57 protein-coding genes (2 of these 57 cut by a window edge) are annotated in these 54,538 nt (G+C 70.1%); 33 read left to right on the forward strand and 24 right to left on the reverse strand.

The window, feature by feature from the left end; translation table 11 throughout:
• Positions 1-647, forward strand: the final stretch of a protein-coding gene (locus tag Q1A98_RS11715) for a glycosyltransferase family 39 protein (protein WP_299573839.1). Its footprint begins 1,411 nt before the window's first position; only the last 647 of its 2,058 coding nucleotides appear in the window; its start codon lies beyond the left edge, outside the window; the stop codon is at positions 645-647.
• On the opposite strand, the gene Q1A98_RS11720 is transcribed toward Q1A98_RS11715, so the two are convergent.
• Genes Q1A98_RS11720 through Q1A98_RS11730 form a run of 3 tightly spaced genes read right to left on the reverse strand, consistent with a single transcriptional unit; the run spans position 631 to position 4,038 of the window.
• Positions 631-1,443, reverse strand: a complete 813-nt coding sequence (locus Q1A98_RS11720) for an alpha/beta hydrolase (RefSeq protein WP_299573466.1) — start codon at positions 1,441-1,443, stop codon at positions 631-633. The two genes, Q1A98_RS11715 and Q1A98_RS11720, sit on opposite strands and share 17 nt — an antisense overlap.
• Before the next feature lie 28 nt (positions 1,444-1,471).
• A complete protein-coding gene (locus Q1A98_RS11725; RefSeq protein ID WP_299573468.1) occupies positions 1,472-2,818 on the reverse strand; it encodes an NtaA/DmoA family FMN-dependent monooxygenase in 1,347 nt (448 codons plus the stop codon).
• Positions 2,815-4,038 carry an LLM class flavin-dependent oxidoreductase gene (locus tag Q1A98_RS11730; protein ID WP_299573471.1) on the reverse strand — a complete coding sequence of 408 codons (1,224 nt, stop codon included), beginning with the start codon at positions 4,036-4,038 and terminating at the stop codon, positions 2,815-2,817. Before Q1A98_RS11730 ends, Q1A98_RS11725 begins: the two co-directional genes overlap by 4 nt.
• Positions 4,039-4,168: 130 nt before the next feature.
• Here Q1A98_RS11730 and Q1A98_RS11735 point away from each other — a divergent pair, with 130 nt between their 5' ends.
• Positions 4,169-5,314 (forward strand): LLM class flavin-dependent oxidoreductase, encoded by a 1,146-nt coding sequence (locus tag Q1A98_RS11735; protein ID WP_299573474.1) that lies wholly within the window; start codon positions 4,169-4,171, stop codon positions 5,312-5,314.
• Between the two features lie 100 nt (positions 5,315-5,414).
• Here Q1A98_RS11735 and Q1A98_RS11740 read toward each other — a convergent pair whose 3' ends face one another.
• Positions 5,415-6,770, reverse strand: coding sequence for a styrene monooxygenase/indole monooxygenase family protein (locus tag Q1A98_RS11740; protein WP_299573476.1), 1,356 nt, complete (start codon positions 6,768-6,770; stop codon positions 5,415-5,417).
• Between the two features lie 196 nt (positions 6,771-6,966).
• Between Q1A98_RS11740 and Q1A98_RS11745 the strand changes: the two genes are divergently transcribed.
• The 3 genes from Q1A98_RS11745 to purD all read left to right on the forward strand — a co-directional run bounded on the left by Q1A98_RS11745 (position 6,967) and on the right by purD (position 10,258).
• A complete protein-coding gene (locus Q1A98_RS11745) occupies positions 6,967-7,455 on the forward strand; it encodes an FBP domain-containing protein (protein ID WP_299573479.1) in 489 nt (162 codons plus the stop codon).
• Between the two features lie 267 nt (positions 7,456-7,722).
• Complete coding sequence (locus Q1A98_RS11750; RefSeq protein ID WP_299573482.1) at positions 7,723-8,970, forward strand: low temperature requirement protein A; 1,248 nt, start codon at positions 7,723-7,725, stop codon at positions 8,968-8,970.
• A 31-nt stretch (positions 8,971-9,001) separates the two neighbouring features.
• A complete protein-coding gene (purD, locus tag Q1A98_RS11755) occupies positions 9,002-10,258 on the forward strand; it encodes a phosphoribosylamine--glycine ligase (RefSeq protein WP_299573485.1) in 1,257 nt (418 codons plus the stop codon).
• Between the two features lie 6 nt (positions 10,259-10,264).
• Here purD and Q1A98_RS11760 read toward each other — a convergent pair whose 3' ends face one another.
• On the reverse strand, positions 10,265-11,167 hold the full coding sequence (locus Q1A98_RS11760) for an alpha/beta hydrolase-fold protein (protein WP_299573488.1): 903 nt from the start codon (positions 11,165-11,167) through the stop codon (positions 10,265-10,267).
• A gap of 97 nt (positions 11,168-11,264) precedes the next feature.
• Here Q1A98_RS11760 and Q1A98_RS11765 point away from each other — a divergent pair, with 97 nt between their 5' ends.
• The 3 genes from Q1A98_RS11765 to purB all read left to right on the forward strand — a co-directional run bounded on the left by Q1A98_RS11765 (position 11,265) and on the right by purB (position 14,618).
• The gene (locus Q1A98_RS11765; protein WP_299573489.1) at positions 11,265-12,455 is read left to right on the forward strand and encodes an aminotransferase class I/II-fold pyridoxal phosphate-dependent enzyme; all 1,191 of its coding nucleotides are present in this window, start codon (positions 11,265-11,267) and stop codon (positions 12,453-12,455) included.
• A 96-nt stretch (positions 12,456-12,551) separates the two neighbouring features.
• Complete coding sequence (locus Q1A98_RS11770) at positions 12,552-13,142, forward strand: TetR family transcriptional regulator (protein ID WP_299573492.1); 591 nt, start codon at positions 12,552-12,554, stop codon at positions 13,140-13,142.
• Between the two features lie 36 nt (positions 13,143-13,178).
• On the forward strand, positions 13,179-14,618 hold the full coding sequence (purB, locus tag Q1A98_RS11775; RefSeq protein ID WP_299573494.1) for an adenylosuccinate lyase: 1,440 nt from the start codon (positions 13,179-13,181) through the stop codon (positions 14,616-14,618).
• Positions 14,619-14,924: 306 nt separating this feature from the next.
• On the opposite strand, the gene Q1A98_RS11780 is transcribed toward purB, so the two are convergent.
• Both Q1A98_RS11780 and Q1A98_RS11785 read right to left on the reverse strand, forming a co-directional pair.
• Positions 14,925-15,440 (reverse strand): DinB family protein, encoded by a 516-nt coding sequence (locus Q1A98_RS11780; protein ID WP_299573497.1) that lies wholly within the window; start codon positions 15,438-15,440, stop codon positions 14,925-14,927.
• A 72-nt stretch (positions 15,441-15,512) separates the two neighbouring features.
• Positions 15,513-15,812, reverse strand: a complete 300-nt coding sequence (locus Q1A98_RS11785) for a SelT/SelW/SelH family protein (RefSeq protein WP_299573500.1) — start codon at positions 15,810-15,812, stop codon at positions 15,513-15,515.
• Positions 15,813-15,869: 57 nt separating this feature from the next.
• Here Q1A98_RS11785 and Q1A98_RS11790 point away from each other — a divergent pair, with 57 nt between their 5' ends.
• Together Q1A98_RS11790 and Q1A98_RS11795 are read left to right on the forward strand one after the other, a co-directional pair.
• Positions 15,870-16,763 (forward strand): phosphoribosylaminoimidazolesuccinocarboxamide synthase, encoded by an 894-nt coding sequence (locus tag Q1A98_RS11790; RefSeq protein WP_299573502.1) that lies wholly within the window; start codon positions 15,870-15,872, stop codon positions 16,761-16,763.
• Entirely contained in the window at positions 16,760-18,856 is a 2,097-nt protein-coding gene (locus tag Q1A98_RS11795) for a S9 family peptidase (RefSeq protein WP_299573505.1), read from the forward strand. Before Q1A98_RS11790 ends, Q1A98_RS11795 begins: the two co-directional genes overlap by 4 nt.
• A gap of 137 nt (positions 18,857-18,993) precedes the next feature.
• Here Q1A98_RS11795 and Q1A98_RS11800 read toward each other — a convergent pair whose 3' ends face one another.
• The 3 genes from Q1A98_RS11800 to Q1A98_RS11810 form a co-directional block, all read right to left on the reverse strand.
• The gene (locus Q1A98_RS11800; protein WP_299573508.1) at positions 18,994-19,869 is read right to left on the reverse strand and encodes a hypothetical protein; all 876 of its coding nucleotides are present in this window, start codon (positions 19,867-19,869) and stop codon (positions 18,994-18,996) included.
• Between the two features lie 240 nt (positions 19,870-20,109).
• Positions 20,110-21,582, reverse strand: coding sequence for a DHA2 family efflux MFS transporter permease subunit (locus Q1A98_RS11805; RefSeq protein WP_299573510.1), 1,473 nt, complete (start codon positions 21,580-21,582; stop codon positions 20,110-20,112).
• A complete protein-coding gene (locus Q1A98_RS11810) occupies positions 21,579-22,085 on the reverse strand; it encodes a MarR family transcriptional regulator (RefSeq protein WP_299573512.1) in 507 nt (168 codons plus the stop codon). Before Q1A98_RS11810 ends, Q1A98_RS11805 begins: the two co-directional genes overlap by 4 nt.
• 137 nt (positions 22,086-22,222) lie before the next feature.
• Here Q1A98_RS11810 and Q1A98_RS11815 point away from each other — a divergent pair, with 137 nt between their 5' ends.
• The 5 genes from Q1A98_RS11815 to Q1A98_RS11835 all read left to right on the forward strand — a co-directional run bounded on the left by Q1A98_RS11815 (position 22,223) and on the right by Q1A98_RS11835 (position 25,827).
• Positions 22,223-22,711 (forward strand): glutathione peroxidase, encoded by a 489-nt coding sequence (locus tag Q1A98_RS11815; protein ID WP_299573515.1) that lies wholly within the window; start codon positions 22,223-22,225, stop codon positions 22,709-22,711.
• 70 nt (positions 22,712-22,781) lie between these two features.
• The gene (locus Q1A98_RS11820) at positions 22,782-23,489 is read left to right on the forward strand and encodes a DUF2334 domain-containing protein (protein ID WP_299573517.1); all 708 of its coding nucleotides are present in this window, start codon (positions 22,782-22,784) and stop codon (positions 23,487-23,489) included.
• A 135-nt stretch (positions 23,490-23,624) separates the two neighbouring features.
• Positions 23,625-23,864, forward strand: a complete 240-nt coding sequence (purS, locus tag Q1A98_RS11825) for a phosphoribosylformylglycinamidine synthase subunit PurS (RefSeq protein WP_299573519.1) — start codon at positions 23,625-23,627, stop codon at positions 23,862-23,864.
• A complete protein-coding gene (gene purQ, locus Q1A98_RS11830) occupies positions 23,861-24,541 on the forward strand; it encodes a phosphoribosylformylglycinamidine synthase subunit PurQ (protein WP_299573522.1) in 681 nt (226 codons plus the stop codon). The genes purS and purQ overlap by 4 nt, the downstream gene beginning before the upstream one ends.
• A 2-nt stretch (positions 24,542-24,543) precedes the next feature.
• On the forward strand, positions 24,544-25,827 hold the full coding sequence (locus Q1A98_RS11835; protein ID WP_299573525.1) for a M18 family aminopeptidase: 1,284 nt from the start codon (positions 24,544-24,546) through the stop codon (positions 25,825-25,827).
• A gap of 9 nt (positions 25,828-25,836) precedes the next feature.
• Here Q1A98_RS11835 and Q1A98_RS11840 read toward each other — a convergent pair whose 3' ends face one another.
• Positions 25,837-26,391, reverse strand: a complete 555-nt coding sequence (locus tag Q1A98_RS11840; RefSeq protein ID WP_299573527.1) for a TetR/AcrR family transcriptional regulator — start codon at positions 26,389-26,391, stop codon at positions 25,837-25,839.
• Positions 26,392-26,496: 105 nt separating this feature from the next.
• Here Q1A98_RS11840 and Q1A98_RS11845 point away from each other — a divergent pair, with 105 nt between their 5' ends.
• The 5 genes from Q1A98_RS11845 to Q1A98_RS11865 all read left to right on the forward strand — a co-directional run bounded on the left by Q1A98_RS11845 (position 26,497) and on the right by Q1A98_RS11865 (position 30,915).
• Entirely contained in the window at positions 26,497-26,958 is a 462-nt protein-coding gene (locus Q1A98_RS11845; RefSeq protein WP_299573530.1) for an SCP2 sterol-binding domain-containing protein, read from the forward strand.
• A 10-nt stretch (positions 26,959-26,968) separates the two neighbouring features.
• Positions 26,969-28,222: a cytochrome P450 gene (locus Q1A98_RS11850; protein ID WP_299573533.1), complete on the forward strand. Its 1,254-nt coding sequence runs from the start codon at positions 26,969-26,971 to the stop codon at positions 28,220-28,222.
• Positions 28,223-28,400: 178 nt separating this feature from the next.
• The gene (locus Q1A98_RS11855; RefSeq protein ID WP_299573841.1) at positions 28,401-29,807 is read left to right on the forward strand and encodes an aldehyde dehydrogenase family protein; all 1,407 of its coding nucleotides are present in this window, start codon (positions 28,401-28,403) and stop codon (positions 29,805-29,807) included.
• A 10-nt stretch (positions 29,808-29,817) separates the two neighbouring features.
• On the forward strand, positions 29,818-30,006 hold the full coding sequence (locus tag Q1A98_RS11860; RefSeq protein WP_299573536.1) for a ferredoxin: 189 nt from the start codon (positions 29,818-29,820) through the stop codon (positions 30,004-30,006).
• A 21-nt stretch (positions 30,007-30,027) separates the two neighbouring features.
• The gene (locus tag Q1A98_RS11865; RefSeq protein ID WP_299573539.1) at positions 30,028-30,915 is read left to right on the forward strand and encodes an alpha/beta hydrolase; all 888 of its coding nucleotides are present in this window, start codon (positions 30,028-30,030) and stop codon (positions 30,913-30,915) included.
• A 173-nt stretch (positions 30,916-31,088) separates the two neighbouring features.
• Here the strand turns inward: Q1A98_RS11865 and Q1A98_RS11870 are convergent, their stop codons facing one another.
• The 3 genes from Q1A98_RS11870 to Q1A98_RS11880 form a co-directional block, all read right to left on the reverse strand.
• On the reverse strand, positions 31,089-32,342 hold the full coding sequence (locus Q1A98_RS11870) for a VOC family protein (protein ID WP_299573541.1): 1,254 nt from the start codon (positions 32,340-32,342) through the stop codon (positions 31,089-31,091).
• The gene (locus Q1A98_RS11875) at positions 32,339-32,833 is read right to left on the reverse strand and encodes a sigma-70 family RNA polymerase sigma factor (protein WP_299573844.1); all 495 of its coding nucleotides are present in this window, start codon (positions 32,831-32,833) and stop codon (positions 32,339-32,341) included. The genes Q1A98_RS11870 and Q1A98_RS11875 overlap by 4 nt, the downstream gene beginning before the upstream one ends.
• A gap of 98 nt (positions 32,834-32,931) precedes the next feature.
• A complete protein-coding gene (locus Q1A98_RS11880) occupies positions 32,932-33,342 on the reverse strand; it encodes a Rid family hydrolase (RefSeq protein ID WP_299573543.1) in 411 nt (136 codons plus the stop codon).
• 79 nt (positions 33,343-33,421) lie between these two features.
• Between Q1A98_RS11880 and Q1A98_RS11885 the strand changes: the two genes are divergently transcribed.
• From Q1A98_RS11885 to Q1A98_RS11895, 3 genes are all read left to right on the forward strand, one after another.
• Positions 33,422-33,790, forward strand: a complete 369-nt coding sequence (locus Q1A98_RS11885; protein ID WP_299573546.1) for a helix-turn-helix domain-containing protein — start codon at positions 33,422-33,424, stop codon at positions 33,788-33,790.
• Between the two features lie 82 nt (positions 33,791-33,872).
• Positions 33,873-34,814: an alpha/beta fold hydrolase gene (locus Q1A98_RS11890; RefSeq protein WP_299573549.1), complete on the forward strand. Its 942-nt coding sequence runs from the start codon at positions 33,873-33,875 to the stop codon at positions 34,812-34,814.
• 44 nt (positions 34,815-34,858) lie between these two features.
• On the forward strand, positions 34,859-35,620 hold the full coding sequence (locus Q1A98_RS11895) for a VOC family protein (RefSeq protein WP_299573553.1): 762 nt from the start codon (positions 34,859-34,861) through the stop codon (positions 35,618-35,620).
• Between the two features lie 6 nt (positions 35,621-35,626).
• Here the strand turns inward: Q1A98_RS11895 and Q1A98_RS11900 are convergent, their stop codons facing one another.
• The gene (locus Q1A98_RS11900) at positions 35,627-36,577 is read right to left on the reverse strand and encodes an AraC family transcriptional regulator (protein WP_366943439.1); all 951 of its coding nucleotides are present in this window, start codon (positions 36,575-36,577) and stop codon (positions 35,627-35,629) included.
• Between the two features lie 55 nt (positions 36,578-36,632).
• Here Q1A98_RS11900 and Q1A98_RS11905 point away from each other — a divergent pair, with 55 nt between their 5' ends.
• The gene (locus tag Q1A98_RS11905) at positions 36,633-37,106 is read left to right on the forward strand and encodes an anthrone oxygenase family protein (RefSeq protein ID WP_299573556.1); all 474 of its coding nucleotides are present in this window, start codon (positions 36,633-36,635) and stop codon (positions 37,104-37,106) included.
• A gap of 21 nt (positions 37,107-37,127) precedes the next feature.
• Here the strand turns inward: Q1A98_RS11905 and Q1A98_RS11910 are convergent, their stop codons facing one another.
• A complete protein-coding gene (locus tag Q1A98_RS11910; RefSeq protein ID WP_299573559.1) occupies positions 37,128-38,000 on the reverse strand; it encodes an alpha/beta hydrolase in 873 nt (290 codons plus the stop codon).
• A 67-nt stretch (positions 38,001-38,067) separates the two neighbouring features.
• Between Q1A98_RS11910 and Q1A98_RS11915 the strand changes: the two genes are divergently transcribed.
• Entirely contained in the window at positions 38,068-38,685 is a 618-nt protein-coding gene (locus Q1A98_RS11915; RefSeq protein WP_299573562.1) for a TetR/AcrR family transcriptional regulator, read from the forward strand.
• A gap of 6 nt (positions 38,686-38,691) precedes the next feature.
• Here Q1A98_RS11915 and Q1A98_RS11920 read toward each other — a convergent pair whose 3' ends face one another.
• A complete protein-coding gene (locus tag Q1A98_RS11920; RefSeq protein ID WP_299573565.1) occupies positions 38,692-39,540 on the reverse strand; it encodes an SDR family oxidoreductase in 849 nt (282 codons plus the stop codon).
• An 85-nt stretch (positions 39,541-39,625) separates the two neighbouring features.
• On the opposite strand from Q1A98_RS11920, the gene Q1A98_RS11925 reads away from it, so the two are divergent.
• Positions 39,626-40,078, forward strand: coding sequence for a helix-turn-helix domain-containing protein (locus tag Q1A98_RS11925; RefSeq protein WP_299573568.1), 453 nt, complete (start codon positions 39,626-39,628; stop codon positions 40,076-40,078).
• A complete protein-coding gene (locus Q1A98_RS11930) occupies positions 40,075-41,016 on the forward strand; it encodes an SGNH/GDSL hydrolase family protein (RefSeq protein ID WP_299573570.1) in 942 nt (313 codons plus the stop codon). The genes Q1A98_RS11925 and Q1A98_RS11930 overlap by 4 nt, the downstream gene beginning before the upstream one ends.
• 10 nt (positions 41,017-41,026) lie before the next feature.
• Here the strand turns inward: Q1A98_RS11930 and Q1A98_RS11935 are convergent, their stop codons facing one another.
• Positions 41,027-42,460: an acyltransferase gene (locus Q1A98_RS11935; protein ID WP_299573573.1), complete on the reverse strand. Its 1,434-nt coding sequence runs from the start codon at positions 42,458-42,460 to the stop codon at positions 41,027-41,029.
• A 311-nt stretch (positions 42,461-42,771) separates the two neighbouring features.
• Between Q1A98_RS11935 and Q1A98_RS11940 the strand changes: the two genes are divergently transcribed.
• On the forward strand, positions 42,772-45,300 hold the full coding sequence (locus tag Q1A98_RS11940) for an ATP-dependent Clp protease ATP-binding subunit (RefSeq protein WP_299573576.1): 2,529 nt from the start codon (positions 42,772-42,774) through the stop codon (positions 45,298-45,300).
• Between the two features lie 81 nt (positions 45,301-45,381).
• Here Q1A98_RS11940 and Q1A98_RS11945 read toward each other — a convergent pair whose 3' ends face one another.
• Positions 45,382-45,846 (reverse strand): MarR family transcriptional regulator, encoded by a 465-nt coding sequence (locus Q1A98_RS11945; protein WP_299573578.1) that lies wholly within the window; start codon positions 45,844-45,846, stop codon positions 45,382-45,384.
• A gap of 67 nt (positions 45,847-45,913) precedes the next feature.
• Between Q1A98_RS11945 and Q1A98_RS11950 the strand changes: the two genes are divergently transcribed.
• The 3 genes from Q1A98_RS11950 to Q1A98_RS11960 all read left to right on the forward strand — a co-directional run bounded on the left by Q1A98_RS11950 (position 45,914) and on the right by Q1A98_RS11960 (position 48,678).
• Positions 45,914-47,110, forward strand: coding sequence for an NAD(P)/FAD-dependent oxidoreductase (locus Q1A98_RS11950; protein ID WP_299573581.1), 1,197 nt, complete (start codon positions 45,914-45,916; stop codon positions 47,108-47,110).
• Positions 47,111-47,284: 174 nt separating this feature from the next.
• Positions 47,285-48,244, forward strand: coding sequence for a ferritin-like domain-containing protein (locus Q1A98_RS11955; protein WP_299573584.1), 960 nt, complete (start codon positions 47,285-47,287; stop codon positions 48,242-48,244).
• A gap of 104 nt (positions 48,245-48,348) precedes the next feature.
• The gene (locus tag Q1A98_RS11960; RefSeq protein WP_299573587.1) at positions 48,349-48,678 is read left to right on the forward strand and encodes a DUF3140 domain-containing protein; all 330 of its coding nucleotides are present in this window, start codon (positions 48,349-48,351) and stop codon (positions 48,676-48,678) included.
• On the opposite strand, the gene Q1A98_RS11965 is transcribed toward Q1A98_RS11960, so the two are convergent.
• Complete coding sequence (locus Q1A98_RS11965; protein ID WP_299573589.1) at positions 48,671-49,576, reverse strand: LysR family transcriptional regulator; 906 nt, start codon at positions 49,574-49,576, stop codon at positions 48,671-48,673. The genes Q1A98_RS11960 and Q1A98_RS11965 overlap by 8 nt on opposite strands.
• Before the next feature lie 110 nt (positions 49,577-49,686).
• On the opposite strand from Q1A98_RS11965, the gene Q1A98_RS11970 reads away from it, so the two are divergent.
• Complete coding sequence (locus Q1A98_RS11970) at positions 49,687-50,631, forward strand: SDR family NAD(P)-dependent oxidoreductase (protein WP_366943441.1); 945 nt, start codon at positions 49,687-49,689, stop codon at positions 50,629-50,631.
• On the opposite strand, the gene Q1A98_RS11975 is transcribed toward Q1A98_RS11970, so the two are convergent.
• From Q1A98_RS11975 to Q1A98_RS11985, 3 genes are all read right to left on the reverse strand, one after another.
• Positions 50,544-52,322, reverse strand: a complete 1,779-nt coding sequence (locus Q1A98_RS11975) for an acyl-CoA dehydrogenase (RefSeq protein ID WP_299573592.1) — start codon at positions 52,320-52,322, stop codon at positions 50,544-50,546. The two genes, Q1A98_RS11970 and Q1A98_RS11975, sit on opposite strands and share 88 nt — an antisense overlap.
• 75 nt (positions 52,323-52,397) lie before the next feature.
• A complete protein-coding gene (locus Q1A98_RS11980; protein WP_299573595.1) occupies positions 52,398-52,775 on the reverse strand; it encodes a DUF6264 family protein in 378 nt (125 codons plus the stop codon).
• Between the two features lie 81 nt (positions 52,776-52,856).
• A complete protein-coding gene (locus Q1A98_RS11985; protein WP_299573597.1) occupies positions 52,857-53,453 on the reverse strand; it encodes a TIGR03086 family metal-binding protein in 597 nt (198 codons plus the stop codon).
• 92 nt (positions 53,454-53,545) lie between these two features.
• Between Q1A98_RS11985 and Q1A98_RS11990 the strand changes: the two genes are divergently transcribed.
• Positions 53,546-54,490: a WYL domain-containing protein gene (locus Q1A98_RS11990; protein WP_299573599.1), complete on the forward strand. Its 945-nt coding sequence runs from the start codon at positions 53,546-53,548 to the stop codon at positions 54,488-54,490.
• On the opposite strand, the gene Q1A98_RS11995 is transcribed toward Q1A98_RS11990, so the two are convergent.
• A protein-coding gene (locus Q1A98_RS11995; RefSeq protein ID WP_299573601.1) for an iron-containing alcohol dehydrogenase crosses the window boundary here: on the reverse strand, positions 54,481-54,538 show its end. It continues 1,118 nt past the right edge of the window; the window shows 58 of its 1,176 coding nt (coding positions 1,119-1,176); the start codon falls outside the window, past its right edge — the gene reads right to left on this strand; it ends in the stop codon at positions 54,481-54,483. The genes Q1A98_RS11990 and Q1A98_RS11995 overlap by 10 nt on opposite strands.

Raw genomic sequence — 54,538 nt, forward strand, 5'->3', positions numbered from 1 at the left:
CACTCGACACGGTCTCGACGTCGGTGAGCGGCTCCATCATCAGCGCAGGCCCCCGAGTGGCCGGTGGGTTCGGCCCCGGTGGACACGGCGGGTTCCCGCGCTTTCGCCAGGGTGGTCAGCCGGGTGCGTTCGGCGGTCAGCCCGGGCAGCCCGGGCAGCAGGGTCAGTTCGGCGGCGGGCCGGGGCAGTTCGGTCCCGGTGGCACGCAGCAGCAACCCGGCCGGGCCGGAGGGAACGGCTCACGCGCCGGCGGGTTCGGCGGCATGGGCGGACCCGGTGGCGGCCTGCTCGAGGGCTCACGACCGTCGTCCGAACTGACCGCGCTGCTCGAACGCGACGCCGACCGCTACACCTGGGTGGCGGCAACAGTCGGCTCGAACTCGGCGGCGGGCTATCAGCTGGCCACGCAGGACCCGGTCATGCCGATCGGTGGGTTCAACGGCAGCGATCCGTCACCGACCCTCGCGCAGTTCCAGCAATACGTCCGCGAGGGGAAGATCCACTGGTTCATCGGCGCGAGTAGCGGTTTCGGTCCCGGCATGAACGCCCGCGGCACCGCGTCGGAGATCCGCTCGTGGGTCGAGGCGAACTACACGCCGCGGACCGTCGGGTCGGTGACGCTGTACGACCTCACCGATCCGAAGTAGGTCCCGTCGTCGGGGCCGTGCTGCCCGCCACCAGGATCGAGGCGATCAGTTCCGGGTTGTCGGTCATGGGGACATGACCGACGCCCGGGACCGAGATGATCCGTGCCTGCGGGAAGTGCTCGCGGACCCGGTGTCGCTGCCGGTTCGGGAGGATCAGATCTCGCGTACCCCACGCGACGGTGACGGGGATCGACGGGTCGGTCGCCTGTGGGAACGCGAACTCCGCCTCGATGCCGTCGTCGAGAGCGGTGTTGGTGCGCAACGAGTTCACGTCGACGACAGCGTTCTCGTACGACACCCGGCTCGGGTGGGCGAAGAACGGTGCGAGCGACGGATATCGGACCGCCCTGCTCCGGAACAGTGTCGGCGCCCGGTCACCCATCACCGACGCTGCCGCGCGGAGCGCCCGGAATCGCGCGATGGCACGCGACTGCTCGGCGGGGGTGTTCCAGAAACCGGCCGGCGACACCGCCGTCGCGGTGGCGACCTCGCCCCGCGCGGCGAGACACAGCGCGAGGTAGCCGCCCAGCGAGTTGCCCGCGACATGCGCCGGACCGCTGCCGTCGCCGACCTCGCGGACGAACGCAGCGAGCTCGTCGAGCATCATCGCGATGCGCTGCGCGCCGGGCTGGTCGAAATCGTCGGACTCGCCGTGACCGGGGAGGTCGACGACGACCACGCGCCGGTAGGGGGCGAGGAGCTCCGCCACCGGCGCCCAGGCCTGTCGGCGGTGGATGACCCCGTGGACGAGGACGAGCGTCGGACCGTCACCGATGACGTCGTGGCGTAGCTGCATCCGCGGAACGATAGCCGCGCAGGCCGACTCAGCCGGTGACGGGTGCGTGCGTGAGCCCGAGGTTGTCGCGCAACGTCGTGCCCTCCCACTCGGTGCGGTACACGCCCTTCTCCTGTAGCAGCGGGATGACGTCGTCGGCGAAGCGGTCGAGCCCGCCGGGGGTGATGTGCGGGACCAGGATGAAGCCGTCGGAGACGTCGTCCTGAACGAAGCGGTCGATGGTGTCGGCGACCGTCCGCGGCGACCCGACGAAGTTCTGTCGACTCGTCACCTCGACGATGAGCTCGCGCGTGGTCAGGTTCTTCCCCTCGGCTATCGCGCGCCACTCGCGGGCGACCTCGACCGGGTCACGGTGGTGCCGCACGCTCGCCCGGCCGCGGGCCACGGTGTTCTCGCCGGGAACAGGGTCGACCGTCGGCAGCGGGCCGTCCGGATCGTGGTCGGAGAGATCGCGGTTCCACATCTGCTCGAGGAACGCGATCGCCGTGGCGCCGCTGACCTGCTGCAGCCGCACCTCGTGGGCGATGTCGGCGGCCTCGGCATCGGTGTCGCCGAGGACGAACGTCGCGGCCGGGAGGATGAGCAGGTCCTCGGCACGCCGGCCGAACCCGGACAGGCGTCCCTTCACATCGGCGAAGAACGCACGGCCCTCGTCGTAGGTGGCATGACGGGAGAAGATCGCGTCCGCGCGTTGTGCCGCGAAGTCACGCCCGGCGTCGGAGTCGCCGGCCTGGAAGATCACCGGGCGGCCCTGCGGACTCCGCGGCACCGGGAACTGGCCCGCGATGTCGAACTGGGAGTCGCTGTGGGAGAACGTCCCCACATCCGGTCGGGCGAGGAACTGTCCGGACTCCTTGTCGGCGACGATGTCGTCGTCGCGCCACGAGTCCCACAGCTCGGTCGCGACCTGGAGGAACTGTTGGGCACGCGTGTAGCGCTCGCTCTGCGGGAGGTAGCCGCCGCGGCGGAAGTTCTCGCCGGTGAACTCGTCCCACGACGTCACCACGTTCCACGCCGCGCGGCCGTCGCTGAGGTGGTCCAGGGTGGCGAATTGCCGTGCCACCTCGAGGGGTTCGTTGAACGTCGAGTTGATCGTGCCGGCGAGTCCCAGATGCGTGGTCACCGCCGCGAGCGCCGACAGGATCGCGAAGGTGTCCGGCCGTCCGACGACGTCGAGGTCGTAGATCTTGCCGTTCTGCTCCCGGAGCCGCAGACCCTCGGCGAGGAACAGGAAGTCCATCTTGGCCCGCTCCGCGGTCTGCGCGAAGCGCACGAACGACGAGAAGTCGATGTGGCTGCCCGCGGCCGGGTCGCTCCACACGGTGGTGTTGTTGACGCCCGGGAAATGGGCCGCCAGGTGCACCTGCTTGGTCATGCCGACGCGCCTCCTGTCGTGGCGTAGCGGTTGGCGGGGTGCGGGTCCAGTCCGAACCGTTCCCGCAGGGTCGATTCCGCGTATCCGTCCCGGAACAGGCCGCGACGGCGCAGCTCGGGGACGAGGTCGTCGGCGACGCGTGTGAGGTCGTCGGGCAGGGCTGCGGGCCGCAGCCGGACGCCCGAGATCCCGTGGACCGCGGTCAGTTCCGCGATGCGGTCGGCGACGTCGGCGGCGGTGCCGACGACGATCTCGGCGTCGGAGCGGACAGGGGACCCGAAACGGTCGTCGAGACGAGCGAGACGGTCCTGCGCCGCGGTGGTGGTGTCGCCGAGCACGACGAGCAGGTCGACGAGAACCCGCACCGGATCGCTCCGGTCGGCCGCACGGTGCGCGGCGTCGACGGCCGCGACGATGTCGGCCGCCTCGTCGAGGTCACGCGGTGTGATGAACCCGATGTCGGCCGACTCGCCGATGAACTCGAACGGCACCGCCTGGTGGCCCAGCGCCGCGACCAGCGGCTGCCCCTGCGGCGACCGCGGGGTGATGGACGGGCCGCGGACGGAGAACCACGCGCCCTCGAAGTCGATGTAGTGCAGCTTGTCCCGGTCGACGAACCGGCCGGTGGCGACATCACGGATCTCGGCGTCGTCCTCCCATGAGTCCCAGAGCCGCCGCAGCACCTCGGCGTAGTCGTGCGCCTCGCGGAACAGGTCCCCGACGAGGGCGGAGTTCGCGGGATCGGTCGGGTCCGACGCCGACCCGGTCGGGAAGGACCGGCGCCCGAACAGTGTGGCCTCGTGCGGTGGGGCCGAGACCTGCAACCGCACACCACCGCGGCCAGCGCTGACGTGGTCGAGGGTGGCGATCGCCTTCGAGGTGTGGAACGGCTCGGTGTGCGTGACCACGGCGGTGGGGAGGAACCCGATGTGGCTGGTGGTCGGCGCGATCCGGTTGGCGAGCAGGATCGCGTCGAGTCGGCCGGAGACGAGATCGGTGCGGGGTTCCAGGTCACGCCGCTTCGTCGGTCGCAGGCCGAAGGAGTCCTCGATGGTCACCGCGTCGATCGCAGCGCGTTCGGCGGTCGCGACCAGGTCGACCCAGTAGCGGGCTCCGAACAGCTCGTCGGGTCGCGCGGACTCCTCCCGCCACGCCGCCGGGTGCCAGCCGGCGCCCTCGAGCGCCACCACCAGGTGGATATGGTCTGTCGGAACGGTCACCGGAAACTCCTCACACACGGTTGCCTCGAAGAACACCGACGGTGGCACAGCACATCCCTCCGGGTGGCGATGCGATCAGCCTGAACTCAACCCGGGCGCGACGACCCCTGGCCGCGCTAGACATGATCAGGTGACGTCTGCCGCACCGATCCCGCTCTCTGTCCTGGACCTCTCGCCCATCCCCGAGGGCGGGACGGCGAGGCAGGCCCTGCGGACCACCGTCGACCTCGCCGTCGCCGCCGAGGCATGGGGGTACAAGCGGTACTGGCTCGCCGAGCACCACTTCGCCGCCGTCGCCGGCGCGTCCCCCACCACTCTCGTCGGCCTGGTCGCCGCGAACACGTCGACGATCCGAGTGGGATCGGCCGCGGTCCTCATCGGCTTCAGCACGCCGGTCGGTGCGGTCGAGGCGTTCGCCACCGTCGACGCCCTGCACCCGGGGCGCCTCGATCTGGGGTTGGGCCGGTCGGTGCAGCGGCGGGCGGAGACGACAGCCCCGACACCGCCGAGGGCCCCGCGGCCGCCCCGGGAGGACCGCGTCGTCGACGGACTGCTGATCCCCGCCCCGTTCCCGATCCCGAAGGAACTCCTCGGGTCGCCGAGCATCGCGGCGTCGACCGAGTCGCTGGTGTTTCCCGGCGCACAGATCCCCGACTTCGACGAGGCCGTCGACACGGTGTTGTCGCTGCTCGACGGCACCTACGCGGTCGCCCCGCCGTCGTCGGGCACCCCGGTCCCGCTGCGGTCGTGGCAGGCCGCCGAGGCCGACGTCGACGTGTGGGTCCTGGGAAGCAGCAGCGGGCAGAGTGCGCGCGTCGCCGGGGAGCGGGGTCTGCCGTTCGTCGCGGCGTATCACATCGTCCCGTCGGGGGCGCTGGATGCCGTGGAGGCCTACCGTGCGGCATTCCGTCCGTCCGAGCGCCTGTCCGAGCCGTACGTGATCGTCTCCGCCGACGTCGTCGTCGCGGACGACGACGAGACCGCGCGGGAGCTCGCGGCCGGGTTCGGCAACTGGGTGTACGACATCCGCACCGGCCGCGGCGCCCAGCCGTATCCCCGCACAGCGCAACCACTCTCGGACGATCAGCTCGCCGTCGTGTCCGATCGGACCCGCACGCAGATCGTCGGGTCGCCGGACACGGTGGTCGAGGGACTACAGACCCTGGCTCGCGCGCTCGGCGCCGACGAGATCGTCGTCACCAGCATCACCCACGACGAGCGTGATCGCTTCCGCTCGTACGAACTCCTCGCGAAGGCCTGGGGCCTCCCGGCCTGACCGCCTGACCGCCCCGAGCGTGCACCAGATCCCGTCGACCGTGCACACGCCACGGCCCGCGACGAGTGTTCGTCGCGGGCCGTGTGCGTGAGGGGATCGCTCAGGCCGGGACCGGCTCCGCGCGGGTGAAGTCGCCTGCGGGGCTGAACTTCGCGAGCACGTCTTCGGCGGGCTCGCCGGCGACGGCGGAGATGAAGCCCAGGATGTCGTCGCGGGTCTTCAACGTGAGCAACGGGTTCGGGTCCGACAGCAGGCCGAACAGCGCCGACGCGATGTCGCTGTTCACGGCGGCCGCGGGGAACGCGAGCTCCAGGTGCTCGGCGTAGTCGGGGTGGCCGAGGAACAGGCGGGTCACCTCGACGGCCGCGTGGCCGCGGAGCTCCCAGAACTTCTCGAACTGGTCCGACAGCCACTCGGCGGTGAACGGGCCCTCATGGGCGGCAGCGGCCTTCACCAACTCCGACACCTGCACGAGGGCGTTCTGTGCACCCTGTCCCGCGACCGGGTCGACCGCGATCGCCGTGTCACCGATGGCCGCGACGACGTGACCGCTCGCCGTGGTCGCCGTCGAGTGGCGCACCACCGGGGTGACAGCGCCCTTGGCCCAGGACTTCTCGTCGGATTCCACGATCTCCAGCTTCTCGACCTCGGGGAGGTCGTGCGGGAAGTAGTCGCGGTAGAGGTCGAGCACGATCTGACGGGCGGACTCGCGGTCGGTGGCGGCGGCGAAACGCTCCGACCACTGGCCCTCCGGCTTCGCGAACCCGAGGAAGGCCCAGGTGATGCCCTCGTCCTTGTGCAGGTACGGGCCCAGCCACGCCTCGCCGTTGTCGGCGTCGAGGTTGTAGAGGTCGTGCTTGCCACCCTCGCGGTTGCGGTAGGCGAAGACGTCCTCACCCTGGTCGAGGCCCTTCAGCACGATCTGCAGCAGGTGACGCTGCGGCCGGTCGTAGACGGTGCGTGACTCGTCGGTGCCGAAGAGCTGTGCGAGCCCGCCCTTCCCGGTGGCGACGAGGGTGAGGTCGTGGGCGCCGGCGATCTCGTCGAGGACGTCGGCGTCGACGGAACGGACCTCGAACCGGCCGCCGCGCTCGAGGAACCGGCCGAGCCGGTCGTCGGAGCGCAACCGCACGTCGACCGCCTGCGTCACGTAGTTGAAGTCGGGGTTGAACTCCAGCACCTGCGCGCGGTCGTCGCCGCCGCCGGCGTAGAGACGTGCGCTGATGCCACTGGTGTTCCCGACGCTGTAGAGGTCCTCGATGATCGAGGCGTCGTAGTCCTTCGACTTGCCGAACAGGACCGCCGTCCCGGTCGGGGGGACGTCGTCACGCAAGGACGCGCGGTCGCGGTCGCTGTAGAGCGTGACGTCGAAGCCGGCGTCGACGAGGCCGAGAGCCGCAGTGGTCCCGGCGATCCCGGCGCCGATCACCGCGGCGGAGCGGGTGGTGGATGCCATGTGTGTTCTCCTGCCCAAGAAAGTGAACTGACGCCGCCCACGGTGTCGCGGTGCGGGGCCGGGCAGAAGGGTTTGGCGTCCGGTGAACGCAAGGCGGCCCGCCGGCGACGAAATCCCTTTGCCGTGCTCAGGGCCGCGCCGATAGCGTCGTCCGCGCACCGTCGGACGACGGTGACCCGTCGTGTGAGGAAAGACCATGCTCCCGCTGTCCGAGGCCGAGATCCGGTCGTCGTTCGTCAACTGCTCCAAGGGCGACGCCAAGCGCATGTCGGTCCCGTCCGATCTCGACTCCCTCGACTGGGACGCGCTCGACTTCCTCGGCTGGTCCGACGCCACCTTCGCGGGGCGCTCCTACGTCGTGGTTCCCGGTGACGACGGCGTGACAGGCGTCGCTCTGCGGCACGCGTCCGGCACCTCGCGACGCGCCCAGATGTGCACCATCTGTCAGACCACCCACCCGTCGGGCGGTGTCGCGCTCATGACGGCCGCGAAGGCCGGAGCCGCGGGCCGCAAGGGCGACTCGGTCGGTGCCTACATCTGTTCCGACCTCGCCTGTCCGGCCTATGCGCGGGGTACGAAGACGCCGTCGCTAGGCAAGCAGTACCGCGACGACCTCGACGCCGACAGCAAGACCGCCCGGGTCCGGGAGAACATCGCGGCCTTCGTCGCACGCGTCGTCGCCTGATGCTGCGATCACGCTGACGCCAACCCTGGTGCGACCCGTCCGGCCGCGCCAGGGTGGTCGCCATGTCCTGGCCCCGCTGGTCGCGTGTGTGGCGGTGGCGGCGGTCGTTCCGCCTCGACACGGCTGCGCTGTGCGCCGCCGCGTCGACGTGCCACCCCGAGGCTCCCACCGCCGCGGTCTGATCCGCGCCGCGCGGTCGTCCGCTATACGGTCACCCGGGGGCTCGGCCCCCGATCGTCGATGCGACGTCTCTGACCGGGAGGACCCATGACCGCTGCAACCGTGCCCTCGGTGGCGCATCGGATCCGTCGCATGACCGGCCGCGATCACCACGAGGACGGCCGGACGGCCTCGGACCTGGAACTGTTCTTCGACCTGACGTTCGTCGTGGCGTTCTCCGTCGCCGGCGTGCAGGTGGCGGAGTACCTCGCCGAGGGGCACTACCGCACGGCGATCGCAGGATTCCTGTTCTCCTCGTTCGCGACCATCTGGGCCTGGATCAACTTCTCCTGGTTCGCCTCCGCCTTCGACACCGACGACTGGGTGTTCCGCGTGGTGACGATGGTGCAGATGGGCGGGGTGCTCGTCCTGTCGCTGGGCATCGCGCCGGTGTTCGAGTCGCTGGACTCCGGGGACCACCTCGACAACCGCGTCCTGGTGCTCGGGTACGTCGTGATGCGCGTGGCGATGCTGGTGCAGTGGCTGCGTGCCGCGTCGCAGAGCGAACAGTACCGCCGCACCTGCCTGACGTATGCCGCCGCGATCCTCGTCGCCCAGTTCGGATGGGTGGTCGTCATCGTCCTCGAGATGTCGTTGCTCCCGACCGCTATCGCGACCGTCGTGCTGGTCGGCGTCGAGCTGGCCGGACCGTTCGTGGCCGAACGGCGTATGCCGACGCCGTGGCACCCGCACCACATCGCCGAGCGGTACGGACTGCTCGCGATCATCACCCTCGGGGAGGGGATCGTCGGGACGGCGGTCGCGCTGCAGTCGGTGATCGCGGAGCAGGGGTGGAGCGTCGAGACGGCCGTGCTGGGCCTCGCGGGGGTGGCGATCACGTTCTCGCTGTGGTGGATCTACTTCGTCGTGCCCGCCGGGGACGCGCTGGAGGCCGACCGGTCCAAGTGCTTCGTCTGGGGGTACTCGCACATCCTGGTGTTCATGGCGATCGCTGCCGTCGGTGCCGGCCTGCACGTCGCGGCCCTGTACCTCGAGCACCACGCGGACATCGGGGCCGAGGTGGCCGTGGCGGCGGTGGCCGTACCCCTGGCCGTCTACTTCGTCATGCTCACCCTCACGTACTCGTACCTTGTCGAGTTCGACGTGCTCAACGCCGCGCTGACGGTGGCCGGGCTCGTGATCCTCGGCGTGGCCGTCGCGGCCGCGGCCGCCGGGATGTCGGTGGTGTGGGCGCTGGTCGTGGCGGCCGTCGCGCCGGTCGGGATCGTCGCCGTCGACGAGGCGGTCGGGACCCGTCACCGCGCGGAGGCACTTCTGCGCCTGCGGTCGGGATAGGCCCCGGGACGCGACGGTAGAGTCCACCCCCGTGCGAGTTCTGGTGATCGGATCCGGTGGACGCGAACACGCCCTGCTCCTGGGCCTGACGGCCGACCCCGGCGTCGACGACCTGCACATCGCGCCGGGCAACGCCGGTACCCGGTCGATCGCCACCAGCCATCCCGTCGACGTCGCCTCGTCGGACGCCGTGGTCGCCCTCGCCCGCGAGATCGGTGCCGACCTCGTGGTCGTCGGACCGGAGGTCCCCCTGGTGCTCGGCGTCGCCGACGCATTGCGGGAGGCGGGGATCGCGACGTTCGGTCCGAGCGCCGCCGCGGCGCGGATCGAGGGCTCGAAAGCGTTCGCCAAGGACGTGATGGCCGCGGCGGGCGTACGGACCGCGCACAGCGAGATCGTCGACAACCCCGCGCATCTCGACGCCGCCCTCGACCGCTTCGGCCCGACGTGGGTCGTCAAGGACGACGGACTCGCCGCAGGCAAGGGGGTCGTCGTCTCGGCCGACCGTGGCGCCGCCCGCGCGCACGCCGCCGACCTGCTCGAGGCCGGTCACCCGGTGCTGCTGGAGTCGTTCCTCGACGGACCCGAGGTGTCGCTGTTCTGCCTCGTCGACGGCACCGACGTCGTCCCGCTCCTGCCTGCGCAGGACCACAAGCGCGTCGGCGACGGGGACCAGGGGCCGAACACCGGAGGCATGGGCGCCTACACGCCGCTGCCATGGCTGCCCGAGGACATGGTCCAGCGGATCGTCGACGAGGTCGTCGAGCCCGTCGCGCGCGAGATGAGTTCTCGCGGTTGCCCGTTCAGTGGCCTCCTGTACGCGGGCCTGGCGATCGGCGCCGACGGGCCCGCGGTCGTCGAGTTCAACTGTCGCTTCGGTGATCCCGAGACCCAGGCGGTGCTGGCGCTGCTCGAGTCACCTCTCGGTGAGGCACTGAATGCCACGGCGACAGGGCATCTCGCCGATCTCGCGCCGCTGCGGTGGCGCGACGGGTCGGCCGTCACCGTCGTCGTGGCCGCCGAGAACTACCCCGGTACGCCGCGGACCGGCGACCCGATCGCCGGTGCCGACGTCGAGGGTGTGTTGCACGCGGGGACGAGGCTCGACGCCGACGGCGCCGTGCTGTCGTCGGGCGGTCGGGTGCTGGCGGTGGTCGGCGTCGGCGACGATCTCGCCGCGGCGCGAGCGCAGGCCTACGAGCGGGTCGCCGGGGTGCGACTCACCGGCTCCCACCACCGCACCGACATCGGTCTCGCCGCCCTCGAGGGCCGCATCAGCATCCCCTGACCGCGGTCAGGCGTCGAGGTTGCGGCCGAGAAATGCCATCTGGTCGGGCAGGACGCTGCGCCAGAACCGGTTGTTGTGGCCGCCCGGTGCGGTGGTGAACGCCGCGGGCGGGTGCAGTCCCGCCATCCACTGCCGCGTGTACAGGTAGAACTGGTCGCTCGCCCCGATGTCGATGAGCAGCGGGATCTGCGTGAACGCCGCCTGCTGTCCGAAGAGCGAGTTCGCCCGGTAGTCCTCGGGGCTGTCGAACGCTCGTGGTGGGAACGTCCGCGGGTCGCCCCACAGGGCGGGGGAGCTGGCGGCGATCGCGGCCACCCGGGTGGGGCCCATGAGTGCGCCGAGGCGCAGCGCGCCGTACCCGCCCATCGACCACCCGTAGAGCCCGATGCGCTCGGTCGAGAGCCCCAGCGACGGGTTCGCGGCGAGCATGGGCAGGAACTCGTCGATCACCATCGCGGCGGCGTCGGTGCCGTCGAGTCGCGGGTGGTAGTAGTTCCGGCCGGTGTCCGGGGCGGCCAACGCGAACGGCGCCGTCCCCGCCGCCACCGACTGCGCGAGATAGCGGTGCATCTGCAGGCTCGAGATGAACGCGGTCTTCTCGTCGGTGTTGAGCGCGTGCAGCACGACGACGACGGGCAACGTCCCGACCACGCCGGGCGGGCGCGCGACGATCCACCGCGTCTCGCGGCCCAGCATCTTCGCCGACCGGAAACTGCCGGTGATCAGCTCCGGGTCGCCCGGCCGCGAGGTGGTGGGCGGCGTCGACTCCGGGGACACCTCGTCCTGGGTGCGCGCCCGGGCCTGCTGACGCGGGGTCGCGGCCTCGTCGCGGCTGCACGCACCGAGCGCGAGGAGAGCACCGATCCCGGCGCCCGCACCCAGCACGGTGCGTCGGTCGACTGCGCGCATACCCCTCTTCCGGCAAGGATCCGACGCCGCCCGCGGGCGGCGTCGAACGGCTCGTGACGAGTCCAGAGGCTACCGGCTCTCGCCTACAGTGCGTCGCATGGCCTTCTCGCGTCCCGGCCCGCTCGCGCCCGCCCCGTCCGCCCGCTCCGACATCGCGATGTTCCACGTCATGGACGTGCTCGCGGCCGGTGCCGCACGACGCGCGGCGGGTCTCGAGGTCGTGTCGTTGGCCGCCGGGCAGCCGTCGACGCCGGCGCCGGAACCGGTGCGTCGGGCTGTGCGCGAGGCGATCGACGCCGACCTGCTCGGCTACACCGAGTCGTCGGGGACGGCCGCCATCCGCGGGGCGATCGCGGGCCACCACCGCCGCCGGTACGGCCTGGACGTCGACGCCGAGGACGTCATCGTGACGACGGGCTCGTCGGGGGCGTTCACCCTGATCTTCCTCGCCGCGTTCTCGCCGGGGGATCGCGTGGTGCTGCTGCGGCCGGGTTACCCCGCCTACCGGAACGCGTTGAGCGCCCTCGGGTGCGAGGTCGTCGAACTGGACTGCGGGGCCGAGTCCGACTACCGACTGACCGTGGACATGCTCGACGCGCTCGGCGAGCCGCCCGCGGGACTCATCGTCGCCAGCCCCGCGAATCCGACCGGCACGATCATCCCGCCCGACGACCTCGCCGCCCTGGCGCGATGGTGCGAGGAGCGAGGCACCCTGCTGATCTCCGACGAGATCTACCACGGCATCGAGCACCCCGGCGCACCCGCGACATCGTGCGCGTGGACGACATCGCGTGAGGCCGTCGTCATGGGGTCGGTCTCGAAGTATTTCTGCATGACCGGGTGGCGGCTCGGGTGGATGCTCGTCCCCCAGCGGTATCGGCGCGCCGTGGAACGCCTCACCGCGAACCTCACCATCTGTCCGCCGACGCTGTCGCAGATCGCGGCCGTCGCCGCGTTCGACGACGCGTCGCTCACCGAGTGCGACGCCCATGTGGCCCGGTACACCGCCAACCGCGACGCGCTCATCACCGGCCTCGCCGACCTCGATGTCACCGAGATCGCGCCGCCGGACGGCGCGTTCTACCTCTACGCCGATGTCGGCCACGTGACCGACGACAGCCTCACGTGGTGCCGGGAGGTGCTGGCCTCCACGGGCGTTGCGATCGCCCCGGGAGTCGACTTCGACACCGTGCGTGGCTCGCGCACCATCCGTCTCAGCTTCGCGGGGGACCGTTCGGACATCGACCGGGGGCTCGAGTTGCTCGGCCCGGTGTTGACGCGGGGCTGATCAGTCCCGGCTGGTCGCGGTCGACACGCCGCCGACGGTCACCAGACCTGCCAAAACGCGTCGGCGGAGACCCCCCTTTTGGCAGCATGTCCCCCTATGACGTCAGCAGCGACTCCCAAGGGTCTGCGACGTCGTGCCCGTCTCATCGCTGCGGCCGGAGATCTGCTGATGGAGGGCGGGTTTGACGCCGTTCGTCACCGCGCCGTCGCCGACCGCGCGGGGTTGCCGCTCGCGTCGACCACGTATTACTTCGAGTCCCTCGAGGACCTCGTCGTCGAGGCGGTGTCCCACGTCTGTCAGGGCGACCTCGACGGGATCCGCGAGCGCACCACGCACCTGACCCGACGCCGACGCGGATGCGAGGCCACCGCCGAGGCGCTCGCGGACGTGTTCGTCGGCGACGATCGCGGCATGCTGACCACGCGTTGCGAGACCGTCGTTCTTGCGCAACGGTTTCCGCGCATCCGGCCGCTGCTGGTCAACCGCGGCAAGCTACTCGGCGAGCTGCATCACGAGGTGCTGGAGAAGTCGGGCCGGAGTGTCGCGACGGCAGCCGTCGCGCAGCTGATGGCGGTGGAGGAGGGTGCGGTGGTCCGCGCACTGTCCGACTCGGTGGAAGACGTGCACGCCGCGACCTACGAGACGCTGACCCACGTCGTCGACGCCCTGGCCCCCAGCGGTCGCTGACACCGTCGCGATCGGCGCGGGGCCGCACGGGGCACAATGAGCCGCGTGTCTGACAAGCCGCGCATCACCGATGTCCTCGCGGGGCGGTACGCCTCGGCCGAGCTGGTGACCCTGTGGTCGCCCGAACACAAGATCGTCCTCGAGCGGCGGCTGTGGATCGCGGTGCTCACCGCCCAGCGTGACCTGGGCGTCGACGTGCCCGACGGCGTGATCGAGGACTACGAGCGCGTCGTCGACGACGTCGACCTTGCCTCCATCGCCGACCGCGAGCGGGTGACCCGGCACGACGTGAAGGCGCGGATCGAGGAGTTCAACGCCCTCGCCGGCCACGAGCACATCCACAAGGGGATGACGAGCCGCGACCTCACCGAGAACGTCGAGCAGCTGCAGATCCTGCGGTCGCTGGAGCACGTGCACGCCCACGGCGTCGCGGTGGCCGCCCGCCTCGCCGACCGTGCGGCGCAGTACGCGTCGGTCGTGATGGCCGGCCGCAGCCACAACGTCGCCGCGCAGGCGACGACGCTCGGGAAGCGGTTCGCGTCGGCGGCCGACGAGACGCTCGTCGCGCTCACCCGTCTGCGCGAGTTGATCGGTCGCTACCCGCTGCGGGGGATCAAGGGTCCGATGGGCACGTCGCAGGACATGCTCGACCTGTTCGACGGGGACACCGACAGGCTGGCGTCGCTGGAGTCGAGAGTCGCTGCCCACCTGGGCTTCTCGCAGTCGTTGACGTCGGTCGGCCAGGTGTACCCACGCTCGCTCGACCACGACGTCGTCTCCGCGCTCGTGCAGGTGGCGGCGGGACCGTCGTCGATGGCGCACACGATCCGGCTGATGGCCGGCCACGAACTGGTCACCGAGGGCTTCCAGCCCGGGCAGGTGGGCAGTTCGGCCATGCCGCACAAGATGAACACACGCAGCTGCGAGCGGGTCAACGGATTGGCCGTCGTGCTGCGGGGCTACGCGTCGATGACCGCGGAACTCGCGGGGGCGCAGTGGAACGAGGGTGACGTGTTCTGCTCGGTGGTGCGCCGGGTCGCCCTGCCCGACGCGTTCTTCGCCGTCGACGGGTTGATGGAGACGTTCCTGACCGTGCTGGCCGAGTTCGGTGCGTATCCGGCGGTGATCGCCAACGAGCTCGACCGCTACCTGCCGTTCCTGGCCACCACCAAAGTGCTCATCGCGGCGGTGCGTGCGGGCGTCGGGCGGGAGAGCGCGCACGAGGCGATCAAGGAGAACGCGGTCGCCGTCGCGCTTGCGATGCGGGAGGAGGGCCGCGAACCCGACCTGCTCGATCGCCTCGCCGCCGACGACCGCCTGCCGCTCGACCGTGCCGCGCTCGACGCGGCACTGGCCGACAAGCACGCGTTCATCGGCGCCGCCGAACAGCAGGTCGCCGACGTCGTGTCGGCGGTCGGGCGCCTGGCCGACCAGTACCCCGACGCCGCCCGCTACACCCCTGCGCCGATCCTCTAGGTCACGCTCGGGAGTCGTCGCCGACGACCGGTGCGCGTAGTCGATGAGCGCGCACTTCTGCTACGCCTCGCCGTGCCCCGGCATGCGGACCCGCGGCCTACTCACGAACCCGCGCCACGTTCGGCGGGTTCGCTCGCTCGCCGCGGATTCGCCGGTGGGTGGGGGAAACCGCGTCGTTCTCGCGAACCCGCGCCGTTCTCGCTGCCCCGCGTCCAGTGGGCCGACCCGCGTCGAGTGTGGCGCGGATTCGCCCGCTCGCCGCGGATTCTCGTCGACGTGGATCCGAACCGCCCCTGCCGACGTGCGTCAGACCCCGGCGCGCTCCGCGATGCCGGCAACGAACTGGGCTTGTCCGATGTGCAGGGTGATGTCGTTGAGGACGCTGATCAGCCGGACCCCGGCGGTTACCGGAGGATCCCAGTTCTTGTCGACCACACGCTCGACCTCGTCGGCGGTGAGGGTGCGGATGTAGTCCAGCGCCGCCTGGTGGGCGTCGTGGAAGTAGCCGGCCAGCAGTTCGCCGTCGCCGGGGACCGCGGCGACCTCGTCACTGCTCTGCCCGTACCCCGTCGCCCAGTCGTCGAACGGGAGCCCGAAGCGGTCACGCCACTGCGGCCACTGCTGGTCCTCGCCGGTCAGGCCGGCGACGTGGTCGTCGAGGATGCGCGCCGAGTGCCAGATCAGCCACGCGATCGTGTTGGCGTCCGCGTCGACGCGGTGGGTGAGGACGGCGCTGCTCGCACCGTCGGTCAGGGACGACACGGCGTCGTCGGCGCGGGTGAACGCGTCGACGAGGACGTCGTGCAGGGCGGTGTCGGTCACGGGAGCTCCTCGAGAGGTCGGCAGGGGACCCCCGGTGCAACGTGCGCCGGTGTGGCCGCGCATCCCTGCAGATCAGGGGGTGCGGACGTCGCCGTGTCCGAGGTCGCGGTCGGGGAACGCGGCGTCCCGAACACGACGCTTGAGTTCGGCAGCGTCGGGGAAGCCCCCGTCGACGGAGCGATCCCAGACCGTCATGCCGTCGACCTCGACGGTGAAGACGCCGCCGGTGTCGGGGACGAGGGTGACCGATCCCAGCTCGGTGCCGAAGGTCGACAGCAGCTCCGCTGTTATCCAGTTCGCCCGCAGCAGCCAGTTGCACAGCGTGCAGTAGCGGATGCCCACGGCGGGTCGGGTGGCGTCGGGCGTGCTCATGCATGACGACAGTAGGCGCGCGCCGTGCCGCGACCTGGCCACCACTAGCCTTGGGCCATGCGTCCCACCATCGAGTCCTATCGCCATGTGGCGTCGGGCAAGGTCCGCGAGCTCTACGAGATCGACGCCGACACGCTGCTCATGGTGTCGACGGATCGCATCTCCGCCTACGACCATGTCCTCGACAGCCTCATCCCCGACAAGGGGCGGGTCCTCACGGCGATGTCGTTCTTCTGGTTCGAGACGCTGGGCATCGCCAACCACCTCGTCGGCGGGCCCGACGATCCTCGCATCCCGGCCGCAGAACTCGGCCGGTCGATGGTGGTGCGCAAGCTGCCGATGATGCCGGTCGAGTGCGTCGCCCGCGGTTACCTCACCGGCTCGGGTCTGCTCGACTACCGAGCCACCGGCTCGGTGTGCGGCATCGCCTTGCCACCGGGCCTGCAGGAGGCGTCGCGGCTGCCGATGCCGATCTTCACCCCGGCGAGCAAGGCGGCCATCGGTGACCACGACGAGAACATCGACTTCGTCGGGGTCGTCGAGCGTGTTGGCGAGCCGACGGCGCGCGCACTACGGGACACCACCCTCGACATCTACATGCGCGGAGCCGAACTCGCGGCGGGACGCGGGATCATCCTCGCCGACACTAAGTTCGAGTTCGGACTCGCGCCCGACGGGTCGCTGGTGCTCGCCGACGAGGTGCTGACGCCGGACTCGTCGCGGTACTGGGACGCCGGTATCCACACACCGGGCGTCGTGCAGCCCAGCTTCGACAAGCAGATCGTCCGCAACTGGCTGACCGGCCCGGAATCAGGGTGGGACAAGACGGGTGCCGCGCCGCCGCCACCTCTGCCGGGTGATGTGGTCGCTCGCACACGCACGCGATACATCGAGGCGTACGAGACCATCTCAGGTCGATCGTTCGCGCAGTGGCCGGGAGGTGCGCGGTGAGCGGGGTGCCCGAGGCGAAGAAGGTGCCGACGAGGCGCGAGCACCACGGTGATGTCGTCGTCGACGAATACGAGTGGTTGCGCGAGAAGGACGACCCCGAGGTGATCGCGTTCCTCGAGGCGCAGAACGCGCTGACCGAGGCCGACACCGCCGAACTCGCCGACCTGCGGTCGACGATCGTGGGGGAGATCAAGGCGCGTACCAAGGAGACCGACATGTCGGTGCCGGTGCGCCGCGGCCGGTTCTGGTACTACTCCCGCACCGTCGAGGGAAAGCAGTACGGGATCAGCTGTCGCTGCCCGATCAGCGGCGACGACGACTGGGATCCGCCGACGGTCGGTGACGACCCACTCGACGGCGAGACCGTCCTGCTCGACTCGAACGTCGAGGCGGAGGGCACCGACTTCTACTCGCTGGGGTCGTTCTCGGTGAGCGACGACGGCACCCTGCTGGCCTACGGCGTCGACACCATCGGCGACGAGCGATACACGCTGCGGTTCAAGGACCTGACGTCCGGGGAGATGCTCGCCGACACGGTGGAGAACACCGCACCCGGTGCGACGTGGTCGGCCGACGGACGGCACGTCTTCTACCTGACCGTCGACGACGCCTGGCGTCCGGACACGGTGTGGCGCCACGACATCGGGGCCGGGTCCGACGACGTCCGCGTGTTCCACGAGCCCGACGAACGCTTCTGGGTCGGCATGGGGACCACTCGCAGCGACCGGTACCTGATGATCGCGCTCGGGTCCAAGATCACGTCCGAGGTGTACGTCCTCGACGCGTCGGAGCCGACCGGCGAGTTCCGCGTCGTGTGGCCGCGGCGGGACGGCATCGAATACGACGTCGAACACGCGGTCATCGCCGGTGAGGACCGGTTCCTCATCACGCACAACGAGAACGCCGAGAACTTCGAGGTGTTGTCCGCGCCGGTCGACGATCCGTCGGCGACGCGCGTGGTGGTCGCGCACGACGACGAGCGGCGCATCGAGGGCGTGGACGCGTTCGCCGATCGGCTGGTGCTCAGCTATCGACAGGGCGCGACGCCGAGGATCGCCGTCGCCGATCTCGCGGGCGTCGGCGTCGACGACGACATCGCTTTCGCCGAGGTGGAGTTCGCGCAGGAGATCTCCTCGGCCGGGCTCGCGTCGAACCCGGAGTGGACCGCGCCCCGGCTGCGGATCGGGTACACGAGCTTCATCGAACCGTCGGAGGTGTTCGACCTCGACCTGCGGACCGGCGAACGGATCCTGTTGCGCCGGCAGCCCGTTCTCGGCGGCTACGACCCCGCCGACTACGAGCAGCATCGTGAATGGGTCACCGCGCGTGATGGCACCCAGGTGCCGCTGTCGGTGATCTCGCGGCGCGGTGTCGAGCGCCCGGCGCCGACACTGCTCTACGGGTACGGCTCGTACGAGGCCAGCATGGACCCGGCGTTCTCCATCGCGCGGCTGTCGTTGCTGGACCGCGGTGTCGTCTTCGTCGTCGCGCACATCCGCGGCGGCGGCGAGATGGGCCGGCACTGGTACGAGAACGGCAAGACGCTCACGAAGAAGAACACCTTCACCGACTTCGTCGACGCCGCACAGCATCTCGTCGACACCGGCGCGACGACGCCGGACCGGTTGGTGGGGGAGGGCGGCTCCGCCGGCGGCCTGCTGATCGGTGCGGTCGCGAACCTGGCGCCCGAACTGTTCAGCGGGATCCTGGCCGTCGTGCCGTTCGTCGACCCGTTGACGTCGATCCTCGACCCGTCGCTGCCGCTGACCGTCATCGAGTGGGACGAGTGGGGCAACCCGCTGGACGACCCCGAGGTGTACGCGTACATGAAGAGCTACTCGCCGTACGAGAACGTCGAGGAGAAGGCGTATCCCGCGATCCTGGCGATCACGTCGCTCAACGACACGCGGGTCATGTACACCGAGGCGGCGAAATGGGTTGCGCGCCTGCAGGCCCACACGACGTCGGATGCCCCGATCCTGCTGAAGACCGAGATGACCGCCGGCCACGGCGGCGTGAGCGGTCGCTACAAGCAGTGGGAAGAGGTGGCCTTCGAGCACGCCTGGGTCCTCCGCCAGACCAAGGCCCTCTGACCGCTCCGGACCGAAACACCCGACCCGACCCGACCCGACCCCCACTCACCTCGTCGAGTGGGCGCTCGGAGCCGTCGAGTGGGCGGCCGGAGCCGTCGAGTGGGCGCTTGGAGGCGTCGAGTGGGCGTTGGTACGCGTCACCGGTATCCCCGACGTTCCAGAGCTGATCTGATCTTCGCCATCTCGCCGTTCTCGTCCGCCGACAGAGCAGCTGCGACGGTTCGAAGCGGAATCCACCCTCGACGCATCACCCCACCGTCACGTCGGTGGTCATGCAGCTTCTGCTCCTCGCTCGAGTGGTACTCCACGCCGTCGTAATCGATACCGATCTTGTACCGCCTGTACCCGAGGTCGAAGCGAGCGATCAGGGCGCCGTTCTCGTCGAACACCTCGATCTGACTCTCCGGTCGCGGGAGGCCGTGGCGGTGCATGATCAGTCGCGTCCAACTCTCGCCTGGTGACTCGGCGAGCGGGTCGACGAGCGGGACGAGCTCTCGGAGCTGGCAGATCCCACGGGCGCGCGGGTGGTCCCGGGTATAGGCCCACAACGCGGCCAGGTCCAGCTCGGCGGACCGCGCGAGATCGTCGAGGTGGCCGAGCGCCAGCCAGTCTGGACGTCGTCGGCCGAGATCGTATGCGGTCCGGACCACGCTGGTGACGGGCATCCCCGCGATCTCGACGATGTCGTGGGCGGACAGTCGGTCCGTTCGGATGAAGCGAATCCCGCTCCTACGTCTGCCCTGGCCGCGGAGATCGCGGATCATCTCGACGTCTCCGTCCACATCGGGGTAGCGGACGCCGTGGAGGAACTGTGCACTCAGCCCCGCGACGACAGACCCGGACCCTGCGCTCATCCAGGCTGCTCGTATGCGGTCGGTTGTCGTCAGCGTCGTTCCCGAGTCGACGTAGACGCCTCGGTGCAGCCGCCGGAAGTCTCGTCGGACGTCGTCGTCGGCCCTGTCGGTGCGGACGATCTGGGGTCGCGACGACTGCGCCTCGGAGGGGTTGGTCACGTTCATGGGACGCGGCGAACGGCGATCCGGTTCCACTCGGCGTCCATCTGCCCAGTCGACCTCTCCAGCCGCCCACTCGACCTCTCCAGCCGCCCACTCGACGCCTCCGGCCGCCCACTCGACGCCTCCGGCCGCCCACTCGACGCCTCCAGCCGCCCACTCGACGGGTGGTGTGGGGGCTCGTGTCGACGACGAACGGCCCCCGGCTGATGCCGAGGGCCGTTCGTGGATCGTGCTGTGTCAGTGCATCATCACCGGGGCGGCGGGTTCGCCGTTCGGGGTGGCGACGGCGATCTTCTTGCGCGGCAGGAAGAACGCCGGGATCAGGCAGATCGCCACCAGCACCACCGCGACGATGAAGGTGTCGCCGAAGGCACCCGCTGCGGCCGACGGGGTCGGCTGTGCGAGCGAGGTCAGGTTGCTGGCGAGGATCACCGAGATGACGGCGGTGCCGATCGAGGCGGCGGTCTGCTGGACCACGTTCACCAGCGTGGAACCGTCGGCCACGTTCTCCGGCTTGAGCGTGGCGAGGGCGGCGGACATCATCGGCATCATCGTCATGCCCATGCCGAGACCCTGGACGAACAGCCCCGCGCCCAGCAGCCAGTACGAGGTGCCGGCACCCAGGAACATGAACACACCGAGGCCGACGGCGATGAGCACCAGGCCCGTCAGCACGAACTTGCCGGGACCGATCTTGTCGGTCATCCGCCCGGCGATCGGCATCGTGATCATCGCGCCGATGCCCTGCGGGGCGACCAGCAGACCGGCCATGAGCGTGGACTCACCGCGGACACCGATGAAGTACTGCGGGAACATCAGCGTCGCACCGAAGAACGCGATCAGGAACAGCGTGAACGTCACCATCGTGATGCTGAGCGTCCGGTTCTTGAAGAGCCGCAGATCGAGGAGCGGCTTCTTCCCGCGCAGTGCGTGTGCGATGAACGCCGCGATCAGGATCGCGCCGATCGCCATCGGGATCAGCACCTTGGCGGCGAGGAACGTGCCGGCCTCGTTCGACGACGAGACGCCGAACAGGAACACCGCGAGACCCGGTGACAGGAGCAGCAGTCCGACGAAGTCGAAGGCAGGCGACGACTTCTCCTCGCCACCGTCCAGGATGAACGCCGAGTACACGATGGCGAGGATGCCGATCGGCACGTTGATGAGGAAGATCCAGTGCCAGGAGACGTACTCGATGAGCACGCCACCGAGGATGGGGCCGGCGATCGGTCCCAGCAGCATCGGGATGCCGAGCACGGCCATGATCGAACCGACACGCTCCGGCCCCGCCGCGCGGGTCAGGATCATCATGCCGACGGGCATCAGCATGCCGCCGCCCGCGCCCTGCAGCATGCGGAAGGCGACCAGCGAACCGATGTTCCACGCGAAGGCGCAGAGCACGGAGCCGATCACGAACAGCACCAGCGACATCAGGTAGACGTTCTTCGTCCCGAACCGCGCCGTCGCCCAGCTGGAGAGCGGGATGACGGCGGCCAGGGCCAGGGTGTAGCCGGTCGCCGTCCATGCCGCGTTGGCCGCGGACGTGGAGAACACCTGCTGGAACGTGGTCTGCGCGACGGCCACGACGGTGGTGTCCAGGATGGACATGATCGCGCCCAGCACGACGACGGCCGCGATCTTCAGAGTGCGGGCGTCGAGGCCGGGCGCCGAGTCGGCGGCGGGCGTCGACGGGGCTTGGGTGGTTGTCATCGTGTCGCTTTCTGACGTCGGTGTGCGAACACCGGATCGGGATCGGCGAGATAGTCCCCGGTGACTATCGAGTGCAGGACCTGGTGGAGGTCGTCGCGCAGTGCAGCGGGCAGACGGTCCAGGAAATTCCGGAACTCGTCCTCCTTGCGGTCGAGATGTTCGGTGACGCGGTGATGACCCTCGTCCGTGAGCGTCACCCGCTTGACCCGGCGGTCCGCGGGGTCCTCACGACGGTCGACCAATCCGAGGCCGACCAGCTTGTCGACGTTGCGGCCCGTCGCGGCGAGCGAGAGGTGCAGGACCTCGCTGAGCTCGTTGAGCGAGAGCGCCCGTGCCCGACCCGCCAGCACCATCAACGTCCGGAAATGGGCGAAGGAGATGTCGCTGGTGGCGAGCCCGTCGATCGCGTCGACCTCGGCGGTCGTGAGGAGACGGCTGAGGAACTCGGTGAGCACGTCGAACGTCGCCTCGGTCGTCACCTCGTCCACGGTCTGTTCACGCACCGAGAAAAGGTAACTCGCGCGCAACTATCGACGCCACCGCAAGTGACTGTGCCGTCGGTCACGCATCCGAGCCGGTGAGATCGCGGTCACCGCAGCGGCACTGTTCACCCGCCGTATGCGTGGTTACGCTCGTCGCCATGACCGGCATCAACGACATCCCCGTGACGACCCTGCGCGGCGAGGAGGCCAGCCTCGGGCAGTTCGACGGCCCAGTCCTCGTCGTCAACGTGGCGAGCAAGTGTGGCCTCACGCCGCAGTACACGGCGCTGGAGAAGATCGCCGAGGACTACCGCGACCGTGGACTCACGGTCGTCGGCGTCCCGTGCAACCAGTTCATGGGTCAGGAGCCGGGCACGGCCGAGGAGATCGAGACCTTCTGTTCGACGACCTACGGCGTCACCTTCCCGCTGATGGAGAAGACCGAGGTCAACGGCGAGAACCGTCACCCCCTCTACGCCGAGCTGACCAAGACCCCCGACGCCGACGGCGAGGCCGGTGACGTGCAGTGGAACTTCGAGAAGTTCCTCGTCGACGCCGACGGCGCCGTCGTCCGCCGCTTCCGCCCGCGGACCGAGCCGGATGCACCCGAGGTCATCGAGGCGATCGAGGGAGTCCTCACCCACTGACGCACGCAGTTCGACCCGCGTACACGTCGTCGCCACCGTCGCCTCACCTGCAGCGATCACACTCGATGGCATGGCTGGTCGACTGTATGTCTCCATCTCGGGGATTCGCGCCGAGACCCTCGACGACGTGCGCGCCCTCGCCGACGACCTCGCCGTCCATGACGTCCCCGTCTCGCTGCTGGTGTCTCCGCGCCTGAAGCACGGGTATCGGCTGCACGAGGACCCGGAGACCGTCGACTGGCTGCGGGAGCGCCGGTCCGGTGCCGACGCGGTGGTCCTCCACGGCTACGACCAGGCACCGACGAAGCGTCGGCGGGCGGAGTTCGCGGTCATCGACGCGCACGAAGCAGCACTCCGACTGGCCGCGGCGGACCGCGTGCTCGAGACGTGCGGCCTGCGCACACGGCTGTTCGCCGCGCCACGCTGGACCTCGTCCCCGGGTGCGCTGGCGGCATTGCCCCGCGCCGGCTTCCGGGTGAACCTCGGTTTCACCGGCTGGGACGACCTGACGACCGGCTCCACCACCCGCGCCCGGGTGCTCGGATTCGGGGACGGGTTCCGCGTCGACCCCTGGTGGTGCCGCATGGTGGTCGCGGCGACCAACCGCACCGCTCGCCGCGGCGGTCACGTCCGACTCTCGATCGCCGGCAAGCACCTCGCGACGCCCCTGGCCCGGCAGACCCTGCTCGACTGCGTCGGCCTCACCCGCCACCACGCGCTGACGCCGGCCACGTATCGCGAGCTGACCCCGAGCCGCGCAGGTCACACCGCCGCCTGAGCCCACGGCCGCGGCGCGGGTCGAGACCCGTCGGCCGGTAGAGTGACCGCTGATCCCCGGCGGGCCACGACGTGCGACGACGCCGTCCGGCGACCTCCGGGACCACGAGTGACAGCGACGAACGGGAGTGTGTCCATGGCGCGTGTTGTGGTCGACGTGATGCCCAAGGCGGAGATCCTCGACCCGCAGGGGCAGGCGATCGTCGGGGCGCTGGGCCGCCTCGGGTTCTCCGGGATCGCCGACGTGCGGCAGGGCAAGCGTTTCGAACTCGACCTCGACGGCGACGTCGACGACGTGACCCTGGAGCGCATCGCCGCGGAGTTGTTGGCCAACACCGTCATCGAGGAATTCACCGTCAGCCGGGTCGACTCGTGACCGCCCGCGTCGGTGTCATCACCTTCCCCGGCACACTCGACGACGTCGACGCCACCCGGGCGGTCCGCCTCGCAGGAGCCGAGCCGGTCGAGCTGTGGCACGCCGACGCGGACCTGCAGGGTGTCGACGCCGTGATCGTCCCCGGTGGCTTCTCCTACGGCGACTACCTGCGGGCCGGGGCCATCGCGCGGTTCGCGCCGATGATGGGCGCCGTCGTGCAGGCGGCCACCCGCGGGACCCCGATCCTGGGGATCTGCAACGGATTCCAGGTCCTCTGCGAGGCCGGGTTGCTGCCGGGTGCGCTCACCCGCAACGTGGGTCTGCACTTCGTCTGCCGTGACCAGTGGCTCGAGGTGGTCGCCACGGACACCGCGTGGAGCAGCCGGTTCGAGCCCGGCGCGGAGATCCTCATCCCGCTGAAGTCCGGCGAGGGCCGCTACGTCGCCTCCGACGAGGTGCTCGCCGAGCTCGAGGGCGAGGGACGCGTCGTGTTCCGCTACGCCGGTGACAACCCGAACGGGTCGCTCAACGCGATCGCAGGGATCGCCAGTGCGGACAAGCGGATCGTCGGTCTCATGCCGCATCCCGAGCACGCGACCGAGCCGCTCACCGGTCCCAGCGACGACGGTCTCGGGCTCTTCTACTCCGCGCTCGACGCCGTCCTCGCCACCGCCTGACCATGATCACCAGCACAGCCGACGCGACCGGGCTCTGTCGGTTCGTCGACGCGTCGCCGTCGCCGTTCCACGTCTGCGCGACCGTGGCCGACACGCTGCGCGCGGCGGGCTGGACCGAGCTGCGCGAGACCGACGGATGGGCGAACGCGGGACTCGCGTCCGAGGGCAGGTTCTTCGTCGTCCGGGGCGGATCGGTGATCGCTTGGGACGCAAGGGGAGTGGATTCCTCGCTCTTCCGCATCGTGGGCGGCCACACCGACAGTCCCAACCTGCGGGTGAAGCAGCACCCCGAGTACATCTCGGCCGGGCTGGCGATGGTCGGCCTCGAGCCGTACGGCGGAGCGTGGCTGAACTCCTGGCTGGATCGCGACCTCGGGGTGTCCGGGCGTCTGGCCCTGCGGGGTGAGGGCGGTGTCCGTCAGGTCCTGGTGCGAATCGACGACCCGATTCTGCGGGTGCCGCAGCTGGCGATCCATCTGTCCGAGGACCGCAAGGGCGTGTCCCTCGACCCGCAGCGACACGTCAACGCGCTCTGGGGCGTTCCCGGTGGGATCGGCTTCCTCGACGCCGTCGCCGAGCGCGCCGGAGTCGCGGCCGACGACGTCGTCGGCTGGGAACTGATGACCCACGACCTCGCGCCGAGCGCGGTGGTCGGGGCTGCCGGCGACCTGGTGAGCGCTCCGCGTCTGGACAACCAGGGGACCTGTTACGCGGGTCTGCGGGCGTTGCTCGACGCGGTCGATCGCCCCTCGGACGCCATCCGGGTGCTGGCCCTCTTCGACCACGAGGAGGTCGGCAGCAACTCGGATCGTGGTGCGGCATCGGACTTCCTCATCACCGTGCTCGAGCGGATCGTCCTGGCGCGAGGTGGCGATCGCGACGCGTTCCTCGCCACGATGGCCGGAAGCGTCTGTGCCTCCGGTGACATGGCGCACGCCACGCATCCGAACTATCCCGAGCGTCACGAGCCGTCGCACACCATCGCGGTCAACGGTGGCCCGGTGCTCAAGGTGAACCAGAACCTCCGCTACGCGAGCGACGCGACCGGGGAGGCCGTCTTCGCGATGGCATGCGCCGACGCCGGGGTGCCGCTCCAGCGGTACGTCCACCGGGCCGATCTGCCCTGCGGGTCGACCATCGGACCCATCACCGCGACACGGACCGGACTGTCCACCGTGGACGTCGGGGCCCCGCAGCTGGCCATGCACAGCGCTCGTGAGGTGATGGGCGCCTCCGACGTGGCGAGCTATTCCGCTGCGCTGCAAGCGTTCCTGGCTCCGGCCTGACGCGGCGCTCTACGACGGTGCGTCGGTCTGGCCGATGAGGAATCTCTCCGCCTGGGTGAACAGCCAGGCGAGGGCCTCGGGATCGTCGGGGAGCGTGATCTGCTCGTAGCCGGCAAGCAGGTACATCGCCCACTTGGCGAAGAGCTCCGCACCCCGGCGGTCGCCCATGATGGCCTCGGCCGACTCGACGAGCACCTCGTACCGCGCCGCGTCGACCCGCTGTTGGACCTCCCGCACATCCGGGTCGAGGCTGCTCCAGGTCCGGATGGCCGCCTCCGCGTGGTACGGCAACGACAGCGCGATCCCGCGCAGGATGTCGATGCGTCGACGGGGGTCGGCCTCGGCGCGGACGTGGCGGATCAGCGCGGTGTTGCTCTCGCTCTCCCAGTGGCCGATGAGCTCGGTCGTGTACGTGCCCCAGTTCGCGAAGAAGTGATAGAAGGACCCCGACGTCACCCCGAGCCGGCGACACACCTCGGCCAGCTTGAGGCCGCCATACCCGAGATCGGCCAGAACCGACAAGCCCGTCTCGAGGTAGGCGTGTCGCGTCGTCGTCGCCGGCATGTGCCCAGCCTAGAGGGCTGCCGTGCGGGCGAACGGAAGGTCGGGACGGGATGTCGATCAGGGCACGGGAGCCATAACATGACTTATGTTACTGTGATCCACGTCATGATCGACGAGGTTCGTGACCAGGAGGAGGCATCGGTGGCGACCACGGACACGGCAGGTTTCGCGACGGCAGAGGAGGTCCGGCGCTACATCGGCGGGATCTTCGAGGCGGCGTTCGCCGACCCCGAGTTGGGGCCCAGGCTGGCGGCGGTGGGGATCGTGCTCGCCGTCGAGTGCACCGAGCCCGACGCGCGGCTCGTCATCGACACCGGCTCGGGCACCGTGCACGACGACGGTCCCGACGCCCCCGTGGCCACCGCGACCATGGCGATGTCGTCGGCGGTCAGCAACGCCTACTGGCAGGGAAAGGTCAACCTGCCGATGGCCATGGCGCGCAAACGCATCACCGTCTCGGGTGAGATCGGCGCGCTGCTCAAGCTGGCGCCGCTGTCGAAGAAGTTGTTCCCCGTCTACGTCGAGCGCCTACGCGCCGACGGCCGCGACGACCTCGTCGTCGCCTGAGGAGGCCGACATGACCGCACCGTCCGTCGACCGGACCTTCCATCCGGATTCCATCTCGCCGCTGTCGTTCTGGGCCGCGTCGGCCGACGAGCGGGAGGCCACCTTCGCCCGCCTGCGCGCCGAGGCGCCCGTCAGTTGGCACCCGCCCGTCGAGGGTGGGCTGATGCTGCCCGAGCAGCCCGGCGTGTGGGCCGTGGCCCGTCACGCCGACATCACCTACGTGAGCAAGCATCCCGAGCTGTTCACATCCGGTCAGGGCGTCATGATCGAGGAGGTGCCCGAGGACATGCTCGAGGCCGCCATGTCGTTCCTCGCCATGGACGGCAAGCGGCACACCTCGTTGCGCCGACTCGTCAGCGCCGCGTTCACGCCGCGCCGGATCGCGGCGATCGCCGAGCAGATCCACCGTCAGGCCGTGTCGATCGTCGACGACCTGCTCGAGAACCCCGAGGGCGACTTCGTCTCCGCGGTCAGCAAGCGCCTGCCCATGTGGACCATCTACGAGATGATGGGGCTCCCGCTCGAGCAGCGGGAGATCGGCGCCCACCACGCCGACGGGATGGTGTCCTGGAACGACCCCGACGTCGCCGACGGGCGGGAGCCCGGCGAGATCCTCGCCGAGTCGCTCGTCGCCCTGCTGGGGCTCGCGCTCGATCTCGCCGACGCGCGGCGATCGCACCCCGAGGACGACCTGATGACCGCGCTGGTGCAGGCCGAGGTGGACGGCGAACAGCTCACCGACGACGAGATCGCCGCGTTCTTCGTTCTGCTCTCGGTGGCCGGCAACGACACCACCCGCAACACCATCAGCCTCACCGCGAAGGCGTTGCAAGACAACCCCGATCAGCGACAGCTGCTCGTCGACGACCTCGACGGCGTGATGCCGACGGCGGTCGAGGAGTTCGTCCGCTTCGCGACACCGGTGATGACGTTCCGCCGGACAGCGCTCGCCGACACCGAACTCGCCGGACAGCAGATCCGCGCGGGGGAGTGGGTGCTGCTGCTCTATCCGTCGGGCAACCGCGACGAGACCGTGTTCGACGACCCGCACCGCTTCGACCTGACCCGCTCGCCGAACCCGCACCTCGGTTTCGGAGGCGGCGGCCCGCACTACTGCATGGGCGCGTTCCTGGCGAAGACGCAGTTGCGGGAGTTGTTCGGACAGTTGATCACCCGTGCGCCGGGTCTGCGCCTCGGCGAGCCCGAACCGCTCGTCGGGAACTTCGTCCACGCCGTCCGTGCGATGCCCTACAGCCTTCGCTGACGTCGACGACCGTCGAGACCAGGAGCCTCCCGCCGTGCTGCCCGGTCCTATGGAGACGCCGATTCTGCCCGACTGCGAGGTGTCGATGGGCGAGGATGTGGTGGACGGGGTCGAAGCCCTGATGGGTCGTCACGCGCAACCCGAGAACATCGCCGACGCCCGAGAGAGAAGGAACACCATGGCTGCACCCACCACCGACGCGACCGCGATCGAGGGCGATCGCGTCGACCCGAGCCTGCTCGCCGAGCTGCGGCGGTATCACGCGACCGGCGTGACCCGCGACATCACCTGGCGGACCGGGCAGCTCACTGCCCTCGAGCGGATGCTCGACGAGTGCGAGGACGAGATCGTCGCCGCACTCGACGCCGACCTCGGGCGTGCCGGTTTCGACGCCTGGCTGGGTGACGTCGCATCGACGAAGGGTGAGTCGGCCTTCGCCCGCAAGAACCTCAAGAAGTGGATGAGGCGGCAGAAGCAGTCGATGCCGCTCGCGCAGCTGCCTGCACGCGGCTGGGTCCAGTACGAGCCGCTGGGCGTCGTCCTCGTCATCGGCCCCTGGAACTACCCGGTCTACCTCACGCTCGGGCCGCTGGTCGCGGCGATCGCCGCCGGCAACTGCGCCGTGCTCAAGCCCTCGGAGATGGCGCCCGCCTCGTCGGCGCTGCTGGCGCGTCTCGTCCCGCGGTACCTCGACGCGCAGGCGTTCCGCGTGGTGGAGGGTGCTGCCCAGGTCACCCAGGACCTCTTGGCGCTCGGCTTCGACCACGCCGTCTTCACCGGAGGCACAGAGGTGGGCCGCAAGATCATGGCCGCGGCCGCCCCGACGCTCACCCCGGTGACACTGGAGCTCGGCGGGAAGAGCCCGGTGTATGTCGCGGCCGACGCCGATCTCGACGTCGCCGCGCGCCGGATCGCCTGGACGAAGTTGCTGAACTCGGGCCAGACCTGCATCGCGCCGGACTACGTCCTGGCCGACCCCTCGGTGGTCGACACCCTGGTCGCGAAGATCGGCGAGACGATCGCGCAGTTCCGGGCCGACAAGACCGAGCCGACGGTTCCGATCGTCAACGAGCGACAGTTCGAGCGGCTGGCGTCCTACCTCGACGCGACCACCGGGCGTGTCGTGCTCGGTGGCGGCGTCGACCGTGGGGCGGTGCGGATCGAACCGACGATCGTGCTCGACCCCGACCCCGGTGACGCGCTGATGGAGAACGAGATCTTCGGTCCGATCCTCCCGGTGATCACGATCGACTCGCCCGACGCCGCCATCGCGTTCGTCAACGGGCGACCCAAGCCGCTCGCGAGCTACGTGTTCACGTCGTCGAAGGCGCTGGCGCAGCGCATGATCGACTCGATCCCGTCCGGCGGGGCGGTGGTGAACCACATCGCCATGCACTGCCTCATCCCGCAGCTGCCGTTCGGCGGCGTCGGGGCCAGCGGCATGGGTGCCTACCACGGCAAGTGGGGCTTCGAGGCGCTCAGTCACCGCAAGGCGGTGCTGGCCAAGCCGGCGAAACCCGATCTGTCGCTGATCTATCCGCCGTACAGCGACCGCGCCGTCAAACTGCTGCGCAGGATGCTCTGAGAGAGGCGACATGCGGGTGACGGTCGACCGCGACGTGTGCTGCGCGTCGGGGAACTGCGAGATGGCGGCGCCGACCGTCTTCGAGCTCGCCGACTCCGGCGAGGTGCAGGTCGACGACTCAGCCGTCGACGCGAACATGGACACGGTGCGTCGCGCGATCAGCGAGTGCCCGACGCAGGCGATCTCGCTGCACGAGTAGTCCGTCCGGCATCATCGGGGCATGGAGTCCTCGACGGTGCGTGCCGGTGTCCTCGACGTCGCGGTGGAACGCCACGGTGACCGCGGTGGACGCAGCGTCGTCCTCCTGCACGGGTTCCCCTACAGTCCCCGGGGATACGACGACGTCGTCCGGTTGCTCGTCGACACCGGACACGACGTCGTCGTCCCCTACCTGCGCGGCTACGGCGGCACGCGATTCGTCGACGACGTGACGCTGCGATCGGGACAGCAGGCCGCGCTCGGTCACGACCTGCGGGCTGTGATCGAGGCGCTCGATCTCGACCGTCCGGTCGTCGTCGGCTACGACTGGGGTGGGCGCGCGGCGTGTGTGGTCGCCGCGCTCTGGCCGGATCTCGTCTCCGGGTTGGTGAGCGTGTCCGGGTACCTGATCCAGGACATCGCCTCGGCGGCAACCACTCCCGTCCCGCCCCGGCTCGAGAAGCGGTACTGGTACCAGTGGTATCTGCACTCCGAGCGGGGCCGCGCTGGTCTCGCGGAGCATCGGGAGGAGTTCGCGCAGATCCTCTGGACGGAGTGGTCGCCGACGTGGCGCTTCGGCGACTCGGAGTTCGCGGCGAGCGTCGCCGCCTTGGACAACCCCGACTTCGTGGACGTGTCCGTCCACTCGTATCGACACCGCTACGGACTCGTCGACGGTGACCCGGCCTACGAGGACACCGAACGTGCCCTCGCCGAGGCGCCGGTGATCACGGTGCCGACGGTCGTGGTCGACCCCACCGAGGACACGGTCGCCGCGCTCTACGGCCGCCCCGACCACGACGCCCACTTCACCGACCTCGTCGCGGTGCGGGATCTCGCCTGCGGTCACAACCCGCCCCAGGAACTCCCCGGTCAGTTCGCCGACGCGATCCGCATCCTCACCGCCTGACCCCAACTCCCCGAGCGTGCACCAGATCCCCGCGAGCGTGCGCTCCATCTCGCCGAGCGTGCAGTCGATGCGATCGATCGTGCGTCGCCACCCACTCGACGGGATCTGATGCACGGTCGACGGGATCTACCGCACGGTGGGCGGGATCTGGTGCACGCTCGGGGAGGTTCGGTTCAGTACTGGGCGAGCCAGAAGCGGATGCCCTGGTCGTCGACGCACTCGGCGGTGGTCGCATAGGGCTGCCGGGACACGGGGTCCGTCACCCGACCGCCCGCCGCGACGACCCGCTCGACCGCGGCCTCGATGTCGTCGACAGCCCACATCGCCACGGCCTCGGAGGTGTCGGCGCCACCGCCGATGCCGATCTGCGGTCGGCTGTCGTCCACCTCCCACCCGTCGTCGATGCGACCGGGCGTGAACTGCCACCCGAGGACCTGTCCGTAGAAGTCGCGGTACGTCGCACTGTCGGGTGTGTGGACCGTCAGGTACGTGAGCTCTCCGTGTCCGGACGGGTGCAGCTCGCCGCGCCGCTCCGACGGATCGGCGACGGTGACCGCGAACTCGACTCCCTGCGCGTCGACGAGGTCGACCGCACCGTGCCGTGCCCCGGTGTTCTGCGGCACCCGACCACCGGCATCGATCGTCGCGCGGCGGGCGTCGTCGCGGTCGTCGACGGCGTACACCGCGAAGATCGTCCGACGGTCCGGCGACTCCGAGATGCCCAGCCGGTGCGACAGGTTGGTCACCTGGCCGTCCTCGACCACCCAGCCCAGCACCGACGAGTAGAACGCGGCCGCCCGGCCCGCGTCGGGGCACCACAGCGACAGGTACACGACGTCACCGGGTCGAACATGCTCGGTTGCAGACGCTCCCGTCGGCGGCGGTGCGGACAGCATCCAGCGGTGACCGAACGGGTCGATGACGACACCGGTGCGTGATCCGTGGGCGTCGTAGGGCTCGCGCTGCACGGTGGCGCCGCCGGCAGCGGCTGCGGCGACGGCGGCGTCGGCGTCGTCGACGGCGAGCATCAGGCTCACCGACACGGCGCCGGGAGCGGGTGCGGCCAGACCGATCTCGTCGAACGCCTCGGCGAGGTACACCGCACCGCCGCCCAGCTCGAGTTCGGCGTGACCGACCCGACCGTCGGGCATGGTGATCGGGGTGCCGCGCAGGCGTGCCCCGAGGTGCTCGACGTACCAGTCGATCGCGGCGTCGGCGCCGACGACGGCGAGATAGGGCAGGGCGCCGGGTCGTTCCACCGCGGGGGTGGGCGCCGCGGGGGGGCCGAGGGTGACGGTCATGTCGACTCCTTCCGGGAGGTCGACGCCGCGCCGCAGCCGGTGACGAAGCTGCTCGGTGAACGTGGCGTCGGGGGTGATGGGCTGATCGTCTGCGCGCAGGACGGTCAGCGGATCGGGGGTGCTCATCGCCGACCTCCTCTCGCGGGGCTCGGTTGTTTCTCGTGCGGATACCGGGACCGGAACTCGTGCTTGGCCCGGGTCAGCAACGACTCGGTCGCGGCGACACTGCGCCCCAACGCCTCGGCGCACTGCGCGACCGTGCAGTCGTCGACATAGCGCAGCGTCAGGACGGCGCGGTGCAGTGGCGTGCACCGCGCGAGGGTGTACTCCGCGACGAGCCGGTCGAGCTCGACGTCCCAGTCGTCGCGCCCCGGATCCGGGGTGTGCTCGACCGGTTCCGGCGTCCGCGCCTGACGCCGCCAGTGGTCGGCCAGCTTGTGGCGGGCCACGCCGATGAGCCACGCGACGGTCGGCGTGGGCGGATCGGGTCGCCGCATGGTGTCCATCGCGGCGAGGAACGTCTCGGACGTGACGTCCTCGGCGACAGCGCGATCACCGCAGCGGCGCACCACGTAGCCGTAGACGGCGGGAAGGGCCTCGTCGTACACAGCCAGCACCGCCTCGGGACCGGGTCCATCGCTCACGACCACATCGTCGTCGCCGGACACGCTTTTCCGTCGGTCGACAGTGGAACTCCTCGGAGTGGGGTGACGCGTCAGTCGGCGACGGCCGTCGCCTCGACCTCGACCAGCACGCCGGGCTCGAACAGCACCGACACCCCGATGAGCGACGCGGGCGGAATGGGTGACGGCAGGTCGATCTCCGCGGCCACATCGGCGATCCCAGCCATGAAGGCGTCCATTCGGTCCGCCGTCCAGTCGACGACGTAGAAGGTCAGGCGGACGACGTCGGCGAAGGAGGCGCCGGCGTCGCGCAACCCGGCGTGGACGTTGCGCAGGGCCTGGGCGACCTGCGCGGTGAGGTCGTCGGGTGCCATCGGCGTCCCGGCGCCCGATCGGCCGATCTGCCCGGCGACGTGGATGTGCCGGGAACCCGTCCCCACTGCCACGTGGTGGTAGGGAACGGGGTGCGCCAGGTCGTCGGGGCTCGAGTACGTCGCGGTCATGTCCATCTCCTCGGGGTGCGGAATGCGGTATCCCTGTGATACTTGGTTGCCCCAGGACACTTCAACGAGACCAGGTTTCATGCCGGATACCGCCGATCACGACCCTCTCACCATCAGCGCACCGCACCGAGAGTTGCTCGATCACGTGCTCGACAAGTGGTCGCTGCACGTCCTGGACGTGCTCTGTGAACGACCCAGTCGGTTCAACGACCTGCGCCGCGCCATCCCCGACGTGACCCAGAAGTCACTGACCGGGACCCTGCGCCGACTCGAACGCAACGGGATCGTCGAGCGTGTGCTCCTCAGTTCGCGGCCGGTCGCCGTCGAGTACCGGATCACGCCGCTGGGCAAGACGCTGAGACATCCGGTGGACGTCCTCCTCGAGTGGGCCGACGCCCACATGGAGGAGATCGACCGCGCTCGTCGACGATTCGACGCCGCGACCTGACGTTCGTGTGACCATGGGATCCGTGGGTCACGCCGCACCGCGGGCGATGTGTGCACCGCGCCATGACGGAAAGAGGACTGCCGTGCACGCTCGTCTCGCCCACCGGCTGATCGTCGTGGTCTGCGCCCTGGTGGCGGCGGTCGCCGTCGCCGGACCCGCCTCGGCGCGGACCCCGCTGCCGGTGCCCTACGACTTCTTCGCCGGGGCCCGCGCGGAGCTGGCGCACCCGGGCGGATCCGCGCCGGGCAGCAACGACTTCTCCTGCCGCCCGACCGCCGCGCATCCCGACCCGGTGGTCCTCGTCCACGGCACCGGCGGCAACCGGCAGACCAACTGGGCGACCGTCGCCCCGGCGCTGGCGAACGCCGGGTACTGCGTCTTCGCCCTCACCTACGGCATCCTCCCGGGTTCGCCGTACCCGATCTCGGGACTCGGCGGCCTGATCAGCATGGTCGACAGCTCACGCCAGCTCGGCGCCTTCGTCGATCGGGTGCGCGCGGCGACCGGCGCCGCGAAGGTCGACATCGTCGGCCACTCGGAAGGCACCCTGATGCCGCAGTACTGGGTGCGCTACCGCGGCGGTGCGGCCGTCGTCGACAAGTACGTCTCGTTGGCGCCGTACTGGAAGGGCCAGAACTCGTCGGGATGTGACGACGCGGTCGCGGCGATCCGCGCGGTCGGTCTCCCGGCGAGCGTCTGGCCGTACCCCGAGTGCAACGAGGAGGACTACGGCTCGTCGTTCATGCGCGCGATCAACGCCGGCGGCAGCCCCTACTCACCGGGCATCGACTACACGAACGTGCTCACCCGGTACGACGGCATCGTCGAGCCGTGGACCGACGGCCTCGTCCCGGGTCCGCGCACCCGCAACATCGTCGTGCAGGACACCTGCGCGGCCGATCACTCCGACCACCTGTCGCTGGTGGCGTCGCCGAGGACGGTCGCGATCGTGCGGAACGCGCTCGATCCGGCGCACCCGGTGCCCGTGCCGTGTGTGCCCGTCGCCCCGGGGCTACCGGGTTGATCCGTCGCCGATGAGTTCCGGGCCCGGCACGGGTCAGTACCGACATGGCCACCGGAACCGTGTTCAGCGCCCTGCTCTCCAGCGACGACCCCGCCCGTCTGTGTGACTGGTACGCGGCGGTGTTCGACGCGTCCGTCGAGCAGGTGGGGAACGGCAGCGGGTACCAGGTCGTCGACCTCGACGGCTTCTACCTCATGATCGACTCCCGCGACGACGTCTCCGGCCGGGCGCAGGAACCCGCGCGGGTGATCCTGAACGTGGAGGTCGACGACGTGCCCGCGACCGCCGCGCGGGTCGACGCGCAGGGACTCGGCTGGCATGCACCGGCCGAGGAGCGGGGCGGGAACATGTTCGCGACGGCGATCGACCCCGACGGCAACCTCGTCCAGATCATCCGTCTGTCCGACGCGATGGAACAGGAGGCCATGCAGGCGTCGATGACGCCGTTCAGCGGGTTCGCCGTCCGCGACGTCGACGCGGCGGCCGACTTCTACTCGCGCGTCCTCGGGGTGCGCGCCGACCGCAACGAGATGGGCCTGCTGACACTGCACCTCGACCGCCGGACACGGGTGATCGTGTACCCCAAGCCGGATCACGAACCCGCCGGCTTCACCGTCCTGAACCTCCCCGTCGCCGACATCGATGTCGCTGTCGCGGATCTGGCGGCGAAGGGCGTCGAGCTGCTCCGGTACGACGGGATGCCGTGCGACGAGAAGGGCATCATGCGCGGGCGCTCCGCGGGCATGGGCCCCGACATCGCCTGGTTCACCGACCCGTCGGGCAACGTGCTGTCGGTGCTGCACTGACGGTGATCACCCCGCCCGACGGTGGGCGCTCGGGCTGACTCCGCGCTCGCGGGTGAACGCAGCACTCAGGGCGAACGCGCCGCTGTAGCCGACCTCTGCGGCGATCGAGTCCAGCGTGCGATCGGTGCCGGCCACCAGATCGGCCGCGACCGACAGCCGGCGTCGGGTGAGGTGGCGCATGGGGGCCTCGCCGACCGCCTCGGTGAACCGGCGGGCCAGGGTCGCGCGGGACAGACCGACCTCGCGGGCCAGACTCGCGACCGTCCATGCGCGATCGATGTTGTTGTGCAGCAGGCGCATCGCATGGGCGACCACCGGATCCGACGGCGCGACGAGCCAGCGCGGGGCCGTGTGGTGCGGCTGCGACAACCACGACCGGAGGCCCGTGACGAGCAACAGATCCGCCAGGCGATCGAGGATGGCGCCCTGGCCGGGTGCATCGCGGCCGAGCTCCGCCGCGAAGAGTCGCCGGAGCGGGTCGTCGTCCTGCGCGATCACAGTGACCCGCGAGAGCGCTTGTGTGACAGCGTCACCCACCTCGCCGGACATCGTGTACGTCGCCAGCAGCATCACCGCGTCGCCGGAGTCGACGTCGGCGGCGTTGCCCCAGGTGCGCACCCCGAGCGACATGTGACCGTCCAGCGGTTCACCGGTCAGCGTGTGGCACTCGCCGTCGGCATCGACGACGGCCGTGATGTCACGATCGGCGCGATCGGCCACCACGTACGGTTCCGGGCCGCGGATCAGGACGACATCGCCGGCACCCGCCGTCGTCGTCTCGCCGTCGTCGAAGGTCACCACCAGATCACCCCGGACGACCGCGACGAGCGCGAGCGGCGCGTGGTCCTCGATGCGCAGCGCCCACGGTGACGCCATCGCGATCCGCAGCACGAACGCGCCGCTCGCGCGAGGCCCGTCGAGCATCGACTGGATGAGGTCCACGAGACGATTGAACATGCATCCGAGCGTTCAGGCCATGGATCGTCTCGATCGAACGCGGTGTGCTGGTGGCATGACCATCACCCGCACGCTCCTGCTCGTCGCCTCGGTGCTCTGCTCCGGCCTGATGGCCGGGTTGTTCGCGGCGTTCGCCTACTCCGTCATGCCGGGCCTGCGCCGCGCCGACGACCGCACCCTCGTCGTCGCGATGCAGCGCATCAACGTCGCGATCATGAACCCGGTGTTCCTGGCGCTCTTCGTCGGTGGACTCGTCCTGGCGGTCGCCGCCTGGTGGATGCTGCGGTCCGATCGCCTCGGTCCGTGGATGCTCGCCGCGGCGATCCTCACCCTTGTCGGTGTGGTCGTCACCGTGGTGGCGAACGTCCCCCTCAACGATCGGCTCGCGTCGGCCGGTCTCGTCGACCCCGCCGGCGCGCGAGCGGCGTTCGAGTCGTCGTGGGTGGCGTGGAACCTGGTCCGCACCGCCCTCCACACGGCAGCGTTCGCTGTGGTCGTCCTCGGCCTGGTCGTCACCCGCGAGGGGTGAATGCCGTCGGCGCAACGGTTCTCAGGACGGGGCCTCGGAGCGGTCCGCGACGGCGAGCACGGCGTCGGCGACGGCGTCGGGGGCGTCCAGGGGGACGAACGTCCGCGCGCCGGGCACGACGGTGACCACCGCGTCGGGGAACACCGCGGCCAGCCGTCGGCCGAGGTCGGGCGTGAAGCACCGGTCGTCCGATCCCCACGCCAGCGCCACGGGACGGTCGAACGACGACAGTGACCGCGTGATCGCGTCGAGGTCGGCGGGGCGGATGGCGGACAGGAACGTGACCAGGTCGCGGCGGACGTCGGCGTCGGTGAGCAGTGGATCGATCCACGAGCGGGTCAGCGCGGCGTCGGCCCGGTGGACGAGGAGCCCGTAGCCGAGCGGACTGTGGCGCAGGGCGCGCAGACGCATCGTCGGGATCATTGCCCGCAGGATCGCCGGCCGCCGGAGCAGGGCGAACACCTGACGGAACGGCGACGGCGGGAAGACGTCGAACGCGTCGCAGTTCGTGAACACCACCCGCCCGATGCGATCCGGGTGCGCGGCGAGGAGGAACTGACAGATCGCGCCGCCGGTGTCGTTCCCGACGAGCGTCACGTCGCGCAGGTCGAGGTGTGCCAGCAGATCGGCGAGGGCGTCGGCGACCGATCTCGGCGACAGTCGCGCACCGGGGCTCATCGGCAGTGTGTGCGCGCCCAGCGGGAGGGTCGGGACGACGCAACGCACCCCGCGGTCCGCCAACCGCTCGACGACGGGCGACCACAGTCGGCCGTCGGCGAGGACCCCGTGGACGAACACTGCGGTCGGCGCCGCGGCGTCGTCGGGCCCAACGACGCGATAGGGGATCGGACCGAGGTCCGACGCGAACTGTGCGGGGGCGGGGTGATCGGCCATGTCGGATACGCTCTCGTCGTCGGAAGAAACATACAAACAGCTTGCATGAAAGTTACATACAGCCGGTATGGAAGTCAACGATCGGCCGCGTCGGCGCAGCCAGTCCGAGCGCAACGCCGCCACCCGCAGTGCGTTGCTGGCCGCGGCGCGACCCCTGTTCGGGGCCGCCCCGTTCGCCGAGGTCCCGACCCAGGCGATCGTCGACGCCGCGGGCGTGACGCGAGGCGCGCTCTATCACCACTTCGGGGACAAGAAGGGTCTGTTCCTCGCCGTCTTCGACGAGGTCGAGGGCGAGATCACCGAGGGGATCGCCGTGGGCGTCGCCGCGTCCGGCGAGACCGACCCGCTCGCCGCGATGCGTCTGGGCTGCCGGGTCTTCCTCGAGGCGTTCGTCGACCCGGTCGCCCAGATGATCGTGCTCGTCGAGGCGCCGTCGGTGCTGGGCTGGAAAGAATGGCGCGCCCGCGGCGAGCAGTTCGGCATGGCACTGGTGGAGGGACTCCTGCAGGCTGCTGTCGCCACCGGCGCCATCGAGGATCAGCCGACGCGGCCCCTGGCCCACGTGGCCATCGCGGCCATCGACGAGGCCGCGCTCTACGTCGCCGCCTCCGACGACCCCGACCGCGCACGGGCCGAGATGCTGGTCGTCCTCGACCGTCTCGTCGACTCGTTCGCGGCCGGGTAGGTCACGTCAGAGGGCGGTGCGGACCACGTCGCGGAATTCGGTGAGGTCACCGACCAGCCCGGCGAGATCCGTTGCATCGCCGTCCAGCTCGCCGCGGGCGATGCCGGCGTCGGAGTCGGCGAGGACCTCGTTCATCGGGGCGGGCACGCCATTGGCCGCCAGCGCCGCGGCGTAGTCGGACTGCGGCAGGTCCTGATAGCGAACGGGCTTTCCCGACACCTCGGCGAGGATCCCGGCGATGTCGGCGTAGGTGAGGCGCTCGGCTCCGGCGAGTTCGTAGACGCGGGGCGTGCCGTCGAGCAGGGCGGCCGCGGCGGCGATCGCGTAGTCCGCACGTGCGGCGGGTGCGACGCGGCCGTCGCCGGCTGCGCCGTAGAGGACACCGGCGTCGAGGGTCGGCTGCAGTGCGGCGACGTAGTTCTCCGAGTACCACCCGTTGCGCAGCAGGATGTGGTCGAGGCCGGAGCCCGCCAGCTTCTTCTCGGTCTCCGCGTGCTCCCGTGCCAGGGCGAGTCCGCTGGTGTCGGCGCGCAGGATGCTCGTGTACGCGACCAGTCCGACATGCGCGTCACGCGCGGCGTCGATCACCGTCGAGTGCTGCGGGACCCGCGAACCGACCTCGGACCCGGAGACGAGCAGGAGTCGGTCGACGCCCTCGAGGGCTGCGCGCACGGCGGCACCGTCGGCGTAGTCGGCGACGCGCACGTCGACGCCGCGTTCACGCAGGGTGGCCGCCTTGCCGGCGTCGCGCACGATGGCGACGACGTCCCCGGCCGCGACGCCCCTGTCGAGGAGTGCACCGATCGCCTGCGATCCGAGCTGTCCTGTGGCGCCGGTCACGGCATATGTGGTCATCGATGTCTCCTTGGTCCGAGTTGTCCCGCGCGGCGCGGTGACCAATCAATAGCACTAACAAAACTGCATGTGCAACCTAGAACGCATGCGTCGTCACCTGGTCGGCTATGATCTCGGAGTGCACGCGGACCAGATCGACCCCTCACTCGAGGCGGACGTGTTCGCGCGCGACTGCAATTCGCGCGACATCCTGCAGGGTCTGACGACCCGCTGGGCCGTCCTCGCGATCGCTGCGCTCGCGGAGGGTGACTTCCGTTTCAACGCGCTGCGCCGCCGTGTCGACGGCGTCAGCGAACGCATGCTGTCGCAGACGTTGCAGGCTCTCGAGCGCGACGGGTTCGTCTCGCGCACGGTCCTGCAGAGCATCCCTCCGCGCGTCGAGTACTCGCTGACCGATCTCGGGCATCGGGTCGCAGTGCCGATCCTCGGACTGATCGAGACGGTGCAGGCGGCCGTCCCCGACGTCGTCGAGGCTCGTCGCGACCACGACGAGGACCGCGACGTCCCCGTCGCCGCCGGGGGTACACGGACTCGGTGAGTATCAGGCGTGGACGACGGCGGCTGACCGTCGTGGGGGTGATCGCCGCCGTCGTGGTGGCGGTCGTGGCGCTCGCGGTGCCGTGGCGCGGTGACACCCCCGCCACCGACGACGAGGCCATGACGCATGACAGCGTCGCGGTCGGACGGCACTCGGTGCAGTACGTGGCGCTCGGGAGTTCGTATGCGGCGGGACCGGACTCGACCGACATCGTCGACCGTCGCTGTCTCCGCGGCGGTGACGACTACCCGCGCCGCGTCGCGGCCGCCGAGTCCCTCGATCTGACCGACGTCACCTGCTCCGGGTCGACCATCCCCGACATCCTGCGACGGGCGCAGCCCGGCCGGGCCGATCGTCCGCAGATCGACGCGGTCACCGCCGACACCGGCCTCGTGACCATCACCACGGGCGGCAACGACGTCCACTACATCCCACGCCTCACCGATCTGAGTTGCGCGAACCAGCCGTCGCGGCAGCCGCACCGGCCACGGCACTGCCACCCGGAACGACCGTCGGCGCTGTCTACGCCGGGCGAGTACACCGCGCTGGAGAACGCGATGGTCGCCGTCGTGGACGCGGTGCGTGCTCGTGCACCGCGCGCCGTCGTCGTGATCGTCGACTACATCCCCGTGCTCGACCCGGAGGCCACCGTCTGCGCCGGCGTCCCGCTGACCCCCGCCGAGGCCCTCGAGACGGTGCAGACCTTCGACCGTCTGACCGCGGCGACGCGTGCGGCGGCGGTGCGGTCGGGGGCGATCCTCGTCGACGCGGCAGCTGCCGCCGAGGGCCACACGGTCTGCTCGTCGTCTCCGTGGGTGTCGCCGTTCACGCCGCCGGCGCCGTACCACCCCAATGCCGCGGGACGGGCCGCGATGGCCGACCTCACCCTCGAGGCCATCCGCGACTCCGGGCTCGTCCCCGTCTCGACGCCGAGCTGAGCGACACCGCTCAGGCGACGACCGCGGGCGCCTGCGTCCGGCGCCGCCACACGACCCAGGCGGCCGACAGCAGCAAGAGGACGCCGGCACCCAGGATCGCGGTCCCGGCGATCGGTGCGACGGTGTAGCGCAGCGCCACGCCCGCGACGACGGCGACGAGACCGGCCGGGGCCGAGCGGGAGACCGTCTGGGCGGCGGGGTCGATCATGCTGCGGCCCGTGGCGACCAGGCTCAGTGGCGACCGCCGGAGCGCCTCGACGATGAGGATCGTCATCGCAACGGTCGCGAGGTAGTCGACGACGATCACGACCGCCGAGTTGGTCCGCAGGTCGACGACGATGTAGCGCTGGACGACGTCGAGCGCGATCGCGTGCGCGAGATAGATGCCGAACGAGCGGTCCGCGGCGGTCCGCATGAACCGGGCCGCCACCGAGCCGGCGGTCCGGCGTTCCTGCCACAGCGTGCCGACGCAGTAGAGCATCGCGATGATGGCGGCGTAGGCGAACGTGTTGTGCAGCATGAAGACGTTCGTCGCGCGGAACATCTCCTCGCCGTGGTGGACGAGCCAGAGGAAGTAGCCCAGGGTGGCCGCGACCACCACGAGGCCGACGGCGAACACCTGTGCACGCCGTCGGCGCGCGAACGCCTGGAAGGCCTCGAAGTGCATCGCCGCGATCGCGCCGGACAGGATGAAGAACTGGTACGGGAAGATCGTCACCTCGAGGTGACGCCACACCAACCCGACGACGCCGTGGGTGAAGATCCCGTGCTGCGGACGGACCATCATCAGCAGCAGGACGGCGTGGACGGCGAAGCTCGCGGCCAGCAGGTACCGGTGCTTGCCCCACGTCCGACGCAGCACCCACAGCGCCACCGGGAACACGAGGTAGATCTGCATGCTCACCGACAGGAAGTACAGGTGGTACCAGGCCGTGCCGGTGATCAGGTCGTAGGCGAGGCTCTTGCCCGCGAGCGCGGCGTCGTGCGCGCTGCGCACCGTGTCGGCGATGTTCGTCCACCCGCCGCCGAGATAGTGCCCGTAGAGCCAGTAGAAGATGCTCCACACGACGAACGGCAGGCCGATCAACTTGAAGCGTCGTCGCAGGAACGGCGCGACCTGCAGTTCCCGGTGCCGGTACTGGTAGGTGAGCACGAACCCGGTGAGCGCGAAGAACCCGTAGCGCGTGTACCGGAGGAAGACCTCGACGCCGCCGACGGTCGACGAGTTCTGCGGGGCCGCGGGCCCCATCATCACGTGGTCGAGGATGACCCCGGCGAAGGTCACCAGGCGGACGAGGTCGATCTGGTGGAGGTGGTTGTCCTTCGTGCGGACCGGCTGCGGCGGGGTGAAGGCCGTTTCGTCCGTTTCGGTCGGCGGGACCGGTGTGTCCGGGGCGGGAGTGCGCGACGACGAGTCGGTCGTGCGCGGCCGGGGGAGCACCATCGCGACTGCTGACGATACGACCTGTTCCTGGCAATGTGCTGTCCACCGCGCCGCCCGGGGGTGCGACGAACCGTTCGCTGACGGCGTACTCGGCCCGGGATGTGGCCGTTCACCTGCGTCGTTGACGGACTTGTCGGGGTTGCGCCCCGACCGACGACAGCACAACCCCGGTGTCGTCGGATCGCGGCCACTACAGTGGGTCGCAGGGCGTCGACGCAGGTGACGTGTATCCACACGCTTCCCGCGATCGCGCGCCACACGGCTTCCCCCGACGTCCGCGTCGGGAGCCATACACGTCGTAAGGGAGAACAATGTTCGAACGGTTCACCGACCGCGCTCGCCGGGTTGTCGTCCTCGCCCAGGAAGAGGCGCGGATGCTCAACCACAACTACATCGGTACCGAGCACATCCTCCTGGGCCTGATCCACGAGGGCGAGGGCGTGGCGGCCAAGTCGCTCGAGTCGCTCGGCATCTCGCTGGAGGGTGTCCGCAGCCAGGTCGAGGAGATCATCGGCCAGGGCCAGCAGGCACCGTCGGGCCACATCCCCTTCACCCCGCGCGCCAAGAAGGTCCTCGAGCTGTCGCTGCGCGAGGCGCTGCAGCTCGGCCACAACTACATCGGCACCGAGCACATCCTGCTCGGCCTCATCCGCGAGGGTGAGGGCGTCGCCGCCCAGGTGCTGGTGAAGCTCGGCGCCGACCTCAACCGGGTCCGCCAGCAGGTCATCCAGCTGCTCTCGGGCTACCAGGGCAAGGAGCCGCAGGAGGCGGGCACCGGCGGTCGCAGCAGCGAGTCCGGCACGCCGTCGACCTCGCTCGTGCTCGACCAGTTCGGTCGCAACCTCACCGCGGCCGCCGCCGACGCCAAGCTCGACCCGGTCATCGGGCGCGAGAAGGAGATCGAGCGGGTCATGCAGGTGCTCTCGCGACGCACCAAGAACAACCCGGTCCTGATCGGTGAGCCCGGCGTCGGCAAGACCGCCGTCGTCGAGGGTCTCGCGCAGGCCATCGTCAACGGCAACGTGCCGGAGACGCTGAAGGACAAGCAGCTGTACACCCTCGACCTCGGGTCGCTGGTGGCCGGCAGCCGCTACCGCGGTGACTTCGAGGAACGCCTGAAGAAGGTCCTCAAGGAGATCAACACCCGCGGCGACATCATCCTGTTCATCGACGAGCTGCACACGCTCGTCGGCGCGGGTGCCGCCGAGGGCGCGATCGACGCCGCGTCGATCCTGAAGCCGAAGCTGGCCCGCGGTGAGCTGCAGACCATCGGTGCGACCACGCTCGACGAGTACCGCAAGTACATCGAGAAGGACGCCGCCCTCGAGCGTCGTTTCCAGCCGGTCCAGGTCGGCGAGCCCTCGGTCGAGCACACCATCGAGATCCTCAAGGGTCTGCGCGACCGGTACGAGAGCCACCACCGGGTGTCAATCACCGACGGTGCGCTCGTCGCGGCCGCGTCGTTGGCCGACCGCTACATCAACGACCGCTTCCTCCCGGACAAGGCGATCGACCTCATCGACGAGGCGGGCGCGCGCATGCGCATCCGTCGGATGACGGCGCCGCCGGACCTGCGCGAGTTCGACGAGAAGATCGCCGGCGCGCGCAAGGAGAAGGAGTCCGCGATCGACGCGCAGGACTTCGAGAAGGCCGCCAATCTCCGCGACAAGGAGAAGCAGCTCGTCGCCGAGCGCGCAGAGCGGGAGAAGCAGTGGCGTTCGGGCGACATGGATGTCGTGGCCGAGGTCGACGACGAGCAGATCGCCGAGGTCCTGGGCAACTGGACCGGCATCCCGGTGTTCAAGCTCACCGAGGAGGAGACCACCCGTCTGCTCCGCATGGAGGACGAGCTGCACAAGCGGATCATCGGCCAGGTCGAGGCGGTCAAGGCCGTGTCGAAGGCGATCCGTCGTACCCGCGCCGGTCTGAAGGACCCCAAGCGTCCGTCGGGCTCGTTCATCTTCGCCGGCCCGTCCGGTGTCGGTAAGACGGAGCTGTCGAAGGCGCTGGCCAACTTCCTGTTCGGCGAGGACGACGCGCTCATCCAGATCGACATGGGCGAGTTCCACGACCGCTTCACGGCCTCGCGGCTCTTCGGTGCCCCTCCCGGGTACGTGGGTTACGAGGAGGGCGGCCAGCTCACCGAGAAGGTGCGCCGCAAGCCGTTCTCGGTGGTGCTCTTCGACGAGATCGAGAAGGCGCACTCGGAGATCTACAACACCCTGTTGCAGGTCCTCGAGGACGGCCGTCTCACCGACGGTCAGGGCCGCACGGTCGACTTCAAGAACACCGTGCTGATCTTCACCTCGAACCTCGGTACGTCCGACATCTCGAAGGCCGTCGGCCTGGGCTTCAGCTCCGGTGACGGCACGGGGTCGAACTACGAGCGGATGAAGCAGAAGGTCAACGACGAGCTGAAGAAGCACTTCCGGCCCGAGTTCCTCAACCGCATCGACGACATCGTCGTCTTCCACCAGCTCACCAAGGACGAGATCATCTCGATGGTCGATCTCATGCTGAACCGTGTGGAGACCGCGCTGAAGAACAAGGACATGGCCCTCGAGGTCACCGACAAGGCGAAGAGCCTGCTCGCCAAGCGCGGCTTCGACCCGGTGCTCGGTGCGCGTCCGCTGCGTCGCACGATCCAGCGCGAGATCGAGGACCAGATGTCGGAGAAGATCCTCTTCAACGAGCTGACCCCCGGTCAGATCGTGCTGGTCGACGCCGAGAACTGGGACGGCGAGGGAGACGGCGACGGTGCCACCTTCACCTTCAAGGGTGAGAAGAAGCCCGTCGAGCTGCCCGAGTCGCCGGTCGAGCTGACCAAGGCCGCCGAGTAGTTCGACGACGGCCGGGTGATCTGACCCGCTGAACAACGACGGGGCGCAACCGAGAGGTTGCGCCCCGTCGTCGTGTCGGGGTCAGTCCGTGTCGACGACGCGGTCGCGGTGGGTCTCGGTCAGGGCGGTCATGCGCTCGAGCAGATCGGTGAGGGCGTCGAGCTGGGCGACGGAATGCCCGCCGAAGAGGCGTTGTCCCTCGGCGACCATCGGCCCGTAGGCCTCCCAGACGCGGTCGCGGCCGTACTCGGTCAGCTCGACGAGGACGCGTCGTCGGTCGTCCGGTGACGGGGCGCGACGCACCAACCCCTTGGCCTCCAGGCGGTCGATGAGCGCGGTGGTCGCCGCCGGGCGGAGTCCTGTCGCCGTCGCGAGTTCCTTGGCCGTGAGAGGCCCCTCGGACAGCCAGTCGAGGCACCGCTGGTCAGCCGGACCCACTCCCAGCCGCCGTCCGACGGCGTCGTCGAATGCCTGGACGCTGCGCTGGTACCGCTGCATCGCCGTGCCCACGTCGGCGATGGCCTGTTGACGGGAACGGCCGGCCATGCTTTCCTTTCGATCATCGAATCATTCGAAAATCGAATCGTATGACTCTCGTAGAAGGGATTGTGGCATGCGCGCACTCGTGGTCGGGGGAGGGATCGGCGGTCCGGTGCTCGCGATGGCGCTGCGACGATCCGGGATCGACGTGACCGTCCTGGAGCGGAGCGCGTTTCACGCGCGAGACGGGGGATCCTGGTTCACGGTGACGCCCAACGGGTTGTCGGCACTCGCCGCGGTCGACGCGCTCGACCCCGTGCGCACCCTCGGGTCGTCGACGACGGGGAACCTCGTCCTCGGCGCGACGGGACGGCGGCTGGGGGTGATCGGCCTCGGCGCGCCGTTGCCCGACGGCACGCCGGCTCTGTCCTTCCGTCGCCCGGATCTCGCCGCCGCGCTGCTGGACCTCGCGCGCGACCGGGGTGTGCAGGTGGTGGAGGGTGCGCGTGTCACCTCTGCGTCGTCGGGGCCCGACGACGCATCGGTGACCCTCGACGACGCCACCACGCTGTCCGCCGACGTCGTCATCGGCGCCGACGGGATCCACTCCGTCGTTCGCAGGGCGATCGACCCGACTGCACCGACCGGCCGATACCTCGGCCTGGTCAACTTCGGCGGGATCACGACGGGCCACGCCCAGCACGGTCTCGCGCCGGGTGTGTGGACCTTCGTCTTCGGTCGGCGCGCGTTCTTCGGCGCCCTGCCGCTGCCCGACGGCCGCGTGGTCTGGTTCGCGAACGAGCCGCGCCCCGCGGTGTCCGCCGACGAGCGCGCCGCGACGACGCCCGACGAGTGGCGAGCGCACCTCGTCGACCTGGCCGCAGCGGACGTCGGTCCCTTCGCCGATCTCATCGCGGCCGGGCGCCTCGACCTCGCCGCCGACAACACCCACGACCTGCCGTCGGTGCCACGCTGGCATCGAGCACGGCTGGGTCTCATCGGCGACGCGATCCACGCGCCGTCCCCCAGCTCGGGCCAGGGCGCGTCGATGGCGCTGGAGGACGCCGTCGTCATGGGCGCCCTGCTCGGCCGACACGCCGACGACCCCGCAGCGGCCTTCTCGGCCTTCGACGCTGCCCGTCGCCGACGCGTCGAGAAGATCGTCGCGATGGGCGCGCGGTCGTCGTCGGCGAAGACTCCCGGGTCGGTGCAGCGGGTGATCTCCGAGGCGATCATGCGGCTCGTCTTCCGCTACGTCGTGACCGACAGGGCGCAGGAGTGGATCACCGCCTACCGCGCGGATCTCGACACTGCGACGGCCGGTTCCTGACCGGTCCGTCCTGATCAGGGCCGGTGTGTCCGCGTGGCGCACGGTGCCGATGTGGTGCACGGAGGTTCGTATCGATGACCTTCGCCACTATCGCGTGCAGGGTGGTGCCCAAACCGCGACAGAGACGTTGTGCTGGAAGACAGGTATCCACACCGACTTGAAGGAGGCATGACCATGGCAGTCTCGACCACGCCGGTTCGTACCCAACTGAGTGCACTGCTCACACTGACCCACACCGAGGTCCAGATCGCGGAGACCCGCGTGCTGCAGGCCCGCACGGAGGCCGTCGCCGACGAACTCCGGCAGAACGCCGAGAACGGTCGCGTCCGCGCCCTCGCGATCGAGGAGGCACTCCGCGAGATCGGCGGCCTCCCCGAGATCATCCGCCCGCTCGTCGGCCGAGGCATCGCCGCCGGCAAGACCGTCCTGGAGCAGGCACAGCCGCTCGACGAGGCGCTGCTCGGTGACCTGCAGCTCGAGTACCAGCTGCTCGGTCGCGCCAAGTACCTCAAGGCGCTGGCCACCGCCCACGACCTGGGCTCCGTCGTCGACCTCGCCGACACGCTGATCGACGCGCACTCCGCGACCGTCGACTGGCTCACGACCGTTCTCGCCGAGGAGGCGATCGGTGGCCCCGGTGCGCTGCGACGCACGCCGGTCCAGTGGGCCAGTGGCCTGCTCGCCAACGTCGTGACCCTTCCGGGTGCGGTCGTCGCCCGCGGCGCCGACCACGTCATCGATCACGTATCCCGCATCCCGGGGCGGATCGGCAACCTGCGCTCGACCGCCAAGGAGACGACGGAGACCGTCGCGGTGATCTCCGCGGCCGGCCGTGACGCCGCCCTCGAGGCCGCAGAGGAGGCCGCGCGCGACACCGGCGCGACCGTCATCGCCGACACCATCCACACAGCGCGGGTGGCCACGGGCACCGTCGGCGTCGAGGACCTGCCCATCGCCGACTACGACGACCTCACCGTCACGTCGGCCGTCGCGGCCATCAAGGACCTCGAGAAGCCGTCCGACATCCGGCTCGTCGTGGCCTACGAGGAGACGCACAAGAACCGTCAGGGCGTCGTCTCGGCCGCGCAGACGCAGCTCGCCGCGATCGCGAAGGACGTCGTCGGGGTCGAGTGACACCAGGACCCCGCGACTGCGGGGAATGATTCCCCGCTCCCGCGGGTACCACGAAGGGACGCAGCCTCTCGGTTGCGTCCCTTCGTGCATCCGAGGAGCGAGCAATGAACGACGCGGTCGCCGACGTCTGGGACGAGTGGCAGGACGCCGTGAACATGACGGCGACGGAACTCGACGAGTTCCTCGACACCGACGAGTCGAAGTCCGTCGGGCAGTCGAAGGACGGCGGGGAGTCCACCGGCCACGCCTCCGGCCGCAGGATCGTCGAGATCCTCGAGACGAACAAGAGCGAGCTCACCGACGACGACGCCGACCACATGCGCCGGGTGGTGAGCTATGTGCACCGCCACCAGGCCCAGGAGCCCGACGGCGATGTCACCGACACGAAATGGCGCTACTCACTGATGAACTGGGGCCACGACCCCCTCAAGTGAGCTCGTCGCGCAGGCGCCTCGCCTGGTCGCGTATCGCCTCGACGGCGGACCGGGCGCGCGGGTCCGCGTCGGGTCGGGTGAGGATCAGGCCGCCACGCGTGTCGACGGGCTGATCGACCACCCGCACCGGTGTCACGCCCGGTGGCAGGGCGGCCGCGAGGGTCCCCGGCAGCACACTGATGCCCAGCCCGGACGCGACCATGCCCAGCCGCGTGGACCAGTTGCGCGCGCTCTGGACCACCCGCGGATCCCGCGCACCCGGCCACGGTCCGAACTGAGGCTCTCCCGGTGGACCGGCGCCGGCGATCCACGACTCGTCGGCGAGATCGTCGACGGTGACGCGTGATCGCCGAGCGAGTCGATGATCGACGGGGACCGCCACACAGAGCCCCACGACAGGGAAAGCGTGCGGGACGAGATCGCGTATGTCGGCATCGCCGGCATCCGGCCCGACCACCGCGAGGTCCACCCGCCTCGCGCGCAGCCGGCGGAGCAACGCGGGCGTGGACGCCTCGTCGACGGTGACCTCGACGCCGGGATGCGCACGTCGCAGCGCCGCGACGGACCGCGGGACCAGGACGGCGCACGCCGTCGGGAAAGCCCCGATCACCAGTCGGCCGGCGAGTCGGTCCCGACGGCCGGCCAGCTGAAGGGTCATCGAATCCAGTTCCGCGAGAACACGACCCGCCGCGGCCACAACCATCCGCCCGGCCGGGGTCGGCGTGACGCCGCGCCGTCCGCGTTCGAACAACGGCTCACCGACGGCCGACTCCAGCACGCGCATCTGCCGGGAGACGGCGGACTGCGTGTACCCGAGCTCCACCGCCGCGGCCGAGAACGACCCGCTCGCGACAACCTGTCTCAAGACCTTCAGCCCGGTCAGGGTCACGTCGTCCACCACCGGATTCTGTCATGCGTTCAACGCATGGGACAGGTGCAGAACCATCACTACAGAACAGGGCAGATCGCGGGCAGGCTGGGGGAGGTAGTCACCGAGGGAGGACACACATGACCGCACACACCGCGAAGGTCTGGTTCATCACGGGCGCGTCGAGCGGCTTCGGTCGAGAGTGGGCCGAGGCGTCCCTGGACCGCGGCGACCGGGTGGTGGCCACCGCGCGATCGGTCGACCGTCTCGACGACCTGGTGGAGCGCCACGGCGACGCCGTCCTCGTCCAGCGGCTCGACGTCACGGACCGCGCCGGTGTCGGTGCCGCGATCGCCCGCGCGCTGGAGCGATTCGGCCGACTCGACGTCGTCGTCAACAACGCCGGGTTCGGTCACGTGGGGATGGTCGAGGAACTCGCCGAGGGTGAGATCCGGGCCGCCCTCGAGACGAACGTGCTGGGGACGCTGTGGGTCACCCAGGCCGTCCTGCCGGTCCTGCGGGCGCAGGGAGGCGGCCACATCCTCCAGGTCACGAGCGAGGGCGGGATCATCGCCTTCCCGGAGTTCGGTGCCTACCACGCCGCGAAGTGGGCGGTGGAGGGTCTCTCGCAGTCCCTGCGACTGGAGGTGGCGGACTTCGGGATCCACGTCACGTGCGTCGAACCCGGCCCGTACGCGACGAACTTCGCCGGCGGCGGACTCGGCCGGAGTGAGCACCTCGCCGCCTACGACGGTGTCCGCGACCGGATCGATCGCAGCGGATGGACGCTGGGCGATCCCGTCGCGACCCGTGCGGCGATCCTCGACATCGTCGACGCCGAGAACCCGCCGTCGCGGATCGTCCTCGGACGCGCGCTCGACGGGATCGAGCGCGACTACGCCGAAAGGCTCCGCATCTGGCGCGCGTGGCAGGAGACCTCGCTGGCCGCGTTCGGTGCGGCCGGACCCTGCCGTGAGCCGGATCTGACCGCGAACCGCTACAGCCAGGCCGGGTCCAGATCGAGGGTCGTGCGGTCGAGGGAGGCGAGCAGGTCGAACTGGGGTCCGGTCTTCGGCAGCTCGTAGCGGAAGAAGTAGCGGGCGGCGGCGCGCTTGCCGTCGTAGAAGTCGCCACCCTTCTCGCCGACGGCGAGCAACTGCTCCAACCAGATCCAGCTCATCACGACGTGGCCCGCGGCCTCGAGGTAGACCGTGGCGTTGGCCAGCGACACGGTGACGTCACCGGCCGACCAGACCGCGACGGTCACCTCGGCGAGACGGTCGACCGCCGCGCGCAGGGCGCGAGCGAACTCCGCGGCCTCACCGCCGGCCGCCTCGCCGCGCTCCACGGTCGCGGTGATGGTGGCGACGAGCAGCTGTAATCCCTTGCCGCCGTTCATCACCACCTTGCGGCCGAGCAGGTCGAGACCGTGGATGCCGTGCGCGCCCTCGTGGATCGGGTTGAGGCGGTTGTCCCGATAGCACTGCTCGACGTCGTAGTCGCGGGTGTAGCCGTAGCCGCCGTGCACCTGGATGGCCAGGCTGTTGGCCTCCAGACACCACTGCGACGGCCAGCTCTTCACGATCGGGGTGAGCACGTCGAGCAGCAGGTGTGCGTCGTCGCGTGCCTGTCCGGTGGTGGTCTGCTCCTCGTCGACGAGCGTGCAGGCGTACAGCCCGAGGGCGAGCGCGCCCTCGACGTAGGCCTTCTGCGCCACCAACATCCGGCGGACGTCGGCGTGCTCGATGATCGGCACCGGCGGCGACGACGGGTCCTTGTTGTCCAGCGGTCGACCCTGGGTCCGCGTCTTCGCGTACTCCAGCGACGCCAGGTATCCCGCGTAGCCGATAGCGGTGGCGAGGAACCCGACCCCGATACGCGCCTCGTTCATCATGTGGAACATGTACGTCAGGCCGAGGTGCTCCTCGCCGACGAGGTAGGCGACCGCGCCCTTCTCCGGTGCGGGGGAATGCGTCCCGTCGCCGAAGTTGAGCAGGCAGTTGGTAGTGCCTCGGTTGCCCATCTTGTGGTTGAGGCCGACGAGCGCGATGTCGTTGCGGGTGCCGTCGGCGAGGTACTTCGGCGCGATGAACAGCGAGATGCCCTTGACACCCGCGGGGGCGCCCGGCGTCTTCGCCAGCACCAGGTGGACGATGTTCTCGCTCAGTTCGTGTTCGCCGCCGGAGATCCACATCTTCGTGCCGGACAGGCGCCAGCTGCCGTCGTCGGCGGGGACCGCCTTGGTGGTGATGTCGGCCAGCGTCGAGCCGGCCTGCGGCTCCGACAGGCACATCGTGCCGAAGAAGCGGCCCTCGACCATGGGGGTCACCCACGTGTCGATCTGCTCGGGGGTGCCGTACTCGGTGAGCAGGTTCGCGTTGCCGATGGTGAGGAACGGGTAGGTCGACGACGAGGGGTTCGCGGCCTGGAACCACGCCAGCGACGCACGCCCGACGACGGTCGGCAGCTGCATCCCGCCGAGCGCCTCGTCGAACGAGCCGGCCATCAGACCGGACTTGCGGAACTCGGCCAGCGCCTCGTGCACCTCGTCGATGAGCACGACTCGGCCGTCGTCGCCGACGTAGGGCTCGTTCTGGTCGGCCTTCTTGTTGTGCGGGGCGAACAGCTGCACGGCCATGTCGGCGCTCAGCGCGAGGACGTCGTCGAAGGTCTCCTTCGAGTGCTCGGCGAAGCGTTCCCGCTCGGTCAGCGCGACCACGTCGAGCCACTCGTACAGCAGGAAGTCGAGGTCACGACGGGACAGCGGCTCGGCCATGGGTCTCCAATTTCTCGGCAGCTCCCGCCATGATGCGCGTCGCGGCGCTCCGGGGCACGTCCGGGTCGCCCGCGATCACGGCACCACCTGGTCGAGCAGGCCGAACGAGAGGGCGACCAGGCCGACCTGGGCGGCGACCCCCAGGAGGGGAACCCAGAAGGCGATTCGGCGGCGCAGCATGAGCAGGACCGCGCCGGTGGAGGCGGCCAGGAGCACGACCAGGCCGACGGCGTCGGTCAGGAAGAACGCCTGGCCGATCTTCCCGGTGTCACAGACGGTCCCACTGCCGCAGGGATCACTCGCCATCGCGTAGAAGAGGCTGAAGAAGGCCGCGGCTCCGAAGACGGTGACGTGGGCGGCGATGAGCAGGCTCGTCACCACGACGTCGGCGGTGTGTGGCCGTCGGGTGAGTGCCTGAGGGACGGGCGCCGAGTACGGGAACGGAGTGCTCATGGCCTGTAGACCGTAGGCCGCCGGGGCGGCGACGATCAGGGGATCATCACCGCCCCGACCCGGGGAGAACTACTCAACCGATCATGTCCGCGCGGTGAGCCACGGAGTCGACGCGCGACCGGTCCAGTTGGCGAGGCGTTCGGTCGCGCCGGCCTCCGGTCGGGGCTCGACGACCTCGTCGAACGGTGCGACATCGCGGATGTCGGCGCCGATGAACATCTGCGCGACCGGCAACGTCGCCTCCGCGAGCCCCGCGGGCGCCTCCGGGGACTGTCCTGTCGCGACGGCGAGATCCCAGCCGTGGACCAGGGTCTCGTTGACGTATCCCCACAGTGCGCCGCGTCCCGGGACCGTTCCCCACGGCACCGTGGCGGGGGCGTCGAGCAGGGCGTCGTCGGACCACAGTGCGATGGCCGAGGCGGTCGCGTCCGCATAGGCGTCGGGGTCGAAGGGGAGGCCGAACGCGGGCACGGCGAGGACGTCGCGGCCCTCGGCTATCGCGATCGCCCGGTGCGCGGTGCCCAGCAGGTGGCCGCCGAGCGCGGCGACGTCGAGGTCGTCGCAGGGCGTGGGATCGGCCATCGACTCCGGTGCGGCGCCCCGAAGCAGGTCGTTCACCCAGGCGGTGGCGCCGGCGTAGACGGGACGGGGATCGGTGGCGGCGGGTGAGGGGGTCATGGCGTCTCCTGGTGTCGCTGGGTCGGGTACGTCGACCAGTCCACGCCTCAATCACGACATCTCCTGTCGTGATTTCCTGACAGGATCGCGCCATGCGCGCCGACCGCCTCCTGTCCGTCGTCATGCTGCTCCGACATCGGGGTCGCATGACCGCCGCCGAGCTCGCGGCAGAACTCGAGGTGTCTGAGAGGACCGTCCTGCGGGACATCGACGCGCTGTCGGTGGCGGGGGTCCCGGTCTACGCCGAGCGCGGGCGCTCCGGCGGGTTCGCACTGCTGCCGGGCTATCGCACCGATCTCACCGGATTGACCCTCGACGAGTCGCGAGCGCTGATGGCGTCGGGCGCGGGTCGGATCGGGTCACCGGCGCTGGCCGCGGCGATGCGGAAGGTCGCGGCCGCGATCCCCGACACCCACCGCGCCGTCGTCGACAGCGCGGCCCGTCGTGTCCTCGTGCGTCCCGAGGGGTTCGTCGCCGACGGCGCCGTCGGTGACGACCTGCTGGCCGACCTGCAGCGGGCGGTGATGGTGGGTCTGCGTGTCCGGATGCGGTACGCCCGGCGGGACACCCCGGTGGCGGAGCGCCTGGTCGACCCCGTGGGTCTCGTTATGGCGGGCGAGACCTGGTACCTGGTGGCGCTGCGGGGCGGTGAGACCGACGAGCGGATCTACCGCGTCTCGCGGATCGAGTCGCTCGCGGTGCTCGACGAGCCCGCCCGCCGACCCGACGACGTCGACCTCGATGCGATCTGGGACCGCCGGAGAACGGAGTTCCGAGGCCGCTTCGAGCCGGTCGCGGTGATCGCCGTCGTCGCCGACGACCACGTCCTCCCCGACGGGATCCGCTCCGACGTCACCGAACTCGGCCCCGTCGACGACGGGCGGCGCCGGATCCGCCTCGACTTCGGCGACCGCCGGTACGCGGAGGCCGCGCTGTGGCGGATGGCGCCGGAGATCGTCGTCGAGTCACCCACCGAGCTGCGCGACGCGCTGACGGGCCGTGCCGCCGCGCTCCTCGCCGCACACGGTCAGCGATAGATCGCGCGGTAGAGCGCGACGATCTCGTCCGCGTCGGGCACACGGGGG

This window comes from uncultured Williamsia sp. (genome assembly GCF_947494875.1).
Taxonomy (GTDB): domain Bacteria; phylum Actinomycetota; class Actinomycetes; order Mycobacteriales; family Mycobacteriaceae; genus Williamsia_A.

What these genes read in the sequence shown, in the direction of transcription:
- Q1A98_RS11895 (WP_299573553.1), top strand. Translation starts at nt 34,859, where the DNA reads ATGGCCACCGGAACCGTGTTCAGCGCCCTGCTCTCCAGCGACGACCCC.
- Q1A98_RS11720 (WP_299573466.1), bottom strand. Translation starts at nt 1,443, where the DNA reads ATGCAGCTACGCCACGACGTCATCGGTGACGGTCCGACGCTCGTCCTC.
- Q1A98_RS11925 (WP_299573568.1), top strand. Translation starts at nt 39,626, where the DNA reads ATGCGTCGTCACCTGGTCGGCTATGATCTCGGAGTGCACGCGGACCAG.
- purS (WP_299573519.1), top strand. Translation starts at nt 23,625, where the DNA reads ATGGCGCGTGTTGTGGTCGACGTGATGCCCAAGGCGGAGATCCTCGAC.
- Q1A98_RS11910 (WP_299573559.1), bottom strand. Translation starts at nt 38,000, where the DNA reads ATGGCCGATCACCCCGCCCCCGCACAGTTCGCGTCGGACCTCGGTCCG.
- Q1A98_RS11855 (WP_299573841.1), top strand. Translation starts at nt 28,401, where the DNA reads ATGGCTGCACCCACCACCGACGCGACCGCGATCGAGGGCGATCGCGTC.
- Q1A98_RS11935 (WP_299573573.1), bottom strand. Translation starts at nt 42,460, where the DNA reads ATGGTGCTCCCCCGGCCGCGCACGACCGACTCGTCGTCGCGCACTCCC.
- Q1A98_RS11770 (WP_299573492.1), top strand. Translation starts at nt 12,552, where the DNA reads ATGACGTCAGCAGCGACTCCCAAGGGTCTGCGACGTCGTGCCCGTCTC.
- Q1A98_RS11850 (WP_299573533.1), top strand. Translation starts at nt 26,969, where the DNA reads ATGACCGCACCGTCCGTCGACCGGACCTTCCATCCGGATTCCATCTCG.
- Q1A98_RS11955 (WP_299573584.1), top strand. Translation starts at nt 47,285, where the DNA reads ATGGCAGTCTCGACCACGCCGGTTCGTACCCAACTGAGTGCACTGCTC.
- Q1A98_RS11905 (WP_299573556.1), top strand. Translation starts at nt 36,633, where the DNA reads ATGACCATCACCCGCACGCTCCTGCTCGTCGCCTCGGTGCTCTGCTCC.
- Q1A98_RS11970 (WP_366943441.1), top strand. Translation starts at nt 49,687, where the DNA reads ATGACCGCACACACCGCGAAGGTCTGGTTCATCACGGGCGCGTCGAGC.
- Q1A98_RS11760 (WP_299573488.1), bottom strand. Translation starts at nt 11,167, where the DNA reads ATGCGCGCAGTCGACCGACGCACCGTGCTGGGTGCGGGCGCCGGGATC.
- Q1A98_RS11740 (WP_299573476.1), bottom strand. Translation starts at nt 6,770, where the DNA reads ATGGCATCCACCACCCGCTCCGCCGCGGTGATCGGCGCCGGGATCGCC.
- Q1A98_RS11750 (WP_299573482.1), top strand. Translation starts at nt 7,723, where the DNA reads ATGACCGCTGCAACCGTGCCCTCGGTGGCGCATCGGATCCGTCGCATG.
- Q1A98_RS11835 (WP_299573525.1), top strand. Translation starts at nt 24,544, where the DNA reads ATGATCACCAGCACAGCCGACGCGACCGGGCTCTGTCGGTTCGTCGAC.
- Q1A98_RS11840 (WP_299573527.1), bottom strand. Translation starts at nt 26,391, where the DNA reads ATGCCGGCGACGACGACGCGACACGCCTACCTCGAGACGGGCTTGTCG.
- Q1A98_RS11765 (WP_299573489.1), top strand. Translation starts at nt 11,265, where the DNA reads ATGGCCTTCTCGCGTCCCGGCCCGCTCGCGCCCGCCCCGTCCGCCCGC.
- Q1A98_RS11985 (WP_299573597.1), bottom strand. Translation starts at nt 53,453, where the DNA reads ATGACCCCCTCACCCGCCGCCACCGATCCCCGTCCCGTCTACGCCGGC.
- Q1A98_RS11920 (WP_299573565.1), bottom strand. Translation starts at nt 39,540, where the DNA reads ATGACCACATATGCCGTGACCGGCGCCACAGGACAGCTCGGATCGCAG.
- purB (WP_299573494.1), top strand. Translation starts at nt 13,179, where the DNA reads ATGAGCCGCGTGTCTGACAAGCCGCGCATCACCGATGTCCTCGCGGGG.
- Q1A98_RS11870 (WP_299573541.1), bottom strand. Translation starts at nt 32,342, where the DNA reads ATGAGCACCCCCGATCCGCTGACCGTCCTGCGCGCAGACGATCAGCCC.
- Q1A98_RS11860 (WP_299573536.1), top strand. Translation starts at nt 29,818, where the DNA reads ATGCGGGTGACGGTCGACCGCGACGTGTGCTGCGCGTCGGGGAACTGC.
- Q1A98_RS11790 (WP_299573502.1), top strand. Translation starts at nt 15,870, where the DNA reads ATGCGTCCCACCATCGAGTCCTATCGCCATGTGGCGTCGGGCAAGGTC.
- Q1A98_RS11725 (WP_299573468.1), bottom strand. Translation starts at nt 2,818, where the DNA reads ATGACCAAGCAGGTGCACCTGGCGGCCCATTTCCCGGGCGTCAACAAC.
- Q1A98_RS11915 (WP_299573562.1), top strand. Translation starts at nt 38,068, where the DNA reads ATGGAAGTCAACGATCGGCCGCGTCGGCGCAGCCAGTCCGAGCGCAAC.
- Q1A98_RS11805 (WP_299573510.1), bottom strand. Translation starts at nt 21,582, where the DNA reads ATGACAACCACCCAAGCCCCGTCGACGCCCGCCGCCGACTCGGCGCCC.
- Q1A98_RS11865 (WP_299573539.1), top strand. Translation starts at nt 30,028, where the DNA reads ATGGAGTCCTCGACGGTGCGTGCCGGTGTCCTCGACGTCGCGGTGGAA.
- Q1A98_RS11990 (WP_299573599.1), top strand. Translation starts at nt 53,546, where the DNA reads ATGCGCGCCGACCGCCTCCTGTCCGTCGTCATGCTGCTCCGACATCGG.
- Q1A98_RS11980 (WP_299573595.1), bottom strand. Translation starts at nt 52,775, where the DNA reads ATGAGCACTCCGTTCCCGTACTCGGCGCCCGTCCCTCAGGCACTCACC.
- Q1A98_RS11880 (WP_299573543.1), bottom strand. Translation starts at nt 33,342, where the DNA reads ATGACCGCGACGTACTCGAGCCCCGACGACCTGGCGCACCCCGTTCCC.
- Q1A98_RS11975 (WP_299573592.1), bottom strand. Translation starts at nt 52,322, where the DNA reads ATGGCCGAGCCGCTGTCCCGTCGTGACCTCGACTTCCTGCTGTACGAG.
- Q1A98_RS11745 (WP_299573479.1), top strand. Translation starts at nt 6,967, where the DNA reads ATGCTCCCGCTGTCCGAGGCCGAGATCCGGTCGTCGTTCGTCAACTGC.
- Q1A98_RS11940 (WP_299573576.1), top strand. Translation starts at nt 42,772, where the DNA reads ATGTTCGAACGGTTCACCGACCGCGCTCGCCGGGTTGTCGTCCTCGCC.
- Q1A98_RS11845 (WP_299573530.1), top strand. Translation starts at nt 26,497, where the DNA reads ATGATCGACGAGGTTCGTGACCAGGAGGAGGCATCGGTGGCGACCACG.
- Q1A98_RS11885 (WP_299573546.1), top strand. Translation starts at nt 33,422, where the DNA reads ATGCCGGATACCGCCGATCACGACCCTCTCACCATCAGCGCACCGCAC.
- Q1A98_RS11945 (WP_299573578.1), bottom strand. Translation starts at nt 45,846, where the DNA reads ATGGCCGGCCGTTCCCGTCAACAGGCCATCGCCGACGTGGGCACGGCG.
- Q1A98_RS11820 (WP_299573517.1), top strand. Translation starts at nt 22,782, where the DNA reads ATGGCTGGTCGACTGTATGTCTCCATCTCGGGGATTCGCGCCGAGACC.
- Q1A98_RS11815 (WP_299573515.1), top strand. Translation starts at nt 22,223, where the DNA reads ATGACCGGCATCAACGACATCCCCGTGACGACCCTGCGCGGCGAGGAG.
- Q1A98_RS11785 (WP_299573500.1), bottom strand. Translation starts at nt 15,812, where the DNA reads ATGAGCACGCCCGACGCCACCCGACCCGCCGTGGGCATCCGCTACTGC.
- Q1A98_RS11950 (WP_299573581.1), top strand. Translation starts at nt 45,914, where the DNA reads ATGCGCGCACTCGTGGTCGGGGGAGGGATCGGCGGTCCGGTGCTCGCG.
- Q1A98_RS11900 (WP_366943439.1), bottom strand. Translation starts at nt 36,577, where the DNA reads ATGTTCAATCGTCTCGTGGACCTCATCCAGTCGATGCTCGACGGGCCT.
- Q1A98_RS11960 (WP_299573587.1), top strand. Translation starts at nt 48,349, where the DNA reads ATGAACGACGCGGTCGCCGACGTCTGGGACGAGTGGCAGGACGCCGTG.